Annotated in this window: 55 protein-coding genes (1 of these 55 running past the window's edge); 11 read left to right on the forward strand and 44 right to left on the reverse strand. The window is 37.1% G+C overall.

The genetic code is table 11. The features are described 5' to 3' along the window. Positions 1-42 precede the first annotated feature (42 nt). Together V7097_RS15025 and V7097_RS15030 are read right to left on the reverse strand one after the other, a co-directional pair. Complete coding sequence (locus V7097_RS15025; protein WP_335704441.1) at positions 43-1,518, reverse strand: nicotinate phosphoribosyltransferase; 1,476 nt, start codon at positions 1,516-1,518, stop codon at positions 43-45. Positions 1,519-1,555: 37 nt separating this feature from the next. Then, positions 1,556-2,104, reverse strand: coding sequence for a cysteine hydrolase family protein (locus V7097_RS15030; RefSeq protein WP_335704442.1), 549 nt, complete (start codon positions 2,102-2,104; stop codon positions 1,556-1,558). A 187-nt stretch (positions 2,105-2,291) separates the two neighbouring features. Between V7097_RS15030 and V7097_RS15035 the strand changes: the two genes are divergently transcribed. Then, positions 2,292-2,579 (forward strand): hypothetical protein, encoded by a 288-nt coding sequence (locus tag V7097_RS15035; RefSeq protein WP_335704443.1) that lies wholly within the window; start codon positions 2,292-2,294, stop codon positions 2,577-2,579. Positions 2,580-2,616: 37 nt separating this feature from the next. Here the strand turns inward: V7097_RS15035 and V7097_RS15040 are convergent, their stop codons facing one another. From V7097_RS15040 to V7097_RS15055, 4 genes are all read right to left on the reverse strand, one after another. Next, positions 2,617-2,895 carry a DUF1292 domain-containing protein gene (locus tag V7097_RS15040; RefSeq protein WP_335704444.1) on the reverse strand — a complete coding sequence of 93 codons (279 nt, stop codon included), beginning with the start codon at positions 2,893-2,895 and terminating at the stop codon, positions 2,617-2,619. 452 nt (positions 2,896-3,347) lie between these two features. Beyond that, entirely contained in the window at positions 3,348-4,937 is a 1,590-nt protein-coding gene (locus V7097_RS15045; protein WP_335704445.1) for a long-chain-fatty-acid--CoA ligase, read from the reverse strand. Positions 4,938-5,076: 139 nt separating this feature from the next. Then, positions 5,077-5,751 (reverse strand): N-acetylmuramoyl-L-alanine amidase, encoded by a 675-nt coding sequence (locus tag V7097_RS15050; protein WP_335704446.1) that lies wholly within the window; start codon positions 5,749-5,751, stop codon positions 5,077-5,079. A 358-nt stretch (positions 5,752-6,109) separates the two neighbouring features. Next, positions 6,110-6,916: an RDD family protein gene (locus V7097_RS15055; protein WP_335704447.1), complete on the reverse strand. Its 807-nt coding sequence runs from the start codon at positions 6,914-6,916 to the stop codon at positions 6,110-6,112. A 95-nt stretch (positions 6,917-7,011) separates the two neighbouring features. Between V7097_RS15055 and V7097_RS15060 the strand changes: the two genes are divergently transcribed. Then, a complete protein-coding gene (locus tag V7097_RS15060) occupies positions 7,012-7,992 on the forward strand; it encodes a stage II sporulation protein M (protein ID WP_335704448.1) in 981 nt (326 codons plus the stop codon). On the opposite strand, the gene V7097_RS15065 is transcribed toward V7097_RS15060, so the two are convergent. The 6 genes from V7097_RS15065 to V7097_RS15090 form a co-directional block, all read right to left on the reverse strand. Beyond that, positions 7,970-9,328 carry a DUF58 domain-containing protein gene (locus V7097_RS15065; protein ID WP_335704449.1) on the reverse strand — a complete coding sequence of 453 codons (1,359 nt, stop codon included), beginning with the start codon at positions 9,326-9,328 and terminating at the stop codon, positions 7,970-7,972. The genes V7097_RS15060 and V7097_RS15065 overlap by 23 nt on opposite strands. Continuing rightward, entirely contained in the window at positions 9,279-10,208 is a 930-nt protein-coding gene (locus V7097_RS15070) for an AAA family ATPase (RefSeq protein ID WP_335704450.1), read from the reverse strand. The genes V7097_RS15065 and V7097_RS15070 overlap by 50 nt, the downstream gene beginning before the upstream one ends. Further along, positions 10,205-11,332: a DUF4350 domain-containing protein gene (locus V7097_RS15075; RefSeq protein WP_335704451.1), complete on the reverse strand. Its 1,128-nt coding sequence runs from the start codon at positions 11,330-11,332 to the stop codon at positions 10,205-10,207. Before V7097_RS15075 ends, V7097_RS15070 begins: the two co-directional genes overlap by 4 nt. Next, the gene (locus V7097_RS15080) at positions 11,319-11,975 is read right to left on the reverse strand and encodes a DUF4129 domain-containing protein (protein WP_335704452.1); all 657 of its coding nucleotides are present in this window, start codon (positions 11,973-11,975) and stop codon (positions 11,319-11,321) included. Before V7097_RS15080 ends, V7097_RS15075 begins: the two co-directional genes overlap by 14 nt. 13 nt (positions 11,976-11,988) lie before the next feature. Continuing rightward, positions 11,989-12,903: a hypothetical protein gene (locus tag V7097_RS15085; protein WP_335704453.1), complete on the reverse strand. Its 915-nt coding sequence runs from the start codon at positions 12,901-12,903 to the stop codon at positions 11,989-11,991. Positions 12,904-13,202: 299 nt separating this feature from the next. Further along, the gene (locus V7097_RS15090) at positions 13,203-14,318 is read right to left on the reverse strand and encodes an NAD(P)/FAD-dependent oxidoreductase (RefSeq protein ID WP_335704454.1); all 1,116 of its coding nucleotides are present in this window, start codon (positions 14,316-14,318) and stop codon (positions 13,203-13,205) included. A 189-nt stretch (positions 14,319-14,507) separates the two neighbouring features. Here V7097_RS15090 and V7097_RS15095 point away from each other — a divergent pair, with 189 nt between their 5' ends. Continuing rightward, the gene (locus V7097_RS15095; RefSeq protein WP_335704455.1) at positions 14,508-14,645 is read left to right on the forward strand and encodes a hypothetical protein; all 138 of its coding nucleotides are present in this window, start codon (positions 14,508-14,510) and stop codon (positions 14,643-14,645) included. 142 nt (positions 14,646-14,787) lie between these two features. After that, positions 14,788-14,943, forward strand: coding sequence for a hypothetical protein (locus tag V7097_RS15100; protein ID WP_335704456.1), 156 nt, complete (start codon positions 14,788-14,790; stop codon positions 14,941-14,943). Positions 14,944-14,967: 24 nt separating this feature from the next. On the opposite strand, the gene V7097_RS15105 is transcribed toward V7097_RS15100, so the two are convergent. The 16 genes from V7097_RS15105 to V7097_RS15180 all read right to left on the reverse strand — a co-directional run bounded on the left by V7097_RS15105 (position 14,968) and on the right by V7097_RS15180 (position 30,614). After that, positions 14,968-17,076, reverse strand: a complete 2,109-nt coding sequence (locus V7097_RS15105) for a heavy metal translocating P-type ATPase (RefSeq protein WP_335704457.1) — start codon at positions 17,074-17,076, stop codon at positions 14,968-14,970. Beyond that, positions 17,069-17,437, reverse strand: a complete 369-nt coding sequence (locus V7097_RS15110; RefSeq protein WP_335704458.1) for an ArsR/SmtB family transcription factor — start codon at positions 17,435-17,437, stop codon at positions 17,069-17,071. Before V7097_RS15110 ends, V7097_RS15105 begins: the two co-directional genes overlap by 8 nt. A 100-nt stretch (positions 17,438-17,537) precedes the next feature. Next, the gene (locus V7097_RS15115) at positions 17,538-18,326 is read right to left on the reverse strand and encodes a nucleotidyltransferase domain-containing protein (protein WP_335704459.1); all 789 of its coding nucleotides are present in this window, start codon (positions 18,324-18,326) and stop codon (positions 17,538-17,540) included. 72 nt (positions 18,327-18,398) lie between these two features. Further along, positions 18,399-19,340 carry a formimidoylglutamase gene (gene hutG, locus V7097_RS15120; RefSeq protein WP_335704460.1) on the reverse strand — a complete coding sequence of 314 codons (942 nt, stop codon included), beginning with the start codon at positions 19,338-19,340 and terminating at the stop codon, positions 18,399-18,401. After that, positions 19,333-20,589, reverse strand: coding sequence for an imidazolonepropionase (hutI, locus tag V7097_RS15125; RefSeq protein ID WP_335704461.1), 1,257 nt, complete (start codon positions 20,587-20,589; stop codon positions 19,333-19,335). The genes hutG and hutI overlap by 8 nt, the downstream gene beginning before the upstream one ends. A gap of 32 nt (positions 20,590-20,621) precedes the next feature. Beyond that, positions 20,622-22,277, reverse strand: a complete 1,656-nt coding sequence (gene hutU / locus V7097_RS15130) for a urocanate hydratase (RefSeq protein WP_335704462.1) — start codon at positions 22,275-22,277, stop codon at positions 20,622-20,624. Positions 22,278-22,533: 256 nt separating this feature from the next. After that, positions 22,534-24,051 (reverse strand): histidine ammonia-lyase, encoded by a 1,518-nt coding sequence (gene hutH, locus V7097_RS15135; protein ID WP_335704463.1) that lies wholly within the window; start codon positions 24,049-24,051, stop codon positions 22,534-22,536. 149 nt (positions 24,052-24,200) lie between these two features. Next, positions 24,201-24,638, reverse strand: a complete 438-nt coding sequence (gene hutP / locus V7097_RS15140; RefSeq protein ID WP_335704464.1) for a hut operon transcriptional regulator HutP — start codon at positions 24,636-24,638, stop codon at positions 24,201-24,203. 170 nt (positions 24,639-24,808) lie between these two features. After that, positions 24,809-25,213, reverse strand: coding sequence for a MaoC/PaaZ C-terminal domain-containing protein (locus tag V7097_RS15145; protein ID WP_335704465.1), 405 nt, complete (start codon positions 25,211-25,213; stop codon positions 24,809-24,811). Next, entirely contained in the window at positions 25,210-25,659 is a 450-nt protein-coding gene (locus tag V7097_RS15150; protein WP_335704466.1) for a MaoC family dehydratase N-terminal domain-containing protein, read from the reverse strand. Before V7097_RS15150 ends, V7097_RS15145 begins: the two co-directional genes overlap by 4 nt. 60 nt (positions 25,660-25,719) lie before the next feature. Further along, on the reverse strand, positions 25,720-26,205 hold the full coding sequence (locus V7097_RS15155) for a DinB family protein (protein ID WP_335704467.1): 486 nt from the start codon (positions 26,203-26,205) through the stop codon (positions 25,720-25,722). Between the two features lie 168 nt (positions 26,206-26,373). After that, the gene (locus V7097_RS15160) at positions 26,374-27,213 is read right to left on the reverse strand and encodes an aldo/keto reductase (protein WP_335704468.1); all 840 of its coding nucleotides are present in this window, start codon (positions 27,211-27,213) and stop codon (positions 26,374-26,376) included. A gap of 119 nt (positions 27,214-27,332) precedes the next feature. Beyond that, positions 27,333-27,506 (reverse strand): twin-arginine translocase TatA/TatE family subunit, encoded by a 174-nt coding sequence (locus V7097_RS15165; protein WP_438824240.1) that lies wholly within the window; start codon positions 27,504-27,506, stop codon positions 27,333-27,335. Between the two features lie 86 nt (positions 27,507-27,592). Continuing rightward, positions 27,593-28,192 (reverse strand): response regulator transcription factor, encoded by a 600-nt coding sequence (locus V7097_RS15170; RefSeq protein ID WP_335704470.1) that lies wholly within the window; start codon positions 28,190-28,192, stop codon positions 27,593-27,595. Beyond that, complete coding sequence (locus V7097_RS15175) at positions 28,189-29,322, reverse strand: sensor histidine kinase (protein ID WP_335704471.1); 1,134 nt, start codon at positions 29,320-29,322, stop codon at positions 28,189-28,191. The genes V7097_RS15170 and V7097_RS15175 overlap by 4 nt, the downstream gene beginning before the upstream one ends. A 254-nt stretch (positions 29,323-29,576) precedes the next feature. After that, positions 29,577-30,614: a fatty acid desaturase gene (locus V7097_RS15180; protein WP_335704472.1), complete on the reverse strand. Its 1,038-nt coding sequence runs from the start codon at positions 30,612-30,614 to the stop codon at positions 29,577-29,579. A gap of 309 nt (positions 30,615-30,923) precedes the next feature. Between V7097_RS15180 and V7097_RS15185 the strand changes: the two genes are divergently transcribed. Beyond that, on the forward strand, positions 30,924-31,514 hold the full coding sequence (locus tag V7097_RS15185; protein ID WP_335704473.1) for a guanylate kinase: 591 nt from the start codon (positions 30,924-30,926) through the stop codon (positions 31,512-31,514). Between the two features lie 49 nt (positions 31,515-31,563). On the opposite strand, the gene V7097_RS15190 is transcribed toward V7097_RS15185, so the two are convergent. Together V7097_RS15190 and V7097_RS15195 are read right to left on the reverse strand one after the other, a co-directional pair. Beyond that, entirely contained in the window at positions 31,564-32,496 is a 933-nt protein-coding gene (locus tag V7097_RS15190; protein WP_335704474.1) for a manganese-dependent inorganic pyrophosphatase, read from the reverse strand. Positions 32,497-32,584: 88 nt separating this feature from the next. Continuing rightward, positions 32,585-32,878, reverse strand: a complete 294-nt coding sequence (locus V7097_RS15195; RefSeq protein ID WP_335704475.1) for a DUF6509 family protein — start codon at positions 32,876-32,878, stop codon at positions 32,585-32,587. Positions 32,879-33,060: 182 nt separating this feature from the next. Here V7097_RS15195 and V7097_RS15200 point away from each other — a divergent pair, with 182 nt between their 5' ends. Then, positions 33,061-33,258 carry a hypothetical protein gene (locus V7097_RS15200; RefSeq protein WP_335704476.1) on the forward strand — a complete coding sequence of 66 codons (198 nt, stop codon included), beginning with the start codon at positions 33,061-33,063 and terminating at the stop codon, positions 33,256-33,258. Between the two features lie 39 nt (positions 33,259-33,297). On the opposite strand, the gene V7097_RS15205 is transcribed toward V7097_RS15200, so the two are convergent. The 4 genes from V7097_RS15205 to V7097_RS15220 all read right to left on the reverse strand — a co-directional run bounded on the left by V7097_RS15205 (position 33,298) and on the right by V7097_RS15220 (position 38,123). Next, positions 33,298-34,092, reverse strand: a complete 795-nt coding sequence (locus V7097_RS15205; protein WP_335704477.1) for an ABC transporter ATP-binding protein — start codon at positions 34,090-34,092, stop codon at positions 33,298-33,300. Beyond that, on the reverse strand, positions 34,067-35,098 hold the full coding sequence (locus tag V7097_RS15210) for an ABC transporter permease (protein WP_335704478.1): 1,032 nt from the start codon (positions 35,096-35,098) through the stop codon (positions 34,067-34,069). The genes V7097_RS15205 and V7097_RS15210 overlap by 26 nt, the downstream gene beginning before the upstream one ends. Before the next feature lie 18 nt (positions 35,099-35,116). After that, a complete protein-coding gene (locus V7097_RS15215) occupies positions 35,117-36,130 on the reverse strand; it encodes an ABC transporter substrate-binding protein (protein ID WP_335704479.1) in 1,014 nt (337 codons plus the stop codon). Between the two features lie 655 nt (positions 36,131-36,785). Then, complete coding sequence (locus V7097_RS15220; RefSeq protein ID WP_335704480.1) at positions 36,786-38,123, reverse strand: hemolysin family protein; 1,338 nt, start codon at positions 38,121-38,123, stop codon at positions 36,786-36,788. Positions 38,124-38,357: 234 nt separating this feature from the next. Here V7097_RS15220 and V7097_RS15225 point away from each other — a divergent pair, with 234 nt between their 5' ends. Next, positions 38,358-38,891 (forward strand): YceI family protein, encoded by a 534-nt coding sequence (locus tag V7097_RS15225; protein WP_335704481.1) that lies wholly within the window; start codon positions 38,358-38,360, stop codon positions 38,889-38,891. A 34-nt stretch (positions 38,892-38,925) separates the two neighbouring features. On the opposite strand, the gene dacB is transcribed toward V7097_RS15225, so the two are convergent. The 5 genes from dacB to V7097_RS15250 all read right to left on the reverse strand — a co-directional run bounded on the left by dacB (position 38,926) and on the right by V7097_RS15250 (position 43,635). After that, entirely contained in the window at positions 38,926-40,353 is a 1,428-nt protein-coding gene (gene dacB / locus V7097_RS15230) for a D-alanyl-D-alanine carboxypeptidase/D-alanyl-D-alanine endopeptidase (RefSeq protein ID WP_335704482.1), read from the reverse strand. A gap of 192 nt (positions 40,354-40,545) precedes the next feature. Next, on the reverse strand, positions 40,546-41,376 hold the full coding sequence (locus V7097_RS15235; RefSeq protein WP_335704483.1) for an undecaprenyl-diphosphate phosphatase: 831 nt from the start codon (positions 41,374-41,376) through the stop codon (positions 40,546-40,548). A 25-nt stretch (positions 41,377-41,401) separates the two neighbouring features. Next, the gene (locus V7097_RS15240; protein ID WP_335704484.1) at positions 41,402-42,016 is read right to left on the reverse strand and encodes a DedA family protein; all 615 of its coding nucleotides are present in this window, start codon (positions 42,014-42,016) and stop codon (positions 41,402-41,404) included. 84 nt (positions 42,017-42,100) lie between these two features. Beyond that, a complete protein-coding gene (locus V7097_RS15245) occupies positions 42,101-42,868 on the reverse strand; it encodes an exodeoxyribonuclease III (protein WP_335704485.1) in 768 nt (255 codons plus the stop codon). A 23-nt stretch (positions 42,869-42,891) separates the two neighbouring features. Next, positions 42,892-43,635, reverse strand: a complete 744-nt coding sequence (locus V7097_RS15250) for an SDR family NAD(P)-dependent oxidoreductase (protein ID WP_438824241.1) — start codon at positions 43,633-43,635, stop codon at positions 42,892-42,894. Positions 43,636-43,760: 125 nt separating this feature from the next. Between V7097_RS15250 and V7097_RS15255 the strand changes: the two genes are divergently transcribed. After that, entirely contained in the window at positions 43,761-44,717 is a 957-nt protein-coding gene (locus tag V7097_RS15255; protein ID WP_335704487.1) for a hypothetical protein, read from the forward strand. Between the two features lie 65 nt (positions 44,718-44,782). Beyond that, positions 44,783-45,199 carry a transcriptional regulator MntR gene (gene mntR, locus V7097_RS15260; RefSeq protein ID WP_335704550.1) on the forward strand — a complete coding sequence of 139 codons (417 nt, stop codon included), beginning with the start codon at positions 44,783-44,785 and terminating at the stop codon, positions 45,197-45,199. Positions 45,200-45,227: 28 nt separating this feature from the next. On the opposite strand, the gene V7097_RS15265 is transcribed toward mntR, so the two are convergent. From V7097_RS15265 to V7097_RS15280, 4 genes are all read right to left on the reverse strand, one after another. Further along, positions 45,228-47,213, reverse strand: a complete 1,986-nt coding sequence (locus V7097_RS15265) for a DUF4179 domain-containing protein (protein WP_335704488.1) — start codon at positions 47,211-47,213, stop codon at positions 45,228-45,230. A gap of 294 nt (positions 47,214-47,507) precedes the next feature. After that, positions 47,508-49,304, reverse strand: coding sequence for an ABC transporter ATP-binding protein (locus tag V7097_RS15270; protein WP_335704489.1), 1,797 nt, complete (start codon positions 49,302-49,304; stop codon positions 47,508-47,510). Next, entirely contained in the window at positions 49,279-51,027 is a 1,749-nt protein-coding gene (locus tag V7097_RS15275) for an ABC transporter ATP-binding protein (RefSeq protein WP_335704490.1), read from the reverse strand. Before V7097_RS15275 ends, V7097_RS15270 begins: the two co-directional genes overlap by 26 nt. Positions 51,028-51,145: 118 nt before the next feature. Beyond that, positions 51,146-52,480: an MDR family MFS transporter gene (locus V7097_RS15280; RefSeq protein WP_335704491.1), complete on the reverse strand. Its 1,335-nt coding sequence runs from the start codon at positions 52,478-52,480 to the stop codon at positions 51,146-51,148. A 104-nt stretch (positions 52,481-52,584) separates the two neighbouring features. Between V7097_RS15280 and corA the strand changes: the two genes are divergently transcribed. Then, positions 52,585-53,535 carry a magnesium/cobalt transporter CorA gene (gene corA, locus V7097_RS15285; RefSeq protein ID WP_335704492.1) on the forward strand — a complete coding sequence of 317 codons (951 nt, stop codon included), beginning with the start codon at positions 52,585-52,587 and terminating at the stop codon, positions 53,533-53,535. Between the two features lie 69 nt (positions 53,536-53,604). Here the strand turns inward: corA and V7097_RS15290 are convergent, their stop codons facing one another. Then, positions 53,605-55,827 carry a glycoside hydrolase family 3 protein gene (locus tag V7097_RS15290; protein ID WP_335704493.1) on the reverse strand — a complete coding sequence of 741 codons (2,223 nt, stop codon included), beginning with the start codon at positions 55,825-55,827 and terminating at the stop codon, positions 53,605-53,607. A gap of 496 nt (positions 55,828-56,323) precedes the next feature. Here V7097_RS15290 and pepF point away from each other — a divergent pair, with 496 nt between their 5' ends. Beyond that, positions 56,324-57,671, forward strand: the 5' portion of a protein-coding gene (gene pepF / locus V7097_RS15295; protein ID WP_335704494.1) for an oligoendopeptidase F. It continues 467 nt past the right edge of the window; the window shows 1,348 of its 1,815 coding nt (coding positions 1-1,348); its start codon is at positions 56,324-56,326; its stop codon lies beyond the right edge, outside the window.

The following is a 57,671-nucleotide window of genomic DNA, read 5'->3' on the forward strand; positions in this document are numbered from 1 at the left end:
TTCTACTGAATAATGTTAATGGTTTGTATCGCAATAAACTGTTTAAATGTTGATCTTACTAATCATTTCTTCGATATTTTCCTTTACTTCTTCAATCCGGTTCATTTTATTATTCCAGCATTCCTGGCTTAAGTCGACTGGGTATTCCTCTGGCATCGTAGTACGCTTGTACTCATCCCAGAGTAGTTCTAGATTTTCATTTAAATACGTGCGAATTTCCTGTAAAGTCGGAACCTCATACACAAGCTTTCCATTATCAAAAATCGTATGCTGCAATTCTCTTGCTTCAAAATTCGTAACAAATTTACTAATAAATGTATGAACCGGGTGAAACATTTTTATTCGTTTTTCATTTTGTGGGTCTTCGTGCTCAAGTGTAATATAGTCACCTTCAGATTTTAGACTGTTCTTATTGATTATTCTATACACGCGCTTTAATCCAGGTGTCGAAACCTTTTCAGGATTACCACTTATTTTTATAGTGTCTACCATATCCCCATTTTTATCTTCAACTGACACAAGTTTATAGACCGCACCTAATGCCGGTTGGTCATAGGCAGTAATCAGTTTTGTTCCGATACCCCATGAGTCAATTTTCGCCCCTTGGGATTTTAAGTTAATAATCGTATGTTCATCAAGATCATTCGAGGCTACTATTTTGGCGTCTTTAAAACCTGCTTCGTCAAGCATTTTTCGCGCTTCTTTCGATAAATAGGACAGGTCACCACTATCTAAGCGAATTCCAATGAAATTAATCTTGTCTCCTTCTTCCTTCGCAACTTTAATTGCATTTGGAACACCAGATTTCAATGTATCATATGTATCCACGAGAAACACGCAATCTTTGTGGGTTTTTGCATAATGTTTAAACGCTTGATACTCGTCCCGATAGGCTTGCACTAACGAATGAGCATGTGTTCCAGAAATCGGAATATCAAATAATTTGCCAGCCCGAACATTTGAGGTTGAATCAAATCCAGCAATGTAAGCAGCCCGCGTTCCCCAAATCGCCGCATCCATTTCTTGTGCACGTCTTGTACCGAATTCCATAGCGGTCTGGTCTCCAACGACTTGCTTAATACGGGAGGCCTTAGTCGCAATTAGGGTTTGGTAATTGATAATATTTAAAATTGGAGTTTCTAGTAAGACGACCTCACAAATTGGTCCCTCAATACGAAGCAGAGGTTCATTTGCAAAAACGACTTCACCTTCCTTCATTGATCGAAGGGTTCCAGTAAATCTAAGATCTTTAAGGTAATCTAGAAAGTCTTCCTTGTATCCTTCATCCCTTAAATACTCAATATCCGTTTCACTAAATGAAAAGTTTTCAAGAAAGTGGATAACCCTCTCAAGTCCTGCATAAACCGCATACCCATTACCAAATGGTAGTTTTCTAAAATTCAACTCAAACACAGCTCTTCTATTATGTAAGCCTTCGCGCCAATAAATCTCTGCCATGTTTATTTGATATAAATCTGTATGTAGTGCAATGCTGTCATCGTTATAATGTTTATTCATTCAAAATTACCTCCAATAAATAACGCGCGATGTGTCATTAACGAACTTCTGCGCCGATTGAATCTTTGAAATGTCCAAGTGCCCACTCATGACCAGCTTGGTTAAAGCTTGCTACTGCTGAACTGTGGATGACAATTTTAAATCCACGGTTATATGCATCAACAGCAGTATGAAGGACACAAATATCGGTACAAACACCAACTATATGAACTTCGGTAATTCCACGTTCACGTAACTTAATCTCGAGATCTGTGCCAGCAAATGCAGAATATCTTGTTTTATCCATCCAATATACGTTCGAATTTGCTTGTTGTTCATTGAACACTCTTTGTAAATCCCCATAAAGCAATCTTCCTGATGTATCTTCTATATTATGAGGTGGGAATAAATTAGTTTCAGGATGTAGTTCATCGCCTTCTTTATGCAGGTCGATAGCAAATACAACAAAATCCCCATCTGAGATAAACTCCTCAGTGATGCGAACAATTTCTTTTTCAATTTCTTGGCCTGGTTCCCCACAAGTCAATGCTCCATCACTTGCAACAAAATCATTTGTATAATCTACATTTAATAATGCTTTTTTCATAATATTTCCTCCTCTTTAATATGTGATTTTCATATCAAAACATAAGTATAATTCAGGCTGGTGTTAACATTAGTGAAAATTATATTAGGATATAACGTTTATTTTATATGAATTTTGTTTATTTTTGAATAGAATTGCATTTTTTTGTTGAATCTTAAGAATGCATTATGGATGTGGAGTTGGATAAATGTATAAAACAATTACGGAACAAGACTGGGTATACGAGTATATAAGCAATAAAACAACCCCGCTTCCAGTGGTACTTGGAACAAAAGGTACATGGACTGGAAACAGAAAGCCGATGATTATTTTAATAGGATTTACAATGGTAGATGTTTTAGTCCTAGGAGATATCTATGGAGTTTCTCATCATCCAGTAAGGAAAATGAAAAGTCAAGACATCACCTATTATGCCATAAATATTATTGATAAAAAGAAGGTAAAAGAGATTATCGAAGAATGGAACGAAGAGTAAAAAAAGAACCCCAAACGTAAATGGGGTCCAACTGGTTTTATTCTTCGTCTAATTCCTCATCAAAGATTTCGTCAAAGGCAGCGGACACTTTGTCAAATTCTTCATCACTTTCAATAGCTGAAAAATCTCCTTCTTCATCAATCTTTAGAAAGAAAATATCGATATCGTCCTCAGTATCCTCTTCTAAATCCTCAAGAAAACTAACAGCTGCATATTCAGTCCCTTCAATCGTTACGACACCAAGTACCTCTACATTTTGCTCTTCACCAGTTTCATCACTGATTGAAAAAACTTCTCCGACTTTTACCTTTTCCAAAATTTTTTCCTCCCCAAACGAGTTATGTACTATTCTATCTTTCCAGCGTACACTTAAAAACATACCTTGTACACATTAATATTTAACGATTAGTAAACAATAATCCTGTGAATGTTTTACTTTCACAAAAAATCAATGTGGAGGGATATACATTGAATATTCTAATTCGCTTATTCCCAGAGTTGTTTTATACGTTCGTTAAACTTTCACTATTCATGAGAAGACTAATTTCTAGATTTCAGTATTTGTTACGAATCCGAGCTCTTGCGTAGAAAGGATATTCAATTCGTATGGTTCAATTCTCATTGATGTTTAAAAAGGTAAGCACATTGTAGCTTGCCTTTTTCTTTCACTTATTGGCTGAAAATAGAAAATGTAGAACCTAAATTTATATAAGCTTTGTTATAAATGAAGACCCCATTTTCCAATTGAGAAAATGGGGCCATTCCTTTTTAGTTAATAAATTTTTCTTTTTGCTGCCAATATTCTTTACGAAGGTGTACTTTTTGAATTTTTCCAGAAGCTGTTTTCGGTAACTCGGTTTTAAAAACTATCTTTGTTGGTGCTTTAAAATGTGCGAGACGGCTACGTGAGAATGCAATTAGCTCCTCCTCTGTTACATCATGTCCCTCACGTTTAACTACGATCGCCTGAGGTGTCTCCCCCCATTTCTCATGCGGAATCGAAATGACCGCAACCTCTAAAACAGAAGGATGATCGTATAATGCGCTTTCAACCTCGATCGATGAGATGTTTTCCCCACCACTAATAATAATGTCTTTTTTACGGTCTGCGATCTCAATATTTCCATTTGCGTCTATTATCGCCATATCACCTGTATGATAATATCCATTGCGAATGACTTCGTCTGTACCCTCTTTATTATTTAAATAGCCTTCCATTACTGTGTTACTACGGACAATAACTTCCCCAATTTCTTTTCCATCCTGGGCTACATCTTCACCAAATTCATTGACAACACGTACCTCTGCCCCAATAAATTCATATCCGGCTTTTGCTTTTAAGCGATACTTTTCTTCTTTCGGAACATCATCCTGTGAATCACGTATTATAGAGGTCGTAACAAGTGGAGCAGCCTCGGTCATACCATATACTTGGATAAATTCCCACTGAAGCTCCTCTTCAACACGTTTTACGAATGCCGGTGGAGGAGCAGAACCAGCGATAACAATTCGAATATCTTGTTCTTGTTTTATAGTTCTACTTGATGACGCATATTGCAATAATGTATTCAGAACAGTTGGTGCCATATGCATAACTGTAACTTTATACGAATCTATTTTTCTGAAAATCTCCTCAGGTTTTACCTTTCGTAAGCAAACCTGTGTGGCTCCATTTGCCGTGTAATAAAAAGGAGAGCCCCACCCATTGACATGAAACATTGGTAAAATATGAAGTAGTGTATCACGGTCTGATACGCGAAGATGATGCATGGTTGTTAGTGCATGGAGGTAATTACTACGATGTGAGATCATAACACCCTTTGGTTTTCCGGTTGTTCCACTTGTATATAAAAGTGTCGCAATGTCTTTTTCATCCATCTCAGGGCGATCGATTGGTGCTTTTTCAAAACGTGCAAGCCATTCCTCATAAGAAATCGTCCATTCTGTGTCATCCTTTTGACCGTGGACAATGATTTTTTCAACTGTTTTTAAGTTTTCACGAATCGGGATAATATGTCCTACAAGTTCATAGTCTACAAACAAAACCTTTGTTTCACTGTGGTTCAATATGTACTCATAATCTGATGGGATTAACCTTGTGTTCAACGGTACAATAATGGCACCGATTTGAAATACACCATAAAAGCCTTCAAACATTTCAGATGAATTTGGTGCTAAATAAGCGACACGGTCGCCTTTTTTAACCCCAAGATGACTTAATCCGTTTGAAAGCTGAATCACTCTCTCGTTTACTTCTGCATAAGTAAAGCTTTTGTCATCATCAATTAACGCCGTTTTTTCTCCATAAAGTTTTACAGCTCTATCCAAAAATTGAGATAAAAGTAAAGGTACGTACAATCTGTTTTCCCCCTTTAGTAAGTATAAACAAACCGTGTAAACACTTACATTATAAGGAATATTCGTAAAATTATCAAACTATTTCAGAATAAAAAACACCTACTTTGAAAGGATTTACCTGCAAAGTAGATGTTTCAATTTAAAATCCAATTCTTGTCCAATCGAATAATGAGCCAGGGTCTGTTTTTCTTCCGGGAGCATATTCATCATGGCCGATTACATGGCGTCTGTCACGTAAAATAGATGGATTTCTTTTCAAAATATTATCAACTAATAACTGCAATGATTGATATTGTGCATCTGTATAACCTGCGAGAGTAGGGTCGATTTGATTATAGATGTCTTCATCTACAATCGCTGTCATCTCTTCTTTTGTTCCTATTGCAATAAGCTCAATCCCAATCGAATATTGATTCAATTTATTTTCGTATTCAGGAAAATCAGGCAAACTTCCTTTGCCTGCATGATATGCCACCCGATCTTCAGAAACAAGACTATAAATTTCTCCATCGCGGTCAATCAGATAATGTACCGATATGCCGTATTCCTTAAATATTGAATAGACATCATCTACATTGTATGGATCTTTAGGTTTAAGTGCCGCATTGCTAATATAATGGATCATTAGATGTGTAATTTCATTTGTGCGTTTTTCGGAAATGTCGAGAGGTAATGATTTATTAATAGTAGGAATGATCTCTTCTGTAGCCACTTCTACCTCAGTATTCTCAACTTTTATTTCCTTTGCTTGTGCTGAACAGCCGAACAATAGACTTGTAAGTATGCAGCCAATACAAATTCTCTTCCATTCCATATTCCCAAATCTCCTGTATACTTCTTTTTCCTAGATTTTGTAGGTTATTTCACCTATATGTTTCCAATTTCTTTTCTTATAAACGATTCCACGATATTAATTATACATTTTAATCCCTAGGATGTCAGTCTAAAGTAGGAGATTACTCCGCATTAACAGGCAGTAATACCCCCCAACTCAATACTTTAGTGAAAACGAAGAAGTTTAGGTGTGGAATAACTGCCCGTAAAAGCCCGAATAAAGGAACAAAGACTAAGAACGCCACGTCCTATGGCCAGTCTTTGTGATACACAATCATATTGGCCCAACTAACAATCAGTAGGGGATGGAGTAAACCCCTACTGATTGATGTTTCACTTTATAATTCAAATTCCCATTCGTCCTTCAAAACTAAATAAAGGACTAATAGTTCATTTTCTAATTGTTCATATGTTTTTCCTGCGACAGCAATTCCTGCCTTAGGTAACAAAATATCTGCAATTTGTTTCGTCCTTCTGTCCTTTACATCTTCTTTCAATTGTAAAAAACGATTGCAATAAATTTGCAGGAGCTTCCACTCCTTGTTTCCGAATGACTTTAATGCCCATTGATCGATTGTAGTCGATTCTTTTCCAAGTCCGCGTCTTTGAATTTCCTTTTCAAGTGGACTTTCTTTTTTATGATTTTTTGCTCGCCTTTCATGTATGACAATTGTACCTGCAACTAAGTCACCAATTCGCTTATGTTTAGAATGAAAGAAGATCATGATGATCCCTATAAAATAGGATGCTGGTAAGGAATCAATGATACGCAGAAAATTGCGGATAAAGCTTGATAACAATGTAATACTATGTCCGTTTTCTTGAATTACACGTATGCCTACAACTTTTTTCCCAATCGTCTTGCCTCCAGCAAAAAATTCAAGTAGAAAAAAATAACCCCAGTTCAATATGAACAACAAAATTATTGCAATGGCCACTGGACCAGAAAAAAATGTTTCTTCTAGAAGCCAAAAATCGGAGGCTCCATGTAAAATAAGCAATAAAGTAAGTAAAATTAGAAAACTGGCAATTGACAATATTAATGTATCAAGTAGGAAAGCAGCAGCCCGGCTTCCTACCCCTGCTAACTGAAATTGGATGGAAACAAACTCAGGTGTTTTAATATTAGTTTGTTCTTGATTCAAAAGGATCCCCCTTTGTTGTTTTTTACATAAGTAGTTTCTATTTTTCTCTAAAATTACTATAATAAGGTTATTGCGTACTCAAGAGGTGAAAGCACATGAACATGAAACAATTTGTCAAACAGCACCGAGACGAGTGGAAACAACTTGAGCAACTCATTTCCACTTTACATAAGCGTAGAAAACACATAAGCAGCAGCGAAATTAACGAGTTTCATAGATTGTACCAAAAATGCGCCGCGCATCTTTCTTATAGCCAAACCTATTTCCCAAATGAAGAGATTACTCCTTATTTAAATGGTCTTGTCTCGAAGGCTCATAATCTTCTCTACAAGGATCAGGTATCAAGTTTTCAACAAATCCGTTATTTCTTTAGTACGAAATTTATCGGACTATTGCTTGAACAATGGAAATTTGTAGTTGTAGCGATGATCTTGTTTACTCTAGGTGGTGTCGGTAGTTTTTTTTCAGTCCTAGAGGATCCCCTCCATATGTTTTCAATTTTACCAGCAGAAATTGCTCAGGGTGTTGATCCAGACTATTTAGGTAGTCAAGATGGTGCAGTTGATTCATCCCTAATGTCAGCAAGCATAATGACAAACAATATTCAAGTTGCCATTCTTGCATTTGCAAGTGGAATAACCTTTGGACTTTTAACGGTTTATGTTTTAATTTACAATGGTATCATTGTAGGTGCATTAGCAGGTTTGTTCTGGCATTATGGCAAGTCTTATGATTTTTGGGCATACATTGTCCCACACGGCATGATAGAGCTCACAGCTATATTTATAGCAGGTGGTGCTGGCCTGTTAATGGGCTACAAACTGCTCGTTCCTGGTCCGTACACAAGAGTTTATCAGCTAAAGATTCAGGCGAAACGCTCTGTACAACTTCTTTTAGGTACGATTCCTTTATTTATCATTGCCGGTATCATCGAAGGCTTTATCACACCTGCTACAATTTCGCTTGAAGCAAAATATGCAGTTGCATTCATTACAGTTATCGGATTAATCCTCTACATCGTGACTGGAAAACTATTTTTAGTAAAAAAAGAAGCTACAGTAAATTCCGATTCATAATGTCAATATAATAGGAGACCGCTGTAGCAGCTAATTTATCCTCTTTGGCCTCAACCATCATGAGGCCTTGGTTTTCCCATTTTCGCTTTCCCCTCTTTTTCACAAGCATTTGTTGCTGTGCAATACTTTTTAGCATCGTTGTTTGAACATTAGTCGGCTGCCCATTAATCCTCTGATTTAATGTGGCATCCTCTACCCCAATCATTAGAAAATAATGCCGCTGCCGTAGTTTTCGTAAATAAATCAACGCACTTTCTTCCCGTACAAATGTGTGCACATCACTAAACATTAAAAGCAAACTACGCTTCTTTTGCACAGTTTCTAAATAAGATAAAACAGCGCCATAATTGGATTCAACCGCATCTACCTTCAGATTATAAATAGCATGTAAAATCGTTTGAAGATGCGAAATCCCTTTCCCAGCTGGGACAAAAACCTTTACATCCGTTGAAAAAGCTAGAATAGATACATAGTCTCCGTTTTGAAGGGCCGCAGTGGCAACAGTAAGAGCGGATTCAATCGATCTTTCAAGACGATTCCCCTTATCCAACTCAACTCCCATCATTCGGCCGCAATCAAGTAAAATCGTAATATACTTTCCATGCTCTGGTTCGTATTCATTCGTCATGACTTCATGGAGCTTCGCAGTTTGTCTCCAGTTGATTGTACGAGGATCATCACCAACAACATAGCTCCTTATTTTTGAAAACTCACCAGTACCTGTTTGTTGTTTGCGGATTTTTACACCTTCATACAATAAAAATTTCTGCGCATTCTCAAGGTATTGCCTTGATTCCGAGAGATCGGGTATAACTTTTACTTGGTTATTAACGGTAAAAGTGATTTGTTTTTCCCACAAGCCAAGTAAGCTCTTGTATCGGAAATATAGCTTGTTAATTTGATAATCACCGCGTTCCATTGCTTCTGTTTCATAAGTAATTCGTGTAGTAGTTTCACCAGAAATCTTTCCTATGATAGGAAAGTCTTGTGTAAAAGAAGCAGGAATACCATCTACTAATCGATACGAAAGACCGAATGTAGAATTGTTAGTTATTTCAATCTCAATTGGTGTTGAAAGTCCTCTCTCCATTTCAGGCTGAAATTTGCGCGTTGCAGATAAATGCTTTCTTCTTGGCGAAAAGAACAAATCAACTAAACTACCAAAAATAACAAATAGATTAAGACCAATGATGATTCCCCATGAGATTTCGAATGAAGACAACACCAAAAATCCGATTGAAAGTAAAAATAAAACTAAAATCAACCGTGTTGTTGGAAGAATACCTCTATCTAGGAACAGGAACCGATCCCACAAGCTCTTCAATGATTTCGTCAATGGTGATTCCCTCCAATTCTGCGTGTGGAGATAACTGAATTCGATGCCGTAACGCAGGCTTAGAAACCAGTTTTACATCATCTGGAGTTACATAATCTCGGCCAGCCAGATAAGCCCAAGCCTGTGCTGCTTTCGCAATTGAGATGGCCGCCCTTGTACTTGCTCCAAATCGAATGGTTTCAGATTCCCTGGTTTTCCGAACAATTTGCATGATGTAATCTAGAACACCGTCACCTAATGTAACTTTTTCTATTTCCTTTCGAATGGATAAAAAGGAGTTTAAATCAAGTACAATTGTTGAATTTTGATTATAAAAAGTTTGTTCCACTACTTGTTTGACGACATTTTTTTCTTCATCAAAAGCCGGGAAATCAATTTGAAGTTTAAATAAAAAGCGATCCTGTTGCGCCTCTGGTAAGCGATACGTACCCTCAAATTCAATTGGATTCTGTGTAGCAACAACAAAGAATACCTCAGGTAGCATATATGTCTCACCTTGAATCGTCACCTGTTTTTCCTCCATTGCTTCTAACAATGCTGCTTGGGTTTTTGCAGGTGTACGGTTAATTTCATCGGCTAATAGGATATTTGTAAAAACAGGTCCTTTTAATGTTTCAAAACTGCCTTCCTTCATGTTGTAAACCATACTTCCTGTGATGTCACTTGGTAAAAGGTCTGGGGTAAACTGGATACGATTAAAATCCCCTCCAAGTAAGGCAGCAAGAGTACGTACCATTTGTGTTTTTCCTGTTCCTGGAACACCTTCAATTAAGACATGCCCACCAGCTAAAATGGCAGAAAGTAAAAGTCGTAAATTTTTATTCTGCCCTAAGATTCGTTGTTCGTATTTCTCAAGTAAGGATGCAAGTTCTGGTCTCATCCTTTCACCACCTCTTTTCGTAATTCATCTATTCTCTTTGACCATAACAAATAATCGTGTTTTGACAGTTTTTCAGTTTTTAAGACCTTTGTAAGGTCACTTAAGTATCGCTTAATTTCATTTTCTTTCTTACCAGACCATCGTTGAACAAGTTTACTCGTAAGGTCCGTCCAATCTCGATGAAAAGGAATACCCCATTTTTCTTGTAAGAGTTGTTTCACATAATCTGCCTGAATATTTAATGATTCATGGTAGTGACGACCCCTTAAATACCATGCACTTAAAGCACGGATACCTTCGTCACTAAATCGAACTGTTTCCTCCCGGGGTACAATAACTGGTCCAAACCGTTTTCCTTTGTACCAAAGCCAAAGTAGAACGATTAGTCCGCCTTGTAAAAGCAAAACCAAAAACCAGCCTGGGTATAAGGTTGTGACTGTTGAAGCATTTTTCGTTCCATGTACATATTCATCAAAATAATAAACGGATGCTTCTTTATCCTCAATTAACGATAATACAAGTGTGACATGATCATAGTTTGATAGATTGCCATTCATCATCCACTCTGGTGAAATTGTTGTAATCAGTTCACCGTCTCCAATTTTTCGGCTGATTGCAATTACGCCTGCTTCATCCTCAAGAAGCACATTTTCTTTTTCATTTGGAATGATTCTGTTTGTAGCCTGTAAAAATACATTAAATTCTTTCCCGGCTTTGTCTTGAATGGTAATCGCTTCATCAAGAAAAGGGTCTATATCTGCAGGTAGTGTTTTAATATCGAACATCCCTCGAGGATTTTCTTTAAACAAAATGATTTTATTTCCTGCCTCCATAAAATCAAGATAGCCCTTCACTTCTTCCTGTTCTGGCGTGAAATAAGGCTCTACCATAATTAAAACTTGATTCGCTTCTTGTTTAGTTAGAAGATTGGGTGAATGTGACCACCTTTTAACTTTATGTTCATCATTTAAATATGTATAAATCGCTTTTACACCAGTTGGAGAAGGAGAATCAGACACATAATGTGGATACTCTTTTGGGTTGTATGATTCAATAAAATACGTAACAAAGAGTAGGAGCGCGATAAGCCCAATTAAGGTAATCCATACTTTACGGTTTTGCATGTTGCTTCTCCTTTCCTCCTTCTGAGTGATCTAGCAAGACAAAAGCTTTTCTGCGAAATTGATTGTATTCTACTCTATCAATCTCATATTCTCCATATGCAACCTCATCAAACACTAATGCTAAATCATAAAACTCATCGGCCCAGGATTGCTTCACTCTGCGAAGCTCATCATAATACTCCCAATTTGTTTTCCATAATTTAGCCTCCAGCCATTCCTTTTCATGAAAATACAGGAGCAGTGCTAAGAATAGATGTCTTGTAGCAGGTGAATAATGCTGATTTTCTTCATGCTTTAGTGCCTCATGTAAATGCCTATGATATGTCCAGCTTAATTCCTCAGATGAATGAAGAGGTTTATGTTTACTTAAGCCTACGATTCTCCTTTTATTTCGAACAAGTAAAAAGACCGCTATACCTAATAGTAGGAGGGCTCCAAGAATGATTAGGACTAACACCACATCAGCTGTACTGCTTCCCGACTCAATTGCAGGGAATAAACTTTCTATAAAATCAGCCAGCCATTCTTTTACTTGATCCCACCATTCCTGAAAAACATTCCTTGACTCATCATAATAAATTCGATATTCTTTACCATTCAGAATTTCTTCAATCCGGTCACGTGCATCATTCATTTGTCCCATTAGTTATCACCACTTATCTTGGTTCATTGAACCCCTCAATCATTTCATCCAAATCTTCTGCATCATGTCGAATCCTTGCGTCAAGGTACATCACACCGTAACCTACTGCAAATAGTAGAGTTGTAAAAATGGTTGTGAAGTTTACAATTAAAGTGAGTAAAACACTATTTCCTAAAAAGATAGCGAATGTGGTCTCAACAGCAAAACTAATCGCACTGATAATTAAAAAGAAAACAATATATAGACCAAATAGGACCCAGCCTCGCTTTTTTGATAGATGCCAGCTTCTTGAAAATCCAGGAGATTCATAGTCTAGTACTACCGAACCGAAATAAAAACCCCAACGCGTCAGTAAATAACCTAATCCAATAAATAACCCCAACCCTAATAGAATTGCGAAAAGGATGCCAATGAACGGATTCGCAACGGCACCATAAATACCGATTGGTACCAATATTAAGAAAAAAACAATGAGGAACCCAAATACAATAAGACCAAACAAAATATTGCTTCCAAGCATTGCCCAAAATCGTGTAAAAGCTTTTTTAATCACCGAACTAATTGTATATTCTTCATTCTTTCGGATATGATTTAATGCAATTAGAATTGCAGCTTCAGCAACAGGAAATAAAACCAGACCTACAAGGCCGATTAAAGACGTTCCTAATAATGCGCCCCAACCCATATCTTCGGCAACGACTGTCTCATCAAAGCTATTAGTGATTTGGGATATCCAGTCTTCACCAGGACCAACTTCTCTGAAAAAGCTTGTTCCTGATGCCAATAATATTAGCGCCTCGAGTATGTATACAGGTCCCATAAAAATAAGTAAAATCGTAAAAAAATCCCGAAATCGTTTTTTGCTCAAACTAAATGTGTGGTCAAGGATTTCTCCAAACCCCTTTGGCCGTGAAAATTTTGTGTTCAATCTGTCATCCCCCTGAAATTTGTTGAGATCAAATGCGCCTTGGCGTATTTGCGTCCAGATTTTTTCGAGCTTGCTCGAAAAGTTTCCTTTGAAAATCTGTGGCATCCGCCGGAGGCTTTAACTTTATCCAGCACCTCTGCTTGATAAAGTTAATTGATGCTAATATCGCTTATTTTAACATTATTCTGGAAGTTTTTCTGTATTATTTTAGAAATATTTTCTAGTTAGTAGGAGGTGAAAATGTAAAGCCTGACCCATTGAAGGAATCAGACTGTAACCTTTTATTATGTAAACTACTATTATTTAATGGCACCTTTTATATCATACAAATTCAAATCGATTTCTAGCGATTTTCCCAATGCAAGCTTCGCTAATTCACTACCTAAAAATGGTCCAACAGTTAAGCCTGAGGCTCCGAGTCCATTTGCAACAGAAATGTTGTCATAACCAGGAATTACACCAATAACTGGTAGAAAGTCCGGAGTAAAAGGTCGAAAACCAACTCTTGTTTCTAAAACCGTTCCTTCCGATAAACCAGGAGCTATTTTAAGAGCTTTATCGAAGATTTCATAAAGTCCGCCTGCGGTTACTCGATAATCTATTCCTTTATCATTTTCATGTGTTGCACCAACAACGACTCTTCCTCCATCAAAGGCTAAAATGTATTGGTCATTTGGTGGAATTACAACTGGCCAACTGTCTGTGTTTGTATTTTCAAGGTCTAAGTGAACAATTTGGGCTTTCTGAGAGGACACTTGAAAATCGATACCTATTGGCTTAAGTAATTCATTTGCCCATACTCCAGCTGTTACGATGATTTTATCCGCTTTTAAAACTTCATTCTCTATCTTAACACCAATAACTTTGCCACCCTCTTTTACTAAAGAAGCACTCCCTCTTTGTTCACGCGCACCATGTAGTAAGGCCGCACGAATCAATGCATTGCGGAGCTCTCGGCCATTTACTCTAGCAGCACCACTAATATGTACAGCTGAAAATTCTTCAGATAATGATGGAAACAATCTTTTAGTTTCTTTAGAATTTAGTCGTGTAATTTCTCCAATTTCCGGAGCATTTTCCCGACGCAAATGTGCTCGTTCTTCCATTTTATCAAGCTTATTTTGATCGAAATGAAGACTAATCGCTCCCACCTTTTTATAACCAGTATTAGTCTCGCCCAATGCCTCAAGCTCGCTTATTAATATTGAATAATATTTTGCACCTGCTTTTGCTAAATTGTACCACGCTTTATTTCGACGTTGAGAAAGCCATGGACAGACAATCCCCGCTGCAGCGTCAGTAGCTTGACCAAGATCTTGTCGGTCAACAATTGTTACTTGCGCTCCTGCTTTAGCAAGATGATAGGCCGTCGACGCACCAAGAATACCAGACCCAATTACAAGATAGGTTGTCATGTTTTCAAAATCCCTTCTATGTATGTACTATATGTAGTTAATTTTACTAAAAAAGTACTTTCGAAACATCTTTTTGTCGAAATTTGTATATTTTCTGTTTTTTAATACAGGATATACATAACGCTGTAAAATTCAGGAAATAGAAACACATAGAATCCAGCGCTATCAATATGAAAGGAGGGCATACGAATGGCAAACAAAAACAAAAATAAAAATAACCAGCCTCAAACAGGAGCAAATAGTATGGACACGGAATTTGGTGCGGAGCAAGGCATGAGTAAAAAAGCAAGGAAAAAAGCTGCTCGCGAAAAGCGTAAAAACAAATAATATTTAAGTAACGAATTTTCGTACCGGTACATATTTGACCTGTTCCTATGATTGAATTTTTGGAACGGGTTTTTTCTTTTTGTCTCCTCTTGGTTATTGGACAACTGCGGGTGCCCGTATACTGTTTTAAGGGGTGATTTTATTGAAACAACTAGAAGTTCAAATGATATTATTTGTCGGAGTAACTTTGGTTCATGAATATTGGCTTCATTGGGGACTTCCTAGAGTTTATTTTTGGGATGTGAGGCATTCACATCTTAAAAAAATTGAAGAGGATGCAGATGAAAAAATCGCATAAAAAAAAGGGATAACTATGTTACCCCTATTCCTTAACCTTTAATAATCGTAAGCTATTTAATGTGACAAGCAGTGTAGCACCCATATCAGCAAAAATCGCTATCCAAAGTGTAAGCCAGCCTGGAACAACCAATAGTAATGCTAAAGCTTTTATTCCTAATGAAAAAGTGATGTTTTGTTTAATAATCGATAGTGCTTTACGACTTAATTTGATCGTATACGGCAATTTTCGAAGATCATCGGACATCAAAGCAATATCAGCCGTTTCAAGTGCGGTATCAGTTCCGGCTCCACCCATTGCAACACCGACTGTCGCAGCAGCTAGTGCAGGTGCATCATTAACTCCATCTCCTACCATCGCAACGTTTTGGTGATTTGTTTGAAGCTCTTTAATAGAAATTAGTTTGTCTTCTGGAAGTAAATCAGCTTTAATTTCAGTAACACCAACTTCTTTTCCAATTGCGTTAGCTGTAAGCTGATTATCACCGGTGAGCATGATTGTTTTTTCAATACCAACATCATGTAATTTGCGAATGACCTCTTTTGATGATTCTCTTACTTTATCAGCAACAGCGATAAGTAAAAGGATTTTCTCGTCTGTTCCAAGAATCATAACTGTTTTACCCTGTCTTTGTAATTCACTAATTTGCTCTTGCTTGTCTTTTAAATTGCCTTTGTGTACTTCTTCAAATAAAGCCGGACTACCTACATAGTATACATCTTCATTAATTTTAGCTTTCAAGCCTCTGCCTGTAATAGATTGAAAATCCTCTATCATTATATCCTTATAAGGGAGACCCTCAGCTTTTTTTAAAATAGCTGATGCAAGCGGATGCTGTGACCCCTTTTCAATTGCTGCGGCAATCGTCAGCCACTCATGTTCATTTTCATCATTTGATATGATGTCAGTGACTTCGGGAATGCCCTTTGTTAACGTGCCTGTTTTGTCAAAAGCAATTACTTTAAGTGCTCCCGCTTCCTCGAGGTAAATACCACCTTTGATCAGTACACCGTGTCGTGCTGCATTTCCGATTGCAGTGACAACTGCAACTGGAGTCGATACAACTAAAGCGCATGGACAACCTACGACAAGTGCAGCCAACCCTTGATATATCCATTCGTTCCAACTTGCTCCAAAAAACAAGGGAGGAATAACAGCAATTAAAACAGCTAGTACTATGATTGCTGGTGTATAGTATTTTGCGAATTTATCAACAAACGCCTGTGAAGGTGCACGCTCAGCTTGTGCTTCTTCGACTAGATGAATGATTTTTGCAATTGTCGTGTCTTCCACACGTTTCGTTACTCTTACTTCAAGAAGTCCTTCTTCATTCAATGTTCCAGCAAAAACCTCATCATCAATGGTTTTACTAACTGGAACACTTTCACCAGTTATCGAGGCCTGATTAACGGCAGAGATCCCTTTAATAACGATTCCATCCATCGCAAGCTTTTGTCCTGGCTTAACAATCATGATGTCTCCGATTTGAATATCTTCAACATGGATCAACATTTCATCCATACCACGTCGAATCAATGCTTCATTTGGTGCAATATCCATCAAAGATTCGATCGATTTTCGTGCTTTGTCCATCGAATAACGTTCCAAAGCTTCGCTAATTGCGAATAAAATCACAACAGTTGCCCCTTCGCCCCATTCTCCAATTAAGGCAGCACCGATAATGGCTATGGTCATGAGAGTGTTCATATCAAAATTGAAACGAATCAGGTTCTTAAATCCTTTTTGAAATAGCGAATAGCCACCGATGATTATTGCTACAGCATAACCAATTGTCGAAGAGATATGCCCTTCTCCATATTGCTCTCCTAATAACCAACTTACAATTAGTAACACTGCTGATGTATAAACTTTAATATTTTGTTTTTGCTTCCAAAATGGTAATAGTGGTGCTGCTTTTTCATGTTCATCTCGAAGCATTAAATTTTCAAAGGCACCTGCTTTTTCGAGTTCTTCAATTGTTGTGTTTCCTGTTACTGTTATTTTTGAAGCGCCAAAGTTTACATTAGCATCAATAACACCATCCAGGTGTTTTACGTTCGTTTCGAACGTTTTTGCACAGCCTGCTCAGGAAAAGCCTTGAACTCGGTAGGTCTTTGTAGCTTGTTCAGACATAATTCTTCACCTCTTCTTTATGAGCGAGGGCAATTTTTAATAATTGTCTAATATGATCATCATCTAATGAATAAAAGACCAATTTCCCTTCTTTTCTATATTTTACAATCCCCTGTTTATGAAGTGTCCGAAGATGGTGAGAAGCATTTGCAACTGTAATACTAATCACATTTGCTATGTCGCATACACATAATTCTTCATCCTTAGTTAAAGAAAAAGCGATTTTGGCCCTGTTTTCATCCGCTATAGCTTTGAACAATTGGGCTACGCTTAGAATATCAACTGTTTCTAACTCACTCTGTATCCGATTTACCTTCTCTTCGTCATAACAATAAATTTCACAGGTATCCTTTTTAGACATTTAAATCCCCTCATTAAAATATTCATTTGAATAAAGTATATATCTTAATTATCAGACATTCAAGTGAGTATTTGAATAATGGGCACAATCAAAAATATATTCAGTTATGCCATGTTTTGGTTAATGTCTCTCGAAAGAGTTGATTAAGTTGAGGTGTTGGATTCGTTATGTCGGACTCTAGATTCGATACATATTGCTCCAAATATTGAATTTCTGTTTCAATAAATTTGTCTATGTCTCTAATTTGTTTCGTAAGCTTTTGGCCAGATGACTTCATTTTTATCAATTGTTCGATACTTCGTTTTAGATCGTTAGTAGGCAAAACATTACTGATTAAATCATTCAAATCAAGGCTTATCATTTTGTGGTGATTTACAATGGATTTTGCCATTAATAATGGTCTAATAACGTTTAAATATGTTTTTAGATGTGGTTCTTTTTCTTGAATGGTTTTGAAATTTCCCCTAGCCACTTTCACATATTGGTAGATACTTGGAATAGGTGAAAAGATGCTATGCTCAATTTGTTTCATTTTATTGATAAATAAATTATCTTCATAATAGATAATATTTGAATGCAACCATTCCAAAAGAGCTGGATTTGATTTGCGAAATAATCGTAGTGCCTTTGTAAGCTCCCAACCACTCATATCGACTACAGGGTTAACAGGAATAAGAATTTTATCGTGTTTTGGAATTTCAAGCACGTCCCGTTTTTGATCAATTGAAAGGTACCATTCGGTTTTATGGATATAGATAAAACGAACATCATAATCGCTTTCATCGGATGCAATACCCCAGGTTCGGCTTCCTGCTTCACATGCGTAGAGAATTTTGACTTCGTATTCCATTTGAATTTGGTTAAGAATTTTTAAGATATGACTTTTCATTGAGATACCCCTTTTTTACATAAGAAAAGGAGATGTGTTTGTCATCTCCCTTTACCTTTTAGTATTCTCTTATTACGAATACATAAAACGCAACATCACATTGGCTGCAAGTCTACTTGTGATATCACGAATATCTTTAGACGGGTCGATTTCAACTAGATCCATCGCTTTCACTTTTGGATGTTTTGTTGATTCCGAGATACTTGAAAGAAGCTCCCTTGATGTCAAACCACCAGGTCCAATCGCTGGACAGCCTGGTGCAAAGGCTTGATCCACAACGTCCATATCTACAGAAAGATAGATAAAATCAACCTTTTGCGCTAATCGATCCACTTCTTTTTGAATGATGGGAACAATTCCGATACGGTCCACATCATTCATGGTATACACTGTGACTCCTTTGTTCTTCACATAATCGTGGTATACTCTGGCATTCGTAAAATCCCGAATTCCAATTTGGGTAAGGTCTTCCCCATTTAAAAAGCCACCCTCAAGTAGACTTCGAAAAGGAGTTCCGTTCGTTCTTCCACCATCCTCTAAATTTCGTACATCATGATGGGCATCCCATTGAATGACACCAATTCTACCGTAGTACTCCTGAAATGCACGAATCGAAGGATAACTCACTCCATGATCTCCGCCAAGCATGATATGTCTTTTGCAAGCATTTGTTTGCAGCATTTCTTTAACACTAATGTATAATCGGTCAGTGGTTTCTACAAGGTTTGTCGGATGGGTGTGAACATCACCAAAATCTAACATCGTAGTGTTCTTGTAATCAAGGTTCTTTTCCCCTGAATAAGTGGTATACGCGTTCAGTGCGCCTCGAATCGTTTTTGGTGCGTCAGCTGCAAATGATGATGAGATAGATGACTTGGATGCAGGAAGACCGATGATTCCGATGTCAGCCTTGGCTCCTTTTTGATATGAATTCATACATTCTGTTACTTTTGTTACAAATTGATCTTTAAAATTAGCTGGTTGACCTGGTGTGAGAAAACGAAAATCAGACATAGTCGCTGCTCCCCCAAACCTTTGTTCCTTTAACGTAGACACTGTTTGTATGATTTACGCCAAAATGGTATGGGAGGTACATATAATTTGGAATATCCCATAGGACAAAATTGGCGTCCAGACCGATCGTTATTGTTCCTGCTTCTCCACCTTTACCGATTGCAAAGGCTGCGTTTACGGTTACTGCATTCCAAATTTCTTCCGGTGTCATTTTTAGTTTTAGAGCTGCGAGGGACATGATAAGCTGTAAATTTTCAGTTACGCAGCTGCCTGGGTTAAAGTCGGTTGCAAGAGCTACAGCAACACCTTCATCAATCATTTTTCTGGCGCGCGCATAGGAATCCTTGCCAAGATAGAATGTCGTCCCAGGCAGTAAGACAGCAACTGTTTCTCCTTCAGAAAGCATGTTAATTGCTTCATCTGATGCAGCGACTAGGTGGTCTACACTCGTTGCACCAAGTTCTACAGCAAGTTCAGTTCCTCCTAAAGAATCAATTTCATCTCCGTGAATTTTTAGGCCGAATCCCTTTTCCTTTGCTTTTTGTAAAAAGTATTCTGATTGCTTTGTCGTGAAAACACCTGTTTCGCAAAAAATATCAGCAAATTCCGCAAGTTTTTTTTCCTTAACAGTGTCGAGAAGCTGAACCATCTCTTCCAAGAATTCATCTTCTTTCCCCTTGTAGGATGTAGGAATGGCATGTGGTCCTAAGAATGTCGATACAATTGAAATTGGGTAATTTTCTTTTAGTCTGTTAACAACTTTAAGTTGTTTTAATTCCGTTTCGGGATCTAAACCATATCCGCTTTTTGCCTCCATAGTTGTCACTCCGTATGAAATGATGCGTTTTAGATGGAAGGTAGCCTTTTCATATAGTTCTTCCTCAGTTGCTTTTTTTGTCGCCTCAACGGTTGATAAAATGCCCCCACCTGTTGCAAGGATTTCAAGATATGGCACGCCTGCTTGCTTTAGGGCGAGCTCTTTTTCACGGGAGCCACCGAAGACTAGATGGGTATGCGGGTCGACTAAACCTGGTGATACAACTTTTTGCTTGGCATCCAAACTATTTTTCGTTTGAATGTGGTTCGCTTCTTCATTTGTGCCAATCCAGGCTATTTTTCCAGAATGAACTGCAAATGCCACATTTTTTTTGACAGTAAGCTCCTTCATTTCTCCGCCTTTAAGGGGTTTAATAGTTTCTTTTGGTAAGATCAATTCCCCTATATTGTGAACAAGTAAATCATATTGCATGATAGTGCTCCTTTCTCGCTAGATTGATAGTGTTATAACATCGGTATATCGACACCTTTTTCCTTTGCCACTTCAATTGCTTTTTCATAACCGGCATCCGCATGGCGAACAATACCCATGCCCGGGTCAGTGGTAAGGACTCGACGTAGGCGTTCCTCAGCTAAAACTGTTCCATCAGCAACTACAACCATTCCGGCGTGTAGTGAATAACCCATACCTACACCGCCACCATGATGTATTGAAATCCATGATCCACCTGCAGCAACATTGATCAAAGCGTTTAAAATTGCCCAGTCACCCACTGCATCACTACCATCCTTCATGCTTTCCGTTTCTCGGTTTGGTGAAGCAACAGAACCGCAGTCTAAGTGGTCTCGACCAATTACAATGGGTGCTTTCAATTCACCTTTTCGGACCAATTCATTAATGGCGAGCCCCATTTTCACCCGTTCCCCATAGCCGAGCCAGCAGATTCGAGCTGGTAGTCCCTGGAACTCTACCTTTTCCTGAGCCATATCAATCCAGCGAAGTAATGCATCGTTTTCTGGAAACAATTCCTTGATGAGTGCATCTGTTCGATAAATGTCTTGTGGGTCTCCAGATAACGCTGCCCATCGGAAAGGTCCTTTACCTTCACAGAATAATGGACGAATGTAAGCAGGGACAAAGCCTGGAAAATCAAATGCATGTTCGACACCTTCGTCTTTTGCAACTTGGCGAATATTGTTTCCATAATCAAAAGTCACTGTTCCTCTACGTTGGAATTCTAGCATTGCCCGTACATGCTTTGCCATTGCCATCGTTGACAATTCAACATATTTTTTCGGATCATTAGCTCGTAATTGAATTGCTTCTTCGATTGAATAGCCTTCTGGCACATAACCATTTAACGGGTCGTGCGCGGAGGTTTGATCAGTCATCACATCAATTTGTATATTCCGATATAAAAGTTCATGGTGCACTTCGGCAGCATTTCCAATCAATCCAATCGATAAGGCATCTCCATTGTGTTTCGCTTCCCATGCCCACTTAATTGCTTCATCAATTGAGTTTGTCATTCTATCACAATATTTTGTATCAATACGTTTTTGAATACGGGATTTATCAACATCAACCGCAATACAAACGCCGCCATTCATGGTAACAGCAAGTGTCTGTGCACCGCCCATGCCACCCAATCCAGCGGTAAGGGTAATTGTTCCCTTTAATGAACTACCAAAATGCTGGCGCGCAACTTCAGCAAACGTTTCATAGGTTCCTTGTAAAATTCCTTGGGAACCAATGTAGATCCAGCTTCCAGCTGTCATTTGGCCATACATCATTAAGCCTTTTTTATCAAGTTCGTGGAAATGCTCCCAATTTGCCCATTTCGGAACGAGAACAGAATTCGAAAGCAATACACGTGGTGCGCACTTGTGGGTCTTAAACACTGCGACTGGTTTTCCAGACTGAATTAACATTGTTTCGTCATTTTCTAAACGACGGAGGGTAGATACAATTGCATCAAATGCCTCCCAATTTCTTGCAGCTTTTCCTATCCCGCCATACACAACCAACTCTTCTGGTTTCTCTGCAACGCCCGTATCTAAATTGTTATACAACATTCGTAATGCGGCTTCCTGCTCCCAGCCTTTACATTCAAGCTCCAATCCTTTTTTTACATGAACGACACGATTTTGAGTTGACATAATTTATTCCCCTTTTCTATAATCAAATTCGCCTCGGCGTATTTGCGTCCGATTTTTTTAGGCCCACACGATGTGGGTCACAAAGACGTTGCCACAGGATGTGGCGTTCTTAGTCTTTGATCTTACGCTCGAAAAACTTCCTTTGAAAAATCGTGGCTTCCGCCGGAGGCTTTAACTTTATTTAGTTAAGGTTTGAACCCCCACTCACTGCATTGCTCCAACCATTTAAAAGTAAAAAGACTTCTGCTGAATAAAGTTAATTTCCGATTGGTTCTAGATTGGCTGTCCACACTAGTTTATTTTTTTTAAGCCATTCTGTTACCCTTTCAATATCTTCAGCAAACACTCGGTCTTCAGTAATCGACGGAACAATTTTTCTTGCTTCCAGAAAAAACGCATGTGTAGCTGGTGCCATTCTGTGAGTGCCACGGTATTCAACTGCTTGCAGTGCACAAATACATTCAATCGCTAAAACTCGTCGTACATTTTGTATAATTTGATAGGCATGACGGGAGCCGATTGTCCCCATACTCACATGGTCCTCTTGGTTAGCAGATGAAGGGATTGAATCGACACTTGCTGGGTGCGCGAGTGTTTTATTTTCTGATACGAGCGATGCTGCAACATATTGCATGATCATTGCACCCGATTGTAAACCAGGCTGAGCACTTAAAAACGGCGGTAAATCATTTAGCTGAGGGTTAACTAGTCTTTCAACTCGACGCTCGGAAATGCTTGCAAACTCAGCAACTGCTATTTTCATAAAATCCATTGCAATTGCGATTGGCTGACCATGAAAGTTCCCCCCTGAAATAACCAAATTCCCATCTTCAAAAATTAAAGGATTATCAGTAGCAGCATTCATCTCAATTTCTAGTTTTTCTTTTACATAATCTAACGCCTGCCATGAAGCACCGTGCACTTGTGGAATGCAACGTAAGGAGTAGGCATCCTGCACCCGCTTTTCACCTTGTCTAGTAATCAATTGACTCCCTGATAGAATGTCACGAATTCTTTTTGCTACATCCATTTGCTGTTGGTAACCACGTGCCTCATGGATAGCTGGATGGAAGGCATCAATGATTCCTTCAAGACCTTCAAGTGTGAGGCTAGCGATCATTTCACTTTGTAGGGCAAGTTGTGAAGCTTCTAACCAATTGACTACACCCATTGCAGTCATTGCTTGGGTCCCATTGATTAGTGCAAGACCTTCTTTTGCCTGCAAGTCAACTGGCAGAATTCCCTCTAATTCAAAAACTTCTCGGGTCGGCAAAACACTCCCCTTGTAATGCACTTTTCCTTCACCAAGTAGAACAAGAGCTAAATGTGAAAGTGGCGCTAAATCTCCGGATGCACCAAGTGAACCCTGCTGTGGTATAACCGGATGTATTTTCATATTTATTAAAGTTACTAGTCTTTCCACTATAACCGGACGAATCCCAGAAAAACCTTTCAATAGTGCATTCAACCGTAGTAAAACCATTGCTCGTGATACAACTTCAGGGAATGGTTCACCTACACCACAAGCATGGGAGCGAATTAAATTGAGCTGTAAATCATTTACATCTTCATCGGCAATGATGACATCACTAAATTTACCGAAGCCTGTATTAATTCCGTATATCGTCCTTTTATCAGCCACAATTTTTTCAACTGCTTTGCGGCTTTGTTCTACTTTTCGAAGTGATTCCTCGCTTATTGTTACTTGTTCATAGTCATAACAAATCTGTCTGACATGTTCTAAAGTTAACGACTGACCTGTTAACTCAACCATACATCATCCCCCTAAATATTTATGAGTCCCTAACATGTTCTAGAAATGAGTCATGAAAAAACAAAAAGAGACGATAATGGCATAGAGATACCATCATCGCCTCCTATTGACTAAAGGACTATAGGCAATGCAAACATAGAATTATTTTATTAAATATGATTGATTCCGAGTCCTATTGTTTCGTGTTCTAAGCCTTTGATTGGTGCACCAATGGTTCCGTAAAAAGCAACAGCTATCCACTCGCCCTCATTTTCATTGGTATAAGGAGTCCCTCGAACGATTGCAAAACGAAGGCCTACAGTCCGACTAATTTCACCGATCGCCGTTTGCCCTCTTGTAACACCTTCGATTCCTTCGATAATCGCGTGGTACAAAGCATGTGTTTCACGGTATTGTGAATCATGGATAAGACCATGTCGCTTTGCAGCTGTTTCAACAGCAGCAATCACCTTCTGCATATTCATCGAGCCTACTTTACCTTGACAGTATTTAACATGTTGTAATGAAGGAGAAAAAGCTTTCATTTCGTCTTCCGTTAAAGTTGCAAGCAGTACAGCAATTTTGCCAATTGCTATTTTTTGACTCATAACTAAAAACCTCTAATTTTTGAATTTTCCTATTATCTATCAACTTATTATTATTGTATGCTTGAGCCAATCCAATTGTCAATGAATTTGGTAAATTTTGGTATGTTACTATAGTAGTAATATACCATAGTAAAGCGTGGATATAAGAAAAAACCCGTTCGAAAATGAGTTTAAACGTATTTTTGGAAAACGACACTTCCTTTAATAACATCTTTTTCGTTTTGATTAACAGCAGTAACATCAAAGGTAAGTTCATTATTATTTATACTTTTTAAGGAAGATTTTAGAGTTATGATATCATCCAAAAACACCATGTTCCGAAAACGGATCGAATAGGTTTTAATAAAGCCTTCCTCATAAAAAGGCGTAAAGAGCTTTGCAAGGTTTCCCATTGTCCACATTCCATGTGCAATCACTCCGGGAAGCCCTGCTTTATTCGCCTCATCATCAATCGTATGGATCGGATTGTAATCTCCGGAGGCACCTGAATATTTAATTAGATCCATTCTAGAAACTGCTGGAAGTTGAACGCTTTCAAGTGAAGATCCGACTTCGATATTTTCTAATGAACTCATGCCTTCATCCCCTTTCTAACTGCATCCGTGATGATGACGACAAGTTTAGAAGAAAAAATCAGTTCACCACTTAAGTCTTCCCCGTTTTCACTAATGGTTAGAAAACCCATTGATCCTGTAGAGCCTTTTTTCTCTACGTAGTTTTCTACCTTTGAATAACAATGAATCTCTTCTCCAACAAGTAATGGTCTTTCATATTTGTAAACTTGCTCACCATGAATAAGACCTTTTTCAGGTAAAACAAACCCCTCAATGCTTCCAAATTCTAATACTCTTGGAAATGTCGGTGGTGCAATATTCGTTTTATATCTGGAAGCTTTTCCAAACTCTTCGTCTATAAAAATTGGATGAGGGTCTCCAATTGCATCAGCAAATTTTTTGACCGCTCCTCTTTCAACGACATTTTTCACTTTCGCTGATTGTTCACCGATAAAATCTTTATACACGTGCAACACCTCTTTAATCTCAATGAATAAGCAAAATCCGAATAACTAATTTTTTTTGAATTACTTAGTGGAATGAGTGGCAAGACCCCGACCGATAACATTTGCAGATACAGGCTTTTTACCAATTTCCCTTGACCAAATTGATAATTGTCCGATATGGTGAATTTCATGTGCAATAATATGCCGCATGATTTCCCCCCAGGTATCCGTCACAATTTTTCCATCAGGTAAAGTATCGTAAAACAACCGATTTTCCATACTATCATCCCAGTTTTTCACGAAACTTTCTACTTCTAAATGAAGTTTGGCATCCAATTCGCGAACCTTATTCAAGCTATTATAATCATCGAAACTCTCTTGGAAATCTGGTTTATCCTGCATTACACGTATCCAGCTCCATTCGACATCAACAATATGGAAAAGAGTATGCAATATACTTCCAATTCCACCCGTTCTATTTTGCAAAAGTTCTTCTTCACTTAATTCTTCACACCACCGATACCAATCTTCTCTTACCTTCCAGTTATACCCAAAAAACATTTGCATAAAAGCCCCTCCCAATTGTAGAAAATTATTGAACTGTAAAAATACTATAAGTATATACATTTATAAATATTACCAGTTCTACAAATATAGGTTAAATTCCTCCAACATCTATCACATTTTTTAAGGCAAAAAACCACACGGAATATTCCGTGTGGCTTAAATTCGTAATCACTCAAATCCAGTCATATTTGTATCAGGATTTGAACCGATTCTGTCATCTTTATTAAGTGCGCTGATTTTATCCATGTCTGCTTGTGTGAGTTCAAAATCAAAGACATTTGCATTTTCTTGTATGCGGTGTTCTTTGATTGATTTTGGAATTGTTACTACTCCATTTTGAAGATCCCAACGTAATATAATCTGTGCAACAGATTTGTTGTATTTTTGGCTAATTTCTATAAGTGTCGGATCATTTAGTAATTCACCGCGCTTAAGTGGAGACCATGCTTCTAATTGAATGCCTTCCTTAATACAGAATTCATGTAGTTCTGTTTGTGTTAGATGTGGATGGTATTCAACCTGATTCACCATTGGTTTAATCTCAGAATTTTTGATGAGATTTTCAAGATGATGAACATGAAAATTACTAACCCCAATTGCACGTACACGACCTTCTTTATAAAGCTTTTCCAGTGCGTGCCAAGTTTCAATATACTTGTCTTTTCCTGGCCAGTGAATAAGGTACAAATCTAAGTAGTCAAGACCTAGTTTTTGTAGACTTGTTTCGAAGGCTTGTAGTGTAGATTCATAGCCTTGGTCGGTATTCCAGACCTTAGATGTAACAAATAATTCGTCTCTATTGAAACCAGATTCACGAATTGCTTGTCCTACACCTTCTTCATTTTTATAGACAGCAGCGGTGTCGATGCTTATATAGCCATGCTTGATTGCCCATTTGACAGAGTCGATCACTTCCTGCCCCTCTTCTACTTTAAAAACACCAAGACCAAACCATGGCATTTTTACTCCGTTATGTAATGTCGTTGTATCTTGAAGACTTTTTACCATATATATCCTCCTTGCAATTGAAATATTTACCATTTATAGTTTCTCACACATTTGGCTAATTTTCAATTTATACATCTTCATAAAAAAAGAGAGGCTTTTTCCCTCTCCGATTACATTTCTTATTTTGATTTCGTTTCATCATCGTCATCTTCAAGGATGCCTTTTGTTGCCTTTTTAAATTCCCGAAGTGTTGTCCCTGCTGCTTTTCCAAGCTCAGGAAGCTTTTTAGGTCCGAATACAAGTAATGCAAAAAAGATAATTAATAATATTTCTCCGAAACCAAGGTTTCCCATGATCATTCCACCCTAAAACGAAATGTATTGCACTCTTATTTTATTCCTCAATCATCAATTTTTCAATGAGAATTTTAAGTTCCTTCTTACTTAAACCATCCTTTTTCTTTTGATTGTGTGATCGCTTCGATACGATTTTTTACTTCAAGCTTATCTAAAATAGTAGAAATATAATTACGGACAGTACCCGCTTTAATTCGTAGTTCATCGGCAATTTCATTCGTGTTTTTTCCATCCGCGACAAGTCCCAGTACTTCACGTTCACGCTCGGTTAATGGATTTTCATCTCCGTATAAATCATCCATTAATTCAGGTGCATAAACGCGCTTGCCGCTCATTACACTACGAATTGAATCAGCTAATTCGTCGCTCGGGCTATCTTTCAAAAGGTAGCCCTTCACGCCAGCCTTTAGAGCACGTTGAAAATAACCAGTTCGAGCAAAGGTCGTTAAAATGATCACGTTACAGTCTGTTTCTTTTAACATCTCTGCAGCTTCAAGACCTGTTTTTAGTGGCATTTCAATATCCATCATGCAAATATCTGGCTTAAGCTCCATCACAAGTGAAATCGCTTCTTGCCCATTATTTGCCATCCCAACTACTTCCATATCGTCCTCTAAATTTAAGAGCGAACCTAATGCGCCTAGAACCATTCTTTGGTCTTCCGCAATCACAATTCGAATCATAACAGTCCCTCCACTTCAACCTGTTTACGTACATTTGGAATATTGATAATTAATGTTGTTCCATCATTTGTTAAAATTTCTAAGCTTCCATTTACAAAATCTAAACGTTCTCTCATTCCTTGTAATCCATGCCCATCGATGACATCTTTATCTGGAATTGTGCCAATACCATTATCTTTAATCTCTACACGAATCTCTTCTTCAAACTGTATAATTTCAATTGTACAACGAGTTGCTTTACTATGCCTCACCACATTATTAACTGCTTCTTTAATTAACATGCTGATGATATTTTCGTAGAATAACGAAACATCCTTTAATGGTTGATCTTGAATAAACTCAAATTCAATTTCAGCAGCACGTAGAAGTTCTTTCACACGGACAATTTCTTCCTTGATCCGAATTCCACGCATTTGGGATACCATTTTTCGAACTTCATTCAAAGCTGTTCGTGCAGTTTGCTGCACATCCTTTAATTCATGACGTGCTTTCTCTGGATCTTTATGTATAAGTTTCCTAGCTAAATCACTTTTTAAGCCAATCATTGAAAGTCTTTGACCTAATGTATCATGAAGGTCCCTCGCAATTCTTTGGCGTTCTTCTTGTTTTACTAGCTCTGCAATTCGTTTATTTGCATCTTCAAGCTGTTCTTCCAGCTTCTCTTGTTTCTTTTTATTATAAATATTAAATGGTAATAGGATAACGCTGATCCAAATGATAATGTTGAATGGTAATTGGGTTAGAAACACCTCGTCTTTCAGGACAAGATTATAATTAATTGAAAATGTTGTAGCTACTAAATGTATAATGTATAGCGTTAAAAAAGCAACGCGATTTTTGATATTTCCATTGTAGTACGCAATATAGAAAGCAAAATATATAAAGGCAAATAGAATCGACATGGTTAATGAAATACCGATTAAGATTGAAGTCCATAAGTATACTGGCCATCTCCTCGAGATAAAGGCAAAACGCAATGAAATGAAAAAGATAACCGTTAAAATGAGACCGGCTATTATTTCAGGAGTAGATGACGATTGAAAAATAAAATAAAACGGCAGGATACTAATTACTGCCCATATATAAGGTGAGACCCCCGACCATTTTTGAAAAAGTGAATATTTCTTCATAGGATATACCCTCATTTTATTCATGTTTATTCTGTATCATATCATAATCAAATGCGCCTTGCGTATTTGCGCCCAGATTTTTCAGGCCCACACGATGTGGGTCACAAAGACATTGCCACAGGAAGTGGGGTTCTTAGTCTTTGGTCTTAAGTTCGAAAAATTACCTTTGAAAATCGCATGTCTCCGCCGGAGGCTATGTCGTTATTCAGCTGGGGTCCGACCCCCGGCTGAATAACGATATAGGAAAACCCAGCTTATTTTTCTAAGCTGGGAATCTTTTTTACATTCTTTTGGTTTGCAACCATTTCCTTTATTTTACCATAGCCTACAAACACTTTTTCTTCTTCATCCCATAAGCGGAATTTAAGTGATTTTAAGCTTGTTTTTAACGTAATGGTTGGTACATGCTTAAGTGGAGCTGTTTGATTATGCACCTCTTCAAGCTTGTAATTCGGAACACGTGGGCTTAAGTGATGAACATGATGATAACCGATATTTCCTGTTAACCATTGTAGTGGTTTTGGAAGCTTATAAAACGAACTGCCCTCTACCGCTGCCTTTACATATTCCCAATTCTCATCTTCCTCAAAATAGGAATCTTCGAATGTATGCTGAACATAAAACAACCAGACACCAGCAATCCCTGAAATCATAAAAATCGTTCCTTGTACAATTAAAAATGACTGCCATCCGATTGCCCAACATAAAACAGCCGCCAGGCCAACAATTCCAAGATTGGTAATATATGTGTTGAGACGTTCATTTTTTCTCGCCTTTTTTCGGTTAAAACGATTTTCAATTAAGAATACAAAGATAGGTCCTAAAATAAACATTACAAATGGATTTCGATAAATTCTGTAGCAAAGACGCTTCCATGTAGATGCTTCCATGTATTCTTCAACGGTCATTACCCAGATATCACCTGTACCACGTTTATCTAGATTTGAACTTGTTGCATGGTGGACAGAATGGTCATGTCCCCATTTACTATAAGGAAATAATGTTAAAATCCCAAAAAAGGTACCAATGATTTTATTTGCTTTTCGATTTTTAAAAAATGAGTGATGGCAACAGTCATGGAAAATGATAAACATCCGTACGAGAAAGCCTGCTGCAATAACACCAATTACAAATGTCAATATATAGGAAATATTTAATGAATAATAGGCGAGAACCCATAATCCAAGATAAGGAATTAATGTGTTGAAAAGCTGAAACAGACTAGCTTTTAAGTTTGATTTTTCAAATGGTGCAACTTGTTTTCGCAAGCTTCGTTGATCTAATTTGTTCATATAATCGATTCCTTTCTTAATTCTCATTTCATATTTTAATCAGATTTTCAAATTTAATGAGGAAATATGTGCTGACAAATCGCCAACAGTTGTCTACGTTTTTAATGTTATAGGAGAAAAAAGATTTACACTAGACATAGGTGTCATGTAATTTATATGATAAATGTCATATATCGTATTGAAAATTTGGAATACACAAAAAAATAACATTCTATATAGGCTAAAACGCAGATTTTATGCTATACTTAAAAAACAGAATATTTCAACTAGCATTTAACAAAAAAATCTTTTTCAAGAAGGAGGAAACCTATGTACAAATTAAAGGACAAAGAGAGGATTTTCATTTATACTGGTCCTGATGGTTCAGGTAGAAAGACATTAGGCAAGATGGTTGCTACAGCTTTTGATATGCAAACCGTTCCCTCATTCACAACTCGAAGCCCCCGCCCTTTTGAAAACAACGGAGAAGATTACCACTTTGTAAGTAAAGAAACTTTTCATCAAATGATGCAGCAAAATGAATTTCTCGAAAGTGTAGATATTGATGGACATTTTTATGGAATACGTGAAATTGACATAGTAAATATCTTCAAGAAGCATAAGGTGGTATACTTAACACTTAACCCTGAAGGTGCCGATCTTTTGAAGAAAATGTATGGAGATAAAGCGATCCGAATCTTTGTGTATGCTGATCGCGATACGGTACATGAACGACAGAAGGAACGCGGGGATAGTGCTGAGGACATTAAAAGGCATATGAACCATTATGATGAAACAATGGCCTATAAGACTTCATGTGAGCATGTTTATGAAAACTATGACCTGCCTCAGGTTTCATATCAGATTAGTGAAATGATTGAAACATATTTAGATAGACAGTTAATTGCAGATGATTACTAATAAATAATGCCCCAGGAGGTCATAACCTCTCGGGGCATTAAATTTTAAATTAGAGATTATTAAATGCTTCCGTAAGTACCGGAACAACTTGTTTCTTACGAGAAACAACGCCTTTTAATGCAGCTGTTTTGCTGTCCAGTGTAACATTAAATGCTTTTTCTACTGCAGCTGTTTTCGCACCAACTGCAAGTCCTACCGAGTCATTGTTTAAAATGTCTGTAATCACTAATAAGAATAAATCAAGACCATTGTCATTGATTTGTTGATTCATCACATCTTCAAGCTCGCTTTGTCTTGAAAGTACATCCTGTGGATCAACCACGTTTACTTGCGCAATTTGAACTTTACTGCCATTCATTGAGAATTCTTTAGAATCCAATGAAACCAATTGCTCAGCAGTTTTATCGCTGACATTTGCACCGGCTTTTAACATCTCAAGGCCATAGCTTTCAGCGTCAACACCAGCTATTTCTGCTAACTCACGAGCAGCTTGAACATCTTCTTCAGTGCAAGTTGGTGATTTGAATAAAAGGGAATCAGAGATTATCGCTGAAAGCATTAAGCCAGCAATCTCCTTTGTGATTTCAATATTATTTTCTTTATAAAGCTTGTTAAGAATAGTTGCAGTACAACCAACAGGCTCTACACGGAAATACAACGGATCACTTGTTTCGAAGTTGGCAACTCGGTGATGGTCGATTACTTCTTTTATTTTTACTTTTTCAAGTCCGTCTGCACTTTGTTGGCGCTCGTTGTGGTCCACTAATATAACAGATTGAGCTTCATTTGCTACATTCTCTACTAAGCGTGGTGCTTCAGCTTTAAAATAATTTAATGCATATTGGGTTTCACTGTTTACTTCACCTAAGCGTATAGGCTCAGCATCTATACCAAGTTTCTTTTTTAGCTCTGCATATGCAATTGCTGAACAAATTGTATCAGTATCTGGGTTCTTATGACCAAAAACAAGTACTTTTTCCATTTTGCATGACTCCTTATTGCTTAATATGTATGATGTACTCTCTCATTTTACACAAAGATTCATCTTGGTTAAACAATTTTAGACATATTTATTCATTTTCTTCGTCTAAATGCATTTTGCAAAACTCATTAACCGCAATTTCTTCATCTTCTTCGAGTGCAAAATCAAGCGCTTTTTCATGGCCTTTTTGATAAAAATAATATTGGACAATTCGCTCACCCTTGCTATCTACCGCAAAAATCACTTTTAGTTCAATTCCATTTTCAAAATATAATTCATCATCCTCTGGAATCTCGATATCCAAAAAGAACTCATAGCGGTCACCCTCTAAAATCCCGGTAGGATCCTTTAATTTTTCAACCGAATATCCGGTAATATTCATTGTTTTATTTCCACCCTTCATATACGATAAGCTCCGTAACTATTATACACATTATTTCCATAAGTGTGAAAAAATTTCCTTTGTCTACTTGAATTTTAGCATTGGACGCAAATTAACTCATAGGACTTCCTATAGAAAAATAGAATAATAATATATCCCGATGGAAAAGGAGTTGTGGACGAATGGTAATAATGAATAAAATTGCATTATTTTTTGTGATACTTTACTCCGGTATTATCTTGATGAATACGTATTTAGGGGAAACAGAACGTGTGCAATCGAATGTTTTCATCTTTGTATTAAATGGGTTTGCCTATATTGTGTCTGCGATGGAAATGGAAAGAGAAAAACAACAGATTGTCGAAAATCAATCTACATAATAAAAAACGACCGCTTCCTGTTAAAGCGGCCGTTTTTTATTATGATAACAAAGCACGGTCATTTGTCATTTTTGCGCCTCTGATTCGCTGGAACTCATTTAGCAATTGATCAATAGTTAAATTGGCTTTATCCTGTTCATCAACTTCTAAAATAATTTGTCCCTTATCCATCATGATAAGACGGTTCCCTAAATCAAGGGCCTGCTGCATATTGTGAGTGACCATTAAAGTAGTTAGATTGTATTTTTTTACGATTTCTTTTGTTAAATTCGTAATCAATTCAGCACGAGCTGGATCCAGAGCTGCTGTATGTTCATCAAGTAACAAAATTGATGGTTCTGTGAAGGTTGCCATTAAAAGTGATAGTGCTTGACGTTCTCCTCCAGATAACAACCCTACTTTAGCAGAAAGACGATTCTCTAAACCTAGATTAAGGGATTCAAGAACTTCACTAAAGTAATCCTTTCTTTTCTTTGTTACCCCTTTTCGAAGTGATCTTTTTTTATTTCGTGAATATGCCATTGCTAGGTTCTCTTCAATGGTCATATTTGGTGCGGTTCCTGCCATAGGATCCTGGAAGACACGTCCAATCAACTTAGCCCGCTTATGTTCAGGTAGAAATGTAACATCTTTCCCTGCAATTTGAACTGAACCAGCATCAGGAATCAGCACTCCAGAAATCACATTCATTAAAGTAGATTTGCCGGCACCATTACTACCGATGACAGTCACAAAATCGCCCTCTTTTAACTGCAAATTCGTCCAATCAAGGGCAATCTTTTCATCTGGTGTACCTTCATTAAAGATTTTATGAATTTGATTTAAGTGTAGCACTTGCCTCACCCTTTCTTTCTGAAGGTGCGCTGTTCATTTGAACAAGTTGTTGTTGTCTTTTTACTCTTCTGTTTTTCTCTTTTGTTCCTTCAAGAATTTTAGGAAGGACTAACGCAATAATAACGATGATTGCTGTTATTAATTTCATATCTCCGGGCTGTAGGAACTCAACACGTAACGCTAGTGAGACAACGATACGATAAATGATTGCTCCACCAATTACGGCAAGTGTAGCTCTAGCAATTGTTTTTGCACCAAATAGGGCTTCACCGATAATTACGGAAGCTAAGCCAATTACGATCATACCAATACCCATTCCAACATCGGCAAAACCACCTTGTTGCGCAATGAGCGATCCTGAAAATGCGACAAGTGCATTGGAAAGTCCTAAACCTAGGATTGTCATTAGGTTTGTATTTGCTGAAAAGCTAGAAATCATTTTTTTGTTATCTCCAGTTGCTCTGACTGCAAGACCAATTTCTGTTCGTAGGAAAAGGTCAATTAATAATTTAATCACAAAAGTAACAACAATCATAAAGAGAAGAATGCCCCATGTTTTAGGCAGGCTACCACCTAAACCAATTGCCGAAACAAAAGTATTGAAAAAGGAATCTACTCCTGATGAAGCAGATACACCAGATACGTTTGTAAATGTTGTATCTATATTTAATAATGAAACATTTGATTTACCCATAATTCGTAGATTGATTGAATAAAGGGCGATCATCATCAAAATACCAGAAAGTAATGCATTAATTTTACCAACTGTGTGTAGTAATCCTGTAATACTACCAGCAATAAATCCAGCAACAAGTGCTAGAAGTGTTGCAATAAATGGATTTACTCCATTTGTAATCAAAATGGCGGAAACAGCAGCTCCTGTAACGAAGCTGCCGTCAACCGTCAAGTCTGGAAAATCTAGTATACGGAAGGACAGGTATACACCAATTGCCATGATTGCATAGATGATTCCTGATTCAAATGCCCCAAATAATGCTGTAAACATGTTGAATCATCCTTTCTTTTATTCCCCTTCGTAGATGTCAGCAATATCTTTCCATTCTGGTTTTATTTCAATTCCTTGCTCTTCCGCTGCTTGTTTGTTAATGAAAAGCTGTAGGCTGTTTGGAAGTTCAACTGGAATTTCAGAAGCCTTTTTCTCACCTTTTAGAATCGCAGCAGCCATAAGTCCGGATTGGTATCCAATGTCATAGTATTCAAATCCACTTGCTGCAAATCCCCCAGCTTTCATTGAGTCTAATTCACCAACGAAAAGTGGAATATCTTTTTCATTTGCTACTGCAATAATTGTGTCTAAAGCCTGAACTGCAGTGTTATCCGTTGGAATATAGATGGCATCTACACGACCAACTAAGCTTTCCGCTGCCTGCTTTACTTCAGCAGTTGTAGATACTGAGACTTCAACTAATTCCGCACCATCTTGTTCAGCGAATTCTTTCACTTGCTCAACCTGTACAACAGAGTTTTGTTCCCCAGAGTTGTAGATAACACCAATCTTCTTTGCACCCATTTCTTTAGTGATAAAGTTGATTGTCGTTTTCGTAGCATCTGGATGGTTATCAGTTGTACCAGTAATATTAGCACCTGGCTTATCAAATGCTTCTACTAAACCTGCTCCAACCGGATCTGTTACAGATGTGAAAATGATTGGAATGTCACTTGTTGCATTAAGTGCAGCCATCGCACTTGGGGTTGCGTTCGCAAAGATTAAGTCCACTTTGCTACCAACAAAGTTTTGAGCAATTGTTGCAGTATTACTTTGTTCGCCCTGTGCATTTTGGGAATCAATTTTCAAATTTTCGCCTTCCTTAAAACCTTCATCCTCTAATGCTTTTATGAAGCCCTCTGTCGCAGCATCTAATGAAGTATGTGGTGCATATTGTGTAATACCTACTACCACTTGATCTTTTTCATTGCTGCTACCAGCATCACCTGAAGTGTCATCAGAATTACCGCATCCTGCTAAAGCAAGGAAGCCAGCCAATAACACTCCTACAATTTTACTTGAACCTTTCACACATATCCCCCCGTTATCCTTTTTTTATATATTCTAGTGTTTATTGTTTTACTAGAATAATAATATTCATACATTTTCACTGTGTCTCGATAAAACAAAAAAGCGTTAGTGTATGTCATTATTTAATCGTTATATTATCATTCTAGGCACTTTGCGTCAATAATTTTCTGAACATTTTACAATTTCAGGTTATATTTTTTTCGTAAAGAAAAATAAGGTTTTTTGTTTTCGTGTGATAATACGTTTTTTTTATTTTAATTATCAAAAATAAAACAATATGAAGTTTTCAATGGGGGTAGAAACAGAGTACGTAGCATATTTTGGAGAAACAATTTAATATCCATTCCTTGTGATACTGGTCAACTAGCATTTATGTTAATCACCGCTATTGTAGTTGCAAAAGGAGTGCTCTTTTTAAGGAGATGCAAACTGGCAGTAGCGTTCCGATTTCTATATTAAAGGCTTGGTTCTTTTAAATTCGGTATGTAGTACCAGTTGTGATCATTATTGTCTTCTTGGATAGTTTGGGTCTCATCTAAAAAAGGTGTTCCACTTTTACTTGGAACACCTTTTTCATTATAGTTTTTTTTAGTTGCAGTTTTAACAAGCTTTCACTCCAATTATTAATCATCGTATTTGATACTGATTATCAGTGTTAATCTTTTTCGTCTTCATTTTCTAACGGAGCAGAATTCTTAATGACCTTTATTCTCATGATCCGTTTTTCATTCATTTCTATTACTTTGAATGTATGATTTTCGTACTGAATTTCTGGATGAACATCTCCTGTAGGAATATACCCTAATTGACCAATCACAAAACCACTTAATGTGTCATATTCATCCGTTGGAAAGTCAAATTTCAAAAGATATTCTACCTCATATAAATTGATCGTTCCAGCCATGGAGTATGTATTTTCATCTATCTGGATGTAATCCTCGTCCTCAATTGTGTATTCATCGTATTCGTCAAAAATATTCCCAACGATTTCTTCGATTAAGTCCTCAATTGTGACAATCCCGTCTGTTCCACCATATTCATCGATAACTATGGCCATATGAATATTGTTTTTTTGCAGTTCCTTAAATAATTCATTTGTATGCTTTGATTCTAAAACAAAATAAGGGTCTCTAAGTAGGTCTTTTAAGTTAAAAGGAGTTTCATTACAATCATCAACGAATTTAATCAATTCTTTTGAATGTAAGATTCCAACAATCTGGTCAATGCTTTCATCATAAACCGGAAAGCGTGTGTATTTTTCGACTGTCACAAGATTAATGATTTCTTTTAATGTGTAATCAAGTGGGATTGCAATAATATTCGTACGATGTGTCATAATGTCTGATACGGTTTTATTATCAAATTCAAAAATATTATTTATCATGATTTTTTCTGACTCTTGTATCGTGCCTCTTTCTTTACCTACATCAACCATCATTCGAATTTCTTCTTCTGTAACATTTTCATCTTCGGCATTAGGATCGACTCCAAATAAACGTACAATTCCATTCGTTGACAAAGTAAGTAGCTTTACAAAGGGTGATGTTACCTTCGAAAGAATAGTTAATGGCCTAGCCGCATTTAATGAGATTGCTTCTGCTTTTTGTAATGCAAGTCTTTTCGGTACAAGTTCTCCTATTACTAATGTGAAGTAGGATAAAATGAGTGTTATTACAATTACAGAAATAGTGTCCAGGAGAGCTGGTGCAATAGGAACACCAATATCCGTTAACCAAGCTGTTAAATAAGTTGCAAAGCTTCCAGCTGCAAAGGCACTTGCTAAAAATCCTGCTAATGTGATTCCAATTTGAATTGTGGCCAAAAAACCACTTGGATTTGAAAGAAGTCTATGTACCAAAATTGCTTTTTTGTCTCCACTGTCAGCCATCATTTTTACTTTATTATCATTTAGTGAAACCAATGCCATTTCAGAAGCCGCAAAAAATGAATTCAGTAATATCAAAACGACAAGGATTAAAATTTCAACAACCATATTGAATACCTCCAATGATCACAAACAACGAACATTATTTTCTTAAATTCCCCTTCTATTACATTCATTATGCTTATTTTACTACGAGTTTCAATTTGAAGCATTTTTTACGCTTCAAATGAGTAAATTTAATATTGACAATAAGATTAGTCGGTTTTATAATTTATCTTAAGGTAATTTATCTTGAATTCGAGATAAATGATATTAAAATAATATTTTTGGGGGAGAATTGGAATGGCAAACACAAAATGGGCAGTAGATGCATCACACAGTAGTATTGATTTTTCTGTCAAACACATGATGATTGCAAAGGTAAAAGGTTCTTTCGAAAGCTTTGAAGCAACAATTGAAGCAGATCCAGCGGACTTAACAACAGCAAATATTGAATTCAAGGTTGACCTTACAAGTATCAATACGAAGAATGCAGACCGTGACAACCATCTTCGTTCTGGTGACTTCTTTGATGTTGAAAACCATCCAACAATGACATTCAAATCAACTTCTATCGTAAAAACAGACGATGGTGAATACGATTTAACTGGTGATTTAACAATTCGAGGTACTACAAAAAAGGAAACCTTCCAAGTTGTATTCGAAGGAGCTGGTAAAGATCCTTGGGGAAATGAAAAAGCGGGCTTCAGTGCAACAGGTAGCCTCAATCGCAGTGACTATGGCTTGGTATGGAATGCAGCACTTGAAACTGGTGGCGTTCTAGTTGGGGACCAAGTGAAAATTTCAATTGAAATCGAAGCTGGAAAAGCTGAATAAAATACAATGCAAAAAGCAGGCCATGGCCTGCTTTTTAATATTGGTATAATAATGTAACGATTTTATCCTCAATTGGTTTTCCGTGGGCGTCGTTCATTAGGTTATTTAACAGGATTGAAAAGATCAGGTCATCCCCACCTCTTGTTTTCATATAACCTGATAATGAACTTACTGTTGTGATCGTTCCTGTTTTTGCAATGATCTTCCCTGCCATCTCTGGATTTTTCAATCGATTTCGTAAAGACCCACCAACAAGACGTTCACTGTTTCCTGCTACCGGTAATGAGTGTAAAAACGATGGAAACCAAGTTTGGGTTTGGGCGGAATAGAGCAGCTTTGAGATATCGTTAGCAGATACCAAATTCACGTGCGAAATTCCTGAACCGTCCCTAATTACCATACTACTTGGGTCAACACCTATTTTTCGAAGCTCTTCTTTAACGACATTAATCCCTTTTTCCCAGCTACCCTCTCCATAACGGACACGTCCCATCTCCTTTACTAATGTTTCCCCATGCCCATTGTTGCTTAGTTTCATAAAAGGAACAAGGAGTTCATTTAGTGGGATAGATGTGTCTGTTACAAGTAGTGCTGCGTTATCGGGTGTTTTAGCGATTCCTTCCGTTCCAATCACATGGATTCCTTGTTTAGCTAGTGATTGCTTAAATAAATCCAGCGCATAGCCTGTAGGTTCCCAGACAGTCATCCATTCTTGAATTGATTTTGCATTAACTGGGATTGTTCCCTCAATCGTTATGACATTCTCACCATGCTTGCGAATGATATCTATGTCTTTCTTTTCTTCTTTTTGAACTGTTTTTGTGTTATTGATGACTTTTATGTAATTACTCGATGGTTGTAGAGAAATTTCGGCTTTGGCCCCCTCTTTCTTCCCAGGTGATACTTGCACAATTAAAGTGCCGGAATCATAATCCTTATTCGGGGATGCAGTCAATCCTGAAACTGCTGAACCATAATAATAGGTTTCATCGCTCCAGGTTAAATCAATTGAGTACCGCTCATCATCATACCAGGTATCATCAGCAATCAAATTTCCGAAAATCACATCGACTCCAGATTGCTTAATTTTTTTCGCGAGTAAATCCAAGTCTTCCTGAAGCAATGTGGGATCTCCTTTTCCCTTCAGATAAAGATTTCCTGTTAGTTTGTTTCCTTCAAGTTTTCCATCAGTGAGGATTTCGGTTGAAAACTGATATTTTTCACCAAGGGCCGACAAAGCTGATGCAGCCGTTATAAGCTTTAAATTTGATGCAGGTCTCAGTCTGACATCGCCAGCGTGTTGATACAGGATTTCTCCGGTTTTTGCGAATCTTATACTTATCCCAGCGATTGCTCCTTTTAAGTTAGGTTCATTCATGACGAGCTGATTCAGCTGCCCGAGCACTTGATTTTGGATTGCATTTGCATTTGCTTTTTCTTGTTGTGGGTGGATGGATGGCATGATTGTGACAAGTAGCAGTGGAATCGCAAATAGTAAATATTTTAGAGATCTAATAATTGATCTCCCCCTCTTCTAGTACTTTTGTATAAGTTTGGAACCATTACCATATTTTACACAAAATGTCGCGTAATATGAAGAGCGAGCAGAATTTTATACCATGAAAAAAAGCATCCCATAGGAGATGCTTTCGACTTATAAAAATACAAAGTAAATTACAGCTGCTAGTACGATTCGGTATATCGCAAATGGTAATAGCTTAATTTTATCGATTAGTCGTAAGAAGAATCGAATTGAAATAAGAGCGAATACGAATGCACTAATGAATCCCGCAATAAATACTGGAAGTGCGTCCATAGAGAAATATTCTAAGTTTTTAAGAAGTGAGATTCCACTTGCGCCTGCCATAATCGGCACTGCCATGATAAATGTAAAATCTGCTGCTGCTCTATGGCTTAATCCGACAAGAACTCCACCTGAAATGGTTGCACCTGAACGTGAAAATCCTGGCCATAGTGACAAACATTGAATCAGTCCTACTGTTAAGGCTTGTTTATAAGTAATTTGATCAACTGTTTGAATATTTGGATGGTTTTTACTGTATCGGTCAGCAATAATCATTAATATTGCACCAATTACCAGTCCAATTAAAACCGTTTCCGTTGTGAATAAATAATCATCAATTATGTCCTCAAATAATACACCAAGAACTCCTGCAGGAATTAAACCAACAATAATATGAGTCAAACGTAAATTCTTTGCCCCAACTGGAACTATTTTATTTTTTCGATTTAGTCCTAATAAATCAATAAACCTGTCTTTAAAAACAACAACAACGGCTAAAATAGAGCCAAGTTGGATGACAACCTTAAATGTGTTAGCTGGGTACTTCCCGAGAAACTCCTCAGTTTTTAGCCACATATCATCGACAATAATCATGTGACCGGTTGAGGAAACTGGCGCAAATTCTGTAAGCCCCTCAACTAGTCCTAAAATAATCGCTTTTATAATTTCAATAATTTCCATTAGAATTAGTATACTCCTTTTTTAATTATCTCGTTTTAGATCTTCTCTTGGTGAAGAATATAACAAGAAATCCTATTCCCGCTAATGCGATTAATGCATACGTAATATTGGAGTAAATGTCCATGTAGTGAACAATTGTGTCCCATGATTCACCAAAAGCAGCTCCTAGCATCACAAGAATCACATTCCAGATTAATGTTCCAAGTGTTGTAAATAAAATGAACATCCAAAAATTCATATTGGACATCCCAGCTGGAATGGATATCAAGCTTCTAATTAACGGAACCATTCGGCAGAAAAATACAGTCCAGTATCCATATTTATCAAACCAAGCATCTGCTTTATGGATATCCTCTTTAGTAACTCGTAATATGCGGCCATAGCGGTCAACAATTTTCTCTAATCGCTCAACATCAAGTATGCGGCCGATTCCGTAAAGAATAATCGCACCTACAACTGAACCAATGGTTGCAGCGATGATTACACCTGTCACAGTTAATTTTGTTATTGTAGTCATAAATCCACCTGCAGTTAAGATGACCTCAGATGGAATGGGTGGGAATAAATTTTCTAGTGCAATCAATAGAAAAATTCCAAAATACCCAAATTGGTCCATAAAATCCGTAATCCAATTATCCATTTTTACCTCCAAATAAAATGCTATTATCACTAAATCGATAGCATTCTTATTGTAATCTATGTTTGTCCTACTTTAAAGTATTCCTTAAAAATTTCCCTTTTCATTTATTTCCAAAAGGACTGGGCAATGGTCGCTGCCCATTACGTGAGAGTGGATTTGTGAGTCCTTTAAGCGGTCCTTCAAGCTTCGCGAAACAATAAAATAATCAATTCTCCATCCAATATTCTTTTCACGGACATTTCGCATATAGCTCCACCATGTATATTGATCAGTCACATCTGGATAAAAATGTCTGAAGGAATCAACGAAACCTGAGCTTAGTAAATCAGTCATTTTCCCACGCTCTTCATCGGTGAAGCCGGAATTTCCACGATTCGATTTCGCATTCTTTAAATCAATCTCCGAATGAGCCACATTCAAATCGCCACAAAGGATTATTGGCTTCTTTTCATTTAAATGAATGAGATAATTTCGCATACGGTCTTCCCAGTCAAGTCGGAAGTTGAGCCGTGCGAGGTCTCTTTGTGAATTCGGTGTGTAAACATTGATTAAATAAAAATCAACAAATTCTAATGTAAGAATTCGTCCTTCAGCTTCTTCATCTTCATCACCAACACCATACGAAACTGAAAGAGGTTTCTCTTTTGTAAAAACAGCAGTTCCAGAATAGCCTTTTTTTAGTGCATAATTCCAATATTGATGATAGCCTTCAAGGTCTAGTTCAATTTGACCTTCCTGTAGCTTTGTTTCCTGCACACAAAATACATCGGCGTTCATTTCGTGAAAATAATCTAAAAAACCTTTTTTGACACAAGCTCTTAATCCATTAACATTCCAAGATACAAGTTTCATAATCTTAAAGCTTCCTCTCTATGTTACTCCTCATATATCATTTTCTTAGTCATTCCGCCATCTACAACAAGATTAATTCCAGTAACAAAATTATTTTTCGGATCGGTTAAATAGAGACATGCATTTGCAATGTCAGCTGGTTTTCCGACTCGCTTTGAAAAATGCTGTTCGTGATCAATTTCACGAAGATCCTCATATTTACCAGTTTCAATCCAACCTGGTGAGATTGCATTTACCGTAATCTGATATTCTGAAAATGAAGCAGCAAGCGCATGAGTAATCGCAACGATTCCGCCCTTTGTTACTGCATAGCCTTCTGAATGGGGCTCAGACATGATCGCTCTAGTTGATGCAATATTGATGATCGAACCGCCAGATTTCTTCATAAATTTCGCTGCTTCCCTCGAACATAAGAAGACACTTCGCAAATTGGTATTTATCACATCGTCCCATTCTTCTACTGTTACATCGAATGGTGATCTGAATAGATTTTTCCCAGCGTTGTTTATTAAAATATCAATTTTACCATATGTTTGATAGGTTTGGTTTACCAATTGAAGGATATCCTGTTCGTTTCTTACATCTGTTTTGATAAAAATAACTTCCGCACCTTTTTCATTAAGTTCACTTGAAAGCTTTATTCCAGTTTCAACATCCATATCTGCTAATACAACTATTGCTCCAATTTCCGCATAAGCTTTTGCAATCCCTTTTCCAATTCCATTTGCCGCTCCCGTAACGATTACAACACGATTCATTATCTTCACCAACCTAAATTACTAAATTTTAAGTTCCCTTTCCCATTATAATCGACGAATACAATCTGGCAAAATAAAACAGAGATTCAGTGAATGGAAGAATGATAAAATGACTTATGGGAGTGAGAACAAACATGGGAAAAAAAGTCATCGCTTTTTTGTTATTGTTATGTAGTCTTCCGATTTTATTAAGCTTAGATCCAATTACGTATGACTCTTCATATTATGCCAAATATGAATCTCCAGAGGGTATTCTTTTCCTAAGCTACTCACAAAATTGGAATGAACCACAATTAGAAGATTTATATAGAGAATTAATAAAAAATAAACATGGTGAAGAAATCACCCTTTTGCAGGAAGTTCGAGTAATAGGTGGTCCGTCACCTTCAAATAGTATGATTACTGGAATCTATCACCCTTTTATTACTAGCATTACCCTCTATAATGGAAATGAACATTCAAGTCCACGAGAATATCGGGATACATTGTCACATGAATACGGTCATCATTTTGCCTATTATTATTTTCCTTCTCACCATTTTCCATTTTCAAAATGGGCGAAACTAAGAGGGTTAGATCATATGCCTGTACAATGGAATTCATTTTTTAATTACTCCATTTCTGCACATGAATGGCATCCACAGGAAATATTTGCGGATGATTATGTGTTGTTATACGGGGCAACTGATAAGACAGAGCGAGAAGATGTCTATTCGAACGAAGCATTTTATATGCGTACACAGCATGAGAACCAGAATATTGATAATGTACTTGGTAATGAAGAACTACAACAATTCCTTCAGCAAGAAACAGGTATTAAAATTGATAAGAACCGGACCCTGAAAACACCTGAACTAACTGACATAACTAACGAGAGTTTGATTTTTAATGTAGAGAAAAAGAAGGACGTCGCTTATCGGTTAAATCTAGGAGACTACGAAGTATATAAAATTACAGAGGACAAAAGTGGTTTAATTACTTTTTCAGATATAAATTTGTTCGAAAATGATGTTGTTTCTCTAGATGTTCTTGATTTAAATACGTCCATTGGTTATCAAACAGAGGATATACGACTACATTTGCAGGATTAGATAGAAAATTGACCGCGTTTCATTATATAATAAGAGAAGATGTTTTTGGAAAGGCGGTAATGACGATCCCGACACCGAGTATGGAAGATTATTTAGAAAAAATTTATTTATCCATTCAGCAAAAAGGCTACGCCCGAAGCGTAGACATTGCTTCTTCATTAAATGTCCTCCCTTCTTCCGTCACAAAGATGATGCAAAAATTGGACGAGGAAGGCTTTGGTATATACGAAAAATATAGAGGCTTTGTGCTTACCGATAAAGGAACAACAGTCGCAAAAAAGCTAGTCGAAAAGCATGAAATGCTAGAGGACTTTTTAAAAATGATCGGCGTACAAGATAAAAACATTTATGAAGAAGTAGAGAAACTCGAACATTACATCAGCAAGGAAACCTCTCTTTGTTTGACGACCTTAATTGACTTTTTTGAAGAAAATTCTTCTGCTAAGAAAGATTACCTACAATTTCGAAAAGACAAGATGTAAAAAAGCTCAGATCAAATTCTGAGCTTTTTTATTTAAGCTTTAATTTTATCACTTCATCTAAATATGTTGTACCCTGGTAGCCATGAATTTCCAATTGACTGGGAATCATTTCTTCATCAGTCACTTCACTAAGAACCTCGATAAACATTTTCGTATCGTAATGGCGTGGTTTATTAACCATGTCGATATTCGCGTAATAATCATACTCGTCCCAGTCATATATTTTTCCATTTCGATCAACCAATATCCCCTCAATATTCGAAATTCCCATTGACATTGCCAAAGAATCATTTTGACCTAGTATACCAAAATGAAGTGATTCAAATTTTCGTCCTTCTACCATTTCAGCTGTTAGTTCAATTTTCGTTGGTGTTCCAAGTTCAACCTTGTCGATTGAAATCTTGCTACCGAGATATTCAAAGGTTTGTGGAAATGGTTGATTCATATCAATATCCACATTGTAAAAATCACTCTGAAAATAGGACATTGAGCTTAAATGAAGATTAACCTCTTTTGGATCATCAAAATAGAGAGGATCAAAAGCTGATTGGTACGTAACATATTCACGGCTACTACCTTCTACTGGAAAATTCCATCCAAAAACGGCAGGTTTTGCAGTCTTTTCCTTCGTTTTGATTCCTTCAATAAACAGTTCATTAATACTTTTATCATTTGAATATGGTTGATATCGATATTGAAGAATGGTGACAGTTGGTGCCATAATCAGCTTCTCAGCCTCTATTAGAAGCCCATCAACTGTAAATGTTTTCTCGACAGCATGTTCTATTGAAGCTTGCTTTTTTACAGGAATCTCAAAATTCCATTCTCCTGAGGCAAATGCGCCATCTCCATAAAAATCTATCCATCCCATTTTTCCAGCGTCTTTTTCCATCTTTTGTAGTTTCGCTATATTCAATTTTATGGTTTCTGTATTAGATGATATAGGTAATAAACTAATAGTCCCTTTAAAAATATCCTCTTCACTTTCTAGCGGGTTGACTGGTAGGTGGTTGATTGGAACAGCCAATTGGTCGAAAATTTTCACTTCATCTTCTACAAAGACACCATTCCAAAAATTAATTCCATATTGTTCTTCGCCTTTTAGGTTTTCAACTTCATAATAAATCAGAGTTTGAAATTCATCGCCAATCGCGCTTTTTATTGTAATTTTAATTCCATTGGACTCTTTGACAAGATTGAGAGGCTCTCCTATGCCATTCTTTAAATAGGCCAGTAACTGCTCATCCTCCTTGTCACGCCAATCTAACCAGGAATAATACATGTACGCAAAACCATTTGTTACATAGCCAATTAAGAGGAGTAAAAAGAGTGAAGAAGCAACTCCAACTCCAATGGTAGTCCGTTTCTTTTTCTTTTTTCTCTTATTTTCCTCTATCTTCATTAATTCTGTGATTACTTGATCCAAATACTCTTGAGGTACTACTATCGCTTCAGCACCATCGATGAGGGAGTAAATGGTATTCTGAAAGTCTGCTAGACTTTTTTGACAGGTTGGGCATGTATGTAAATGTATTTCAAGTTCAATTTTTTCTGAACGGTCTAATGACCGACTTAAATAATCAATAAATTTTTCTTGGTAGTGAGCTCCCTCAGCACCGCTTAAACTCAGAATTTCTTTATAAAGTCGATCTTTTACTGATTCAACTGAGATTTCAAGGATTACAGCAATCTCTTGTTGCGAAAGCCCAAGTACATATGTTAAAACGAGTGTATCATCTAAATCTTCTATTAATCTCCTTTTTTTACATTCCTCCACGAAAAGAGAAATTACCCATTTATCAAAGTCATGATTCTTTTTTTGTTTTCGAATGTCAGTCTGCACTCTTAGCATGACATGGTAAAAAACATCTTGAATGTCCATTAGGTTTTCCAGATATGTCCATGCAAGTTTGTAAAAGCCGTCTTTCCGTTGTTCGAACCAATTGATTATGGCTTCCATGTCTCTTTCTCGTATCATTTTTATTAAAACGGGATCTGTTTCCGCTATGATCACAATTTATGTCTCTCCCCTTCTTTGATCAAGTACGCATTGGCGTATTTGTGCCCGATTTTTAGGCCCACAGGAAGTGGGTCATAAAGACGTTGCCACAGGATGTGGCGTTTTTAGTCTTTGATCTTACTGCTCGAAAAATTTCCATTAAAAAATCGTGGCATCCGCCGGAGGCTTTAACTTTATTCTGCAGTTCCTCTGCTGAATAAAGTTAAAATCTTTCCTTTTCTCAATATTCAACAAATATTGCATGAATCCTTCTTAAATCTTAAAAAAAGAACCCCTTTATTAGGAGTTCTACATGACTTGTTTTTTCAACTGACTCGTAAAAAGATTGTAATAATATCCCTTTTGTTGAATAAGAGATTCGTGATTACCCATCTCGATAATTCCTCCCTCATTCAACACGATGATTTGGTCTGCTTTTTCAATCGTATTCAAACGGTGTGCAATGATAAAGCTCGTCTTTCCCTTCATCAGCCTCTGTAGTGCTTCTTGAATTTTCATTTCTGTTACTGTATCAATACTGCTTGTTGCTTCATCAAGAATTAATATAGACGGATTTGCAAGGATTGCCCTTGCGATCGACAGAAGCTGCCTTTGTCCTTGGCTAATCCCACTACCATCCTGTTTTAAAATCGTCTTGAATTGATTTGGTAGTTTCATAATAAAAGTATGTGCATTTGCTAATTTGGCAGCTTCAATTACCTCTTCATCGGATGCATCAAGTCTACCATATCGAATATTGTCCATAATTGACGCCTGAAATAAATATGTATCCTGTAGCACAAATCCCATATTTTGACGGAGGCTTTCCCTTGTCATCGCTGCTGTATTTACCCCATCAATCAAAATTGCACCAGAATCTGGTTCGTAAAATCGAGACAATAAATTAATGATCGTTGTTTTCCCTGCCCCTGTTGGTCCGACAAAGGCTACAGATTGTCCAGCTTTTACATCAAATGATACATCTTTAACCGTGTTCCCATCCTTTTCATAGGAAAATGAAACATGATTAAATTCAACATCCCCATGAATTTCGTTTATTTTTTTAGCTTTTCTTTCATCCTTAGCCTCAAGTTCCTCATCTAAAATATCAAATACACGCTCAGCACCCGCGATGGCGGATAGTAATGTATTAAATTGGTTGGCCAAGTCATTGAGCGGTCGGGTAAATTGTCTTGAATACTCAGCAAAAATGACAATCGTTCCGATCGTGATATGCCCATTCAATGCAAGTATTCCGCCAACCCCGGCTATAATCGCAAAGCTTAGGTTATTTAACACGTTCATAAGCTTCGGAATAAAACCAGAATAAGCTTGTGCATAATAACCCGCTTTCTTTAGCTTTTCACTCTTTTCCATGAATTCGATCATCACGGTTTCTTCTTGTGAAAAAGTCTTTACAATTCGTTGACCAGAGATTGTTTCTTCAATATATCCGTTTAGTTCTCCTAAATAACGCTGCTGTTCCTTAAACAGCTTCCCTGTTCGTTTTGTGATCCACTTTATCCCGATGAACATGATTGGGATAATAATCATAGTAATTAGGGTTAATAGCGGGCTCAGCCAAAGCATTATTGCCACAGTTCCAATCAGGGTTAGTAAGCTCGAAAATATTTGAATCACAGATGAATTCAAGGTTGAGCTGACATTTTCAATATCATTTGTAATTCGGCTCATGAGTTCTCCATGTTGCCTTTTATCAAAAAAATGAATCGGTAAACGATGCAGTTGTTCAAAAAGCTCCGTCCTCATCGAAAAGACCGTGTTTTGTGCTATGCCGACCATCCAATAGTTTTGATACCAAAGTGACAAGGAATGAAGAATAAATACAATTCCTAACCAAAGTAAAAGAACAAGGATCCCTTTATGCTCCTGTGTAACAATATATTCATCGATCCCTCTTCCTAGCAAAAATGGACCGAGGAGTCCAAGCCCGGAGCTTACTACGACCATCGCTAGGACAGCCATCAATAATTTATGATTGACCGCAAGATAGGACCAAATTCTTTTAACAGTACCAATTCTATCTCTTGCTTGTTTTGGCTTGTTTCCGTTATTTTGTTTAGTAGGATTCATTCGCGTTGACATGAACTTGTCCCTCCTCTCCAAACTGAGTTTTATAGACCTTTTTATAAAAAGGCGAGGAGTGTAAGAGCTCTTCATGACTTCCTGTGGCGAGTAATTTTCCATCTTCCAACAGTAAAATCGTATCGGTTGCCATTGCTGTGTATATTTTTGATGTAATGATCATAGTTGTGCATTTGTAATTTTTTAATTCTGCAAGAAGTTTGGCTTCTGTTTTTAGATCGAGTGCACTTGTACTATCATCAAGTAATAAAATTTTAGGATTGCGAACAAGTGCTCTAGCAATCGAAATTCGCTGCTTTTGCCCACCGGAGAGATTCACACCTCTTTGTCCAATAACGGTATCGTATTGTAATGGAAGCTTCGCAATTGTTTCATGAATTTGGGCACGCTTAGCCGCTTCCATAATCTCTTCCATTGTCGCATCCTGTTTGCCCCAGCGGATGTTATCCTTAATTGTTCCAGTAAATAATAAAGCTTCTTGTGGAACATAGCCGATTTGTTTTCGTAATTCATCAAGCTTTCGATCCTTCACATCGATGTCGTCAATCTGAACACTGCCATAGGCAACATCATATAAACGTGGAATTAATTGAAATAAAGACGTTTTCCCTGAGCCTGTCGCACCTAGAATGGCAATAGTTTCACCTGGTTGAATCTTAAATGTGATATCCTGTAAAACCAATGCATTGGTTCCTGGATACCTAAAATCAACATGTGTAAAGGAGATACTACCTTTTGCGTGTGGGACAGATGTTAGATTTGTATTAGATTCTATTAAATCTACCTCCGTATCTAATACATCCACTAGACGGTCCGAAGATGCTTTTGCTCGTGAGAAATGCATGATAATCCATGAAAAAACTCCGAGTGCTCCAGTAATCCGAGTTGTATAATTAATGACTGCAACAACTTCCCCGACCTGAACGTTCCCTAGGCTAACATCAATGCTGCCAAACCAAAGAATGGCAATGATACTTCCATTCATTAAAAGTAAAAGAACTGGCATTGTCAATTCGATGAGGCGAAGTGAAGTGATTGTCCGGTCTCGTAAGCCTTCGTTTGCATGTATGAAACGTTTTGTTTCATGTCCCCATCTTACAAATGCTTTTATTAATCTCATCCCTGATAGATTTTCCCGCATTACACCGTTCACTGTGTCTAGTTTCTCTTGGACGGATTGGAACAGTCTTCTTGCTTTCGTCATGACGAAAATAAGAAACAAAATTAAAAATGGAGTCGTAACGATGAGCATCATCGCGAGCTTTGCATTAACGAGGAGAGCCATAACCATTCCGAATATGATGAGCATCGGTGCACGCATTGCGATACGCAAACTCATAAACACCGTATTCTGTAGCTGGGTTACATCATTTGTCATTCTCGTAATCAATGTTGCAGTTTGGAATTTTTGAAGATTTGCGAATGAAAAGGATTGGATTTTTCCAAACATTTCTTTTCTTATGTCAAAAGCAAAACTTTGGCTTGTATGGGAAGCAAAAAAAGAGTTGACAATTCCCGCTATAAAGGCCAGAATCGATATTCCTACCATAATTCCGCCCCACTTAATAACTCCAGAAAGATCCTTTTGTAAAATACCATCGTCAATCACCTTTGCAATTAAAAGCGGTTGCAAGAGTTCGACCGCAAGTTCAACAAAGGTCAAACAAAGAGCGACTGAAATGGCTAGTCGATAAGGTTTTAAATACGTTAGCATTCTAAGCATGTGAGGCCCCCAAATTATTTACATAGCAATTCTTTCGATTTTCTAAATTATTTTTATCATACAATAATTTTAACTATAATTATAGAAAAAATCACCAAAAGCATGAGCCTTTGATGATTTATTGTTTTTGTAGATTATGAGAATATAATTTTTGACTGGCAAAAAAGCTAATGATTGTCGCAGCTGTTACAGAAATTAACATATACAAAATCAGATTATGCATTCCTTTAGCAACATCGACCTGACTTGTGATAAGCATCCCCATGATACTTGCTCCAAATGTTGTACCAATGTTTCTTGCAAAGAAATGAAGACTAGTTGACATCCCTTTTTGATGTGCTTCAGCCAATTCCTGTGAGCCAATTGTTCCAATCGTAACAACAATTCCAAACGCAAAACCTTGAATCGTTAAAATAGCAAAGATGTACAAGAAGCTAGAGTCTTTATTCATGAAGAGTGCAAGAATTGCAGAAAGCACAAGCAGACCGTTTCCAAAGAAAATCGTATTGCGATAGCCATATTTTAAGATAAGATTCCCTGCCGGTACAGATGCAAACATCCAGGCAGCGCTCATTCCGAAAAGAACAAGTCCACTTACTATAATCGAAATCCCCTGTACCTCTTGCATAAATAAAGGAACATAATTCTGAAACGCAAAAATACTTAAGAAAATTAAGACGCCATTAATATTCATCCATGAGATATTTTTGTTCTTTAAAATCTCAATCGGGATAAATCGTTTATCCGATTTTTTCTCAGAATAGATGAATGCGACTAGGAAGATAATACCAATTAAATTATAGATTACAAGATTTTCCGTTGTAATGGTGTTCATTAAAAAGGCAAGCATACTTCCTGTGAAAAAAACTGCGCTGAGATAATTCAGTGGATTTTTATCCTTCGTAATGTTCTCTTTATATGGGATTAAACATAAAAGAACGATAATCCCGATTGGAATATTAATAAAGAAAATCCAGCGCCATGACATCGTTTCAACGAAAAAGCCACCGATTAGAGGTGCAATGACAGCAGAAACTCCCCACATTGCTGAAAAGAATCCCTGAATTTTCCCGCGCTTTTCGATTGAATACAGATCACCGGCAATAATCATCGTTAATGGTGCAACCCCACCAGCACCTAGTCCTTGGATTCCACGGTATACGATTAATTCCACCATGGAATCAGCTAAACCACAAAGTAATGATCCAATTGTAAAAAGAATAATAGAAATGCTAAATATCTTTTTTCTTCCATAAATATCGGCAAGTTTCCCGAATATTGGTAAGGAAACAGTAGAAAATAACACATATATGGCAAACATCCATCCATAAAACTTATAGCCGCCAAGCGTTTCTGCTATCGTTGGCGCAGTTGTCTGGAGAATTGTCGTATCCATAGCACTAATAAGCATCGCAAGCACAATACTTACTAAAACAAATGGTTTTGATTTCATTTTGTTTTCCCCTTTAAGTCTAGAATTACTCTATTATACTACAGATATTGGAAATGAAAAGATGCCTGTTATTCAATAGCACTACAAAAAAATGAGGTAATTACATGATCCGTATTACGGCAATTACACACAACAATGAACGAATTACCGATACCCCTATTTCAGAAATAAAAAATACTGAATGGAAATGGTATTGGATTGATTTTAATCGTCCAACAGAAACGGAGCTTGAAGAATTATCAAAAACACTACATTTCCATCCACTAGCTATTGAAGATTGCATCCATGTCTTAGAGCGGCCAAAATTAGACTTTTATGAATCAAATACTTTTTTTGTCTCGCATAGCCTTCATCAGGATACGATGGAAAAGGAAGAAATAAATATATTTCTTGGTGAAGGATATATTGTGACCTTTCATTTAATGGAATCAAGTGAAGTGAATGATGTGTGGAACCGCTTATTGATGACCGACACGATTGAAAATTGGGATCCTTCGCTTGTGTTATATCACATCATCGATAAGCTGGTTGATAATTATTTCCCGATTGTTTACCACCTAGAAGATACATTAAAAGAAATTGAAGACAATTCGAATGAAAAATCGATGGAAAAGCTACTAGATGAGCTTTTTGACACAAGACATAATTTACTTACTTTACGGCATACGGTAACACCGATGCGCGATTTGGTGTATCGGATTATCAATTCGCATCGTCTTGATTTGCTACAGCATCGGATCGAATATTTTCATGACATTTATGACCACCTTTTAAGACTTACTGAAAAAATCGATGCTAGCCGCGAATTAACAGCCGATATTCGTGATAGTTATTTATCTTTGAACTCGCACCAAACAAATAAAGTGATGCGGATACTAACCGTCATCACGACCATCTTCATGCCACTTACCTTCATCGCCGGCATTTACGGCATGAATTTCAACCATATGCCTGAACTCACCTATAAATATGGGTATTTCATAATTCAAGGAATTATGATTGTGATTGGAATTGGTATGTTTGTTTGGTTTAAGCAAAAAGGATGGTTTCGGTAAGTTTCGTTACGAATGACTGTCAGAGAAAAAATACAACAGCCGACCCAAGAATTGGGTCGGCTCAATCAATTATTTATTTTTGTTACCATTGTTTGATTTTTCTTGTTCGTAAGATAGTCCAAATCCGTATTTATATTCGACACCAGCTTTTGTCTTATAAGTGAAATGCTTATATTCTTCAGGTGCAAAGCTTGGAACATCTCCTACTTCTCGTTCTACAGCTTTCGCACTAGCTGGAATAGCGAATGGAAGTTTACCAACAGGATTGAATTCCCCAGTGATTACATCAAATACTGCTTCTTGTTGTGTACCAAAAGTACCGATAAATGCAGCAGCTTTTGGCTCAAGCTTATTAATTAGCCATTGGTTCGTAAAGTTTACAGCAGTAATCGTTGGAACCGCTTTTTGGATCTCAACAATTCGGTCAAGATCATATACTCCAGTTTCCGGCCCAACTGTAATACGTGGATTATTATCCCAGTTAGACTGTGTAGGTTTCAAATATACATAAGCATGTGTTGCTTCCTCAACACTATCAACTAATTCGATGTTAGAGAATTTTTCTTTTAGTGTATTCTTTAAGTCTGCAGTAAATGCAGCAGTTTGTAATGCAGAATTTTCTGCAACATATTTTGCAGCTTCTTCTCCTTTTAGATTTCTTGGTGCTGCTACACCAATAAATCCTTCTACATAAAGTTTAACATTTTCTAATTTTTCTTCAGTTAACGGTAATAGATTTTCGCCTTTAACTTTATCATTACGCATTAAAACAACTGACTTTTGATGTGCTTCATATGCTAATGCTCTATGTTCTTCATCGTTTGCTAGAGCAATTGCTTCATCAGGATTTACATATGGATCCTCAAACAGACCTAATGTCATCATTTCAGATAAAGTATAAGTAATGGATTCATCAACTTTGGATTCATCTAGTAAACCGCTAGTAACTGCCTCAATTACTAGATCTGGTGTTGCACCACCCGAAATAATGTTAGTTCCTGCATTTACCGCTTTTGCAACTTTTTCTACTGCTGATTTATCCAAGTAACCCCATGCACTACCAGCAACAGCACCTGAGTCAGAGTTAATATATCCTTGGAAACCAAGACCTTCGCGTAAATAACGGATAATTCCTTCATTTAATGTCATTCCAACTTCTTCAAATTGCTGATCATCACTATATGGTGGTAACCCCTGTTCAGCACTTTCATTACTTGGATATGCGTAATAAGGCATTACAGATGCTACACCAGCTTCAATCGCTCTTAGGAACGGAGGAATGTGATACTTTTCCATGCTTCCTTCTGTTGGATAAATATTAAATCTACCGTTTTCAAAGTGAGGGTCTTGTCCATCATCACGAGCTCCACCGCCAGGGAAGTGTTTAACTGTGATGGCTACACCGTCTGTACCAAGTTCTTCAGTTTGGAATCCTTTAACGAGTTCATAATTCATGTCTCCAACTAGTTTTGGATCTTCACCGAATGTCTCCTCAATTCTTGCCCAAAGTGGATCTGTTGCAACGTCGGCCATATATCCATAAACCTTACGAATTCCAGCAGCTCTCCATTCTTGGCGGGCAATATCAGCAAATTCACCAACAGCTTCTACATCTCTAGCAGCTGCTAAACCTAATGTTCCAGGCCAGAAAGTATGTTGATCCTGAACATTCGTTATATTTGTATAATCTGTAGATTGAGAGTTTCTTGGATTGGAAGTAATCACAACTGGAATCCCTAATTCTACTCCTTCTGCTAATTGTTGCATTTGGTTATTATAATTGGCAATATCTCCTAAGTTTTGCGATAGACGATAAATAACATGGCGCAATTTTTGCTCAGTAACAATTTTACTATTTTGAGGAGTTACAAATTTCCCATCTGCAGGATCTGCTTCTGGAGTGTGTGTATTGATATACATTAATCCAGCTTTTTGCTCAAGACTCATTTTGCTAATCAAATCTGCTACACGTTCTGAAACTGGTTTTCTCCAGTCTTCATAAATATCTAAACTTCTACTGCCATTTGCATCTCTAAAATACTTGTCGCCAATTTCAAGAATTCTATCTTGAGTTGCTACTTCAATTTCTGGTTGACCGTCTGCTTTTGCAACTTTATAGGTAGTGATTGCACCTCGTCCAGTATACGGTGTAGCTTCTCCTTCTTCACCTGTGTACCCTTGCTCATCTGCAAAACCTATTGTTGGAGCAACAAGTGAAAGTGCAAGTGTACTTGCGATAAGTTTTTTTCTTAATTTTGAAGCTTTTCTGATTTTTTTAGATACTGATGCCATTTTTCTTCCTCCCTTTGATAAATGATTTGTTTACTATAAAAATAGTGTGATTTATAGAACAATACTACCTCCCAAAATAATAGATAAAGCCTTAGATTTTTGGGGTTCGTATCCATTCTCAACTTCATTTACTACTAAATAGAAATACTAAAAAAGAAGAAATCGATTTGATGCACTTTTAGTTAACGCTTTCAGAATACGCTTCCATTTTTACTGAAAAAAATTAATTAATTAGACTACTAAACAAATTAACTACTAATATACTACCATTTTAGTATGTTAATCATCATGAGGCTTAGATACTAATTTAAAGTGGGTCTTTCGTGGGTAAAATATTTCTAATTGCATAGTAAAAATGTAATATCTTAGGTTAAATAGTCTGATGAAATTTTAAATTATTAATAAATGATGTCTGAAAATACTATTAACTTCCCTATTATTTCAGGTATAATAAAAATTGTTAGAGAATCGAAATATTTTATTTGGAGGTCAAATCATGACGAAGGTTAAAGATAGACTATTAACTCGTGCTGAGGTACATATTGAACAAACATGGAAGCTTGAAGACTTGTTTCCCTCAGTTGACGCATGGGAACAAGAATTATCTGCAATAGAAGCTGATATATCAACCGTTACCAAATTCAAAGGGAAATTAGCTAATGATGCAAAAACTTTTTTAGATTGTTTACTTGCTGAGGAAGAACTTTACAAACGTATGATTTTAGTAGGTACATATGCAAGTCTACGTTTCAACGAGGATGCGACAAATCCTGAGAATCAAGGAAATGCGGCTCGAGTTTCATCTGTTTTTTCAGGGATTAGTGCAGGACTATCATTTATCGAGTCTGAGATACTTGCATTACCGCAAGAGAAAATTCACCAATACATAAAAGAAGAAAAAGAATTAGAAGTATTCCAGAATAATCTAACGGTGATTTTAGAGAAAAAGCCACATACCCTATCACCCGAGACAGAAGAAGCGCTGGCCGCTCTTGGTGAAGTACATTCTGCACCATATATGATTTATCAACGAAGCAAGGCATCTGATATGACATTTCCTTCTTTTAAGGATGAAGAAGGAAATGAGCTTCCACTCTCCTTTGCTTTATTTGAGGATCGCTATGAACTATCTGAAAATCCGACAATTAGACGCAATGCATTTAATGCTTTTTCTGATACTTTGAAAAAATATCAAAATACATTTGCTGCAGCTTATGCAACAGAAGTAACGAAACAAGTAACACTATCAAAATTACGTAACTATCAATCTGTTACACATATGCTATTGCATCCGCAACAGGTTACGTTAGAAATGTACAATAATCAATTAGATATTATTCAAACTGAACTTGCACCACATATGCGCAAATTCGCAAAACTTAAGCAACGGGTGCTTGGTTTGGATAAAATTCATTTTAGTGATTTAAAAGCACCACTTGATCCTGATTTCAATCCAAAAACCACTTATGAAGAGGCGTCAAAAACTATTCTTGAGGCTTTACAGGTAATGGGTCCAGAGTACAGTGCAATCATGGAAAAAGGTCTAACAGAGCGCTGGGTTGACCTCCCTGCTAACGTAGGTAAATCTACAGGTGCCTTCTGTTCAAGTCCTTATGGTGCCCATCCGTATATTTTAATTACTTGGACTGACACAATGCGAGGTGCGTTTATTCTTGCTCACGAACTTGGTCATGCGGGTCATTTTTATTATGCAAATGGAAACCAACGAGTTGGAAATACTCGTCCATCGACTTACTTTATCGAAGCTCCTTCGACAATGAACGAGTTACTTCTTGCAGAACATCTTTTATCAAAAACAGATGATAAGAGAATGAAGCGTTGGG

It is taken from the genome of Bacillus sp. JJ1562, from assembly GCF_036962705.1.
Taxonomy (GTDB): Bacteria; Bacillota; Bacilli; order Bacillales; family Bacillaceae_L; genus Ferdinandcohnia.

What these genes read in the sequence shown, in the direction of transcription:
- hutH (WP_335704463.1), bottom strand. Translation starts at nt 24,051, where the DNA reads ATGGTTGAGTTAACAGGTCAGTCGTTAACTTTAGAACATGTCAGACAG.
- V7097_RS15115 (WP_335704459.1), bottom strand. Translation starts at nt 18,326, where the DNA reads ATGAAAAGTCATATCTTAAAAATTCTTAACCAAATTCAAATGGAATAC.
- V7097_RS15220 (WP_335704480.1), bottom strand. Translation starts at nt 38,123, where the DNA reads ATGGTTGTTGAAATTTTAATCCTTGTCGTTTTGATATTACTGAATTCA.
- V7097_RS15035 (WP_335704443.1), top strand. Translation starts at nt 2,292, where the DNA reads ATGTATAAAACAATTACGGAACAAGACTGGGTATACGAGTATATAAGC.
- V7097_RS15170 (WP_335704470.1), bottom strand. Translation starts at nt 28,192, where the DNA reads ATGATTCGAATTGTGATTGCGGAAGACCAAAGAATGGTTCTAGGCGCA.
- hutP (WP_335704464.1), bottom strand. Translation starts at nt 24,638, where the DNA reads ATGAGTCAAAAAATAGCAATTGGCAAAATTGCTGTACTGCTTGCAACT.
- V7097_RS15060 (WP_335704448.1), top strand. Translation starts at nt 7,012, where the DNA reads ATGAACATGAAACAATTTGTCAAACAGCACCGAGACGAGTGGAAACAA.
- V7097_RS15075 (WP_335704451.1), bottom strand. Translation starts at nt 11,332, where the DNA reads ATGCAAAACCGTAAAGTATGGATTACCTTAATTGGGCTTATCGCGCTC.
- V7097_RS15160 (WP_335704468.1), bottom strand. Translation starts at nt 27,213, where the DNA reads ATGGTAAAAAGTCTTCAAGATACAACGACATTACATAACGGAGTAAAA.
- V7097_RS15165 (WP_438824240.1), bottom strand. Translation starts at nt 27,506, where the DNA reads ATGGGAAACCTTGGTTTCGGAGAAATATTATTAATTATCTTTTTTGCA.
- V7097_RS15290 (WP_335704493.1), bottom strand. Translation starts at nt 55,827, where the DNA reads ATGGCATCAGTATCTAAAAAAATCAGAAAAGCTTCAAAATTAAGAAAA.
- V7097_RS15210 (WP_335704478.1), bottom strand. Translation starts at nt 35,098, where the DNA reads ATGTTTACAGCATTATTTGGGGCATTTGAATCAGGAATCATCTATGCA.
- hutU (WP_335704462.1), bottom strand. Translation starts at nt 22,277, where the DNA reads ATGTCAACTCAAAATCGTGTCGTTCATGTAAAAAAAGGATTGGAGCTT.
- V7097_RS15090 (WP_335704454.1), bottom strand. Translation starts at nt 14,318, where the DNA reads ATGACAACCTATCTTGTAATTGGGTCTGGTATTCTTGGTGCGTCGACG.
- V7097_RS15175 (WP_335704471.1), bottom strand. Translation starts at nt 29,322, where the DNA reads ATGAAGAAATATTCACTTTTTCAAAAATGGTCGGGGGTCTCACCTTAT.
- V7097_RS15235 (WP_335704483.1), bottom strand. Translation starts at nt 41,376, where the DNA reads ATGGAAATTATTGAAATTATAAAAGCGATTATTTTAGGACTAGTTGAG.
- V7097_RS15080 (WP_335704452.1), bottom strand. Translation starts at nt 11,975, where the DNA reads ATGGGACAAATGAATGATGCACGTGACCGGATTGAAGAAATTCTGAAT.
- V7097_RS15280 (WP_335704491.1), bottom strand. Translation starts at nt 52,480, where the DNA reads ATGAAATCAAAACCATTTGTTTTAGTAAGTATTGTGCTTGCGATGCTT.
- V7097_RS15190 (WP_335704474.1), bottom strand. Translation starts at nt 32,496, where the DNA reads ATGGAAAAAGTACTTGTTTTTGGTCATAAGAACCCAGATACTGATACA.
- V7097_RS15155 (WP_335704467.1), bottom strand. Translation starts at nt 26,205, where the DNA reads ATGCAAATGTTTTTTGGGTATAACTGGAAGGTAAGAGAAGATTGGTAT.
- V7097_RS15200 (WP_335704476.1), top strand. Translation starts at nt 33,061, where the DNA reads ATGGTAATAATGAATAAAATTGCATTATTTTTTGTGATACTTTACTCC.
- hutI (WP_335704461.1), bottom strand. Translation starts at nt 20,589, where the DNA reads ATGCAATATGATTTACTTGTTCACAATATAGGGGAATTGATCTTACCA.
- V7097_RS15185 (WP_335704473.1), top strand. Translation starts at nt 30,924, where the DNA reads ATGTACAAATTAAAGGACAAAGAGAGGATTTTCATTTATACTGGTCCT.
- V7097_RS15270 (WP_335704489.1), bottom strand. Translation starts at nt 49,304, where the DNA reads ATGTCAACGCGAATGAATCCTACTAAACAAAATAACGGAAACAAGCCA.
- V7097_RS15095 (WP_335704455.1), top strand. Translation starts at nt 14,508, where the DNA reads ATGGCAAACAAAAACAAAAATAAAAATAACCAGCCTCAAACAGGAGCA.
- V7097_RS15195 (WP_335704475.1), bottom strand. Translation starts at nt 32,878, where the DNA reads ATGAATATTACCGGATATTCGGTTGAAAAATTAAAGGATCCTACCGGG.
- V7097_RS15110 (WP_335704458.1), bottom strand. Translation starts at nt 17,437, where the DNA reads ATGTCTAAAAAGGATACCTGTGAAATTTATTGTTATGACGAAGAGAAG.
- corA (WP_335704492.1), top strand. Translation starts at nt 52,585, where the DNA reads ATGATCCGTATTACGGCAATTACACACAACAATGAACGAATTACCGAT.
- V7097_RS15255 (WP_335704487.1), top strand. Translation starts at nt 43,761, where the DNA reads ATGGGAAAAAAAGTCATCGCTTTTTTGTTATTGTTATGTAGTCTTCCG.
- V7097_RS15145 (WP_335704465.1), bottom strand. Translation starts at nt 25,213, where the DNA reads ATGAGTTCATTAGAAAATATCGAAGTCGGATCTTCACTTGAAAGCGTT.
- V7097_RS15180 (WP_335704472.1), bottom strand. Translation starts at nt 30,614, where the DNA reads ATGAACAAATTAGATCAACGAAGCTTGCGAAAACAAGTTGCACCATTT.
- V7097_RS15275 (WP_335704490.1), bottom strand. Translation starts at nt 51,027, where the DNA reads ATGCTTAGAATGCTAACGTATTTAAAACCTTATCGACTAGCCATTTCA.
- V7097_RS15245 (WP_335704485.1), bottom strand. Translation starts at nt 42,868, where the DNA reads ATGAAACTTGTATCTTGGAATGTTAATGGATTAAGAGCTTGTGTCAAA.
- V7097_RS15050 (WP_335704446.1), bottom strand. Translation starts at nt 5,751, where the DNA reads ATGGAATGGAAGAGAATTTGTATTGGCTGCATACTTACAAGTCTATTG.
- dacB (WP_335704482.1), bottom strand. Translation starts at nt 40,353, where the DNA reads ATGCCATCCATCCACCCACAACAAGAAAAAGCAAATGCAAATGCAATC.
- V7097_RS15025 (WP_335704441.1), bottom strand. Translation starts at nt 1,518, where the DNA reads ATGAATAAACATTATAACGATGACAGCATTGCACTACATACAGATTTA.
- hutG (WP_335704460.1), bottom strand. Translation starts at nt 19,340, where the DNA reads ATGTCTGATTTTCGTTTTCTCACACCAGGTCAACCAGCTAATTTTAAA.
- V7097_RS15070 (WP_335704450.1), bottom strand. Translation starts at nt 10,208, where the DNA reads ATGAGACCAGAACTTGCATCCTTACTTGAGAAATACGAACAACGAATC.
- V7097_RS15225 (WP_335704481.1), top strand. Translation starts at nt 38,358, where the DNA reads ATGGCAAACACAAAATGGGCAGTAGATGCATCACACAGTAGTATTGAT.
- V7097_RS15240 (WP_335704484.1), bottom strand. Translation starts at nt 42,016, where the DNA reads ATGGATAATTGGATTACGGATTTTATGGACCAATTTGGGTATTTTGGA.
- V7097_RS15030 (WP_335704442.1), bottom strand. Translation starts at nt 2,104, where the DNA reads ATGAAAAAAGCATTATTAAATGTAGATTATACAAATGATTTTGTTGCA.